This window comes from Proteiniphilum sp. UBA1028 (assembly GCF_002316955.1).
Classification (GTDB): domain Bacteria; phylum Bacteroidota; class Bacteroidia; order Bacteroidales; family Dysgonomonadaceae; genus Proteiniphilum.
This window is the reverse complement of record NZ_DCEN01000035.1, coordinates 41,122-98,792: the sequence shown is the minus strand read 5'-3', so window position 1 is coordinate 98,792 and position 57,671 is coordinate 41,122. Positions and strand designations below refer to the sequence as shown.

General features: G+C 46.7%; 37 protein-coding genes and 1 other RNA gene (1 of these 38 running past the window's edge). 26 read left to right on the top strand and 12 right to left on the bottom strand.

The features are described from left to right. Positions 1 to 636: the 5' portion of an MlaE family ABC transporter permease gene (locus B3Z75_RS05695; RefSeq protein WP_294068525.1), read on the bottom strand. Its footprint begins 114 nt before the window's first position; 636 of the gene's 750 nt are visible here — the first part of the coding sequence; it begins with the start codon at positions 634 to 636; the stop codon falls past the left edge of the window. Positions 637 to 736: 100 nt separating this feature from the next. Here B3Z75_RS05695 and B3Z75_RS05690 point away from each other — a divergent pair, with 100 nt between their 5' ends. Continuing rightward, positions 737 to 1,453: a M48 family metallopeptidase gene (locus B3Z75_RS05690; RefSeq protein ID WP_294068524.1), complete on the top strand. Its 717-nt coding sequence runs from the start codon at positions 737 to 739 to the stop codon at positions 1,451 to 1,453. Between the two features lie 14 nt (positions 1,454 to 1,467). Here the strand turns inward: B3Z75_RS05690 and B3Z75_RS05685 are convergent, their stop codons facing one another. From B3Z75_RS05685 to B3Z75_RS05675, 3 genes are all read right to left on the bottom strand, one after another. Beyond that, positions 1,468 to 3,018 carry a YihY/virulence factor BrkB family protein gene (locus B3Z75_RS05685; protein ID WP_294068523.1) on the bottom strand — a complete coding sequence of 517 codons (1,551 nt, stop codon included), beginning with the start codon at positions 3,016 to 3,018 and terminating at the stop codon, positions 1,468 to 1,470. A gap of 18 nt (positions 3,019 to 3,036) precedes the next feature. Continuing rightward, positions 3,037 to 3,390: RNase P RNA component class A (rnpB, locus tag B3Z75_RS05680), an RNA gene on the bottom strand. 94 nt (positions 3,391 to 3,484) lie between these two features. Then, on the bottom strand, positions 3,485 to 4,339 hold the full coding sequence (locus B3Z75_RS05675) for a LytR/AlgR family response regulator transcription factor (protein WP_294068522.1): 855 nt from the start codon (positions 4,337 to 4,339) through the stop codon (positions 3,485 to 3,487). Between the two features lie 213 nt (positions 4,340 to 4,552). On the opposite strand from B3Z75_RS05675, the gene B3Z75_RS05670 reads away from it, so the two are divergent. The 15 genes from B3Z75_RS05670 to B3Z75_RS05600 all read left to right on the top strand — a co-directional run bounded on the left by B3Z75_RS05670 (position 4,553) and on the right by B3Z75_RS05600 (position 29,476). After that, positions 4,553 to 5,671 carry a DUF6051 family protein gene (locus B3Z75_RS05670; RefSeq protein WP_294068521.1) on the top strand — a complete coding sequence of 373 codons (1,119 nt, stop codon included), beginning with the start codon at positions 4,553 to 4,555 and terminating at the stop codon, positions 5,669 to 5,671. 170 nt (positions 5,672 to 5,841) lie between these two features. Next, positions 5,842 to 6,405 (top strand): RNA polymerase sigma-70 factor, encoded by a 564-nt coding sequence (locus B3Z75_RS05665; protein WP_294068520.1) that lies wholly within the window; start codon positions 5,842 to 5,844, stop codon positions 6,403 to 6,405. A 237-nt stretch (positions 6,406 to 6,642) separates the two neighbouring features. After that, positions 6,643 to 7,611: a FecR family protein gene (locus tag B3Z75_RS05660; protein ID WP_294068519.1), complete on the top strand. Its 969-nt coding sequence runs from the start codon at positions 6,643 to 6,645 to the stop codon at positions 7,609 to 7,611. A gap of 148 nt (positions 7,612 to 7,759) precedes the next feature. Beyond that, positions 7,760 to 11,077 (top strand): SusC/RagA family TonB-linked outer membrane protein, encoded by a 3,318-nt coding sequence (locus B3Z75_RS05655; protein WP_294068518.1) that lies wholly within the window; start codon positions 7,760 to 7,762, stop codon positions 11,075 to 11,077. Positions 11,078 to 11,096: 19 nt separating this feature from the next. Continuing rightward, on the top strand, positions 11,097 to 12,743 hold the full coding sequence (locus tag B3Z75_RS05650; protein WP_294068517.1) for a RagB/SusD family nutrient uptake outer membrane protein: 1,647 nt from the start codon (positions 11,097 to 11,099) through the stop codon (positions 12,741 to 12,743). A gap of 161 nt (positions 12,744 to 12,904) precedes the next feature. Continuing rightward, positions 12,905 to 14,233: a glycoside hydrolase family 43 protein gene (locus B3Z75_RS05645; protein ID WP_294068564.1), complete on the top strand. Its 1,329-nt coding sequence runs from the start codon at positions 12,905 to 12,907 to the stop codon at positions 14,231 to 14,233. A gap of 19 nt (positions 14,234 to 14,252) precedes the next feature. Beyond that, on the top strand, positions 14,253 to 16,451 hold the full coding sequence (locus B3Z75_RS05640; RefSeq protein WP_294068516.1) for a glycoside hydrolase family 127 protein: 2,199 nt from the start codon (positions 14,253 to 14,255) through the stop codon (positions 16,449 to 16,451). Then, positions 16,405 to 17,913: a RagB/SusD family nutrient uptake outer membrane protein gene (locus tag B3Z75_RS05635; RefSeq protein ID WP_294068515.1), complete on the top strand. Its 1,509-nt coding sequence runs from the start codon at positions 16,405 to 16,407 to the stop codon at positions 17,911 to 17,913. The genes B3Z75_RS05640 and B3Z75_RS05635 overlap by 47 nt, the downstream gene beginning before the upstream one ends. Before the next feature lie 162 nt (positions 17,914 to 18,075). After that, positions 18,076 to 20,517: a glycoside hydrolase family 31 protein gene (locus B3Z75_RS05630; RefSeq protein ID WP_294068514.1), complete on the top strand. Its 2,442-nt coding sequence runs from the start codon at positions 18,076 to 18,078 to the stop codon at positions 20,515 to 20,517. Between the two features lie 127 nt (positions 20,518 to 20,644). Further along, the gene (locus B3Z75_RS05625; RefSeq protein ID WP_294068513.1) at positions 20,645 to 21,208 is read left to right on the top strand and encodes a hypothetical protein; all 564 of its coding nucleotides are present in this window, start codon (positions 20,645 to 20,647) and stop codon (positions 21,206 to 21,208) included. A gap of 62 nt (positions 21,209 to 21,270) precedes the next feature. Then, positions 21,271 to 22,749 (top strand): family 43 glycosylhydrolase, encoded by a 1,479-nt coding sequence (locus B3Z75_RS05620; protein ID WP_294068512.1) that lies wholly within the window; start codon positions 21,271 to 21,273, stop codon positions 22,747 to 22,749. 12 nt (positions 22,750 to 22,761) lie between these two features. After that, the gene (locus B3Z75_RS05615) at positions 22,762 to 24,351 is read left to right on the top strand and encodes a glycoside hydrolase 43 family protein (RefSeq protein ID WP_294068511.1); all 1,590 of its coding nucleotides are present in this window, start codon (positions 22,762 to 22,764) and stop codon (positions 24,349 to 24,351) included. Positions 24,352 to 24,389: 38 nt separating this feature from the next. Further along, the gene (locus B3Z75_RS05610; RefSeq protein ID WP_294068562.1) at positions 24,390 to 26,045 is read left to right on the top strand and encodes a glycoside hydrolase family protein; all 1,656 of its coding nucleotides are present in this window, start codon (positions 24,390 to 24,392) and stop codon (positions 26,043 to 26,045) included. Positions 26,046 to 26,419: 374 nt separating this feature from the next. Next, positions 26,420 to 27,820: an arylsulfatase gene (locus B3Z75_RS05605; protein WP_294068510.1), complete on the top strand. Its 1,401-nt coding sequence runs from the start codon at positions 26,420 to 26,422 to the stop codon at positions 27,818 to 27,820. 63 nt (positions 27,821 to 27,883) lie between these two features. Continuing rightward, on the top strand, positions 27,884 to 29,476 hold the full coding sequence (locus B3Z75_RS05600; protein WP_294068509.1) for a sulfatase family protein: 1,593 nt from the start codon (positions 27,884 to 27,886) through the stop codon (positions 29,474 to 29,476). A 5-nt stretch (positions 29,477 to 29,481) separates the two neighbouring features. Here B3Z75_RS05600 and B3Z75_RS05595 read toward each other — a convergent pair whose 3' ends face one another. Further along, positions 29,482 to 31,236: a DUF4091 domain-containing protein gene (locus tag B3Z75_RS05595; protein WP_294068508.1), complete on the bottom strand. Its 1,755-nt coding sequence runs from the start codon at positions 31,234 to 31,236 to the stop codon at positions 29,482 to 29,484. A gap of 362 nt (positions 31,237 to 31,598) precedes the next feature. Here B3Z75_RS05595 and thrA point away from each other — a divergent pair, with 362 nt between their 5' ends. From thrA to B3Z75_RS05575, 4 genes are all read left to right on the top strand, one after another. Further along, positions 31,599 to 34,043 carry a bifunctional aspartate kinase/homoserine dehydrogenase I gene (gene thrA, locus B3Z75_RS05590; RefSeq protein WP_294068507.1) on the top strand — a complete coding sequence of 815 codons (2,445 nt, stop codon included), beginning with the start codon at positions 31,599 to 31,601 and terminating at the stop codon, positions 34,041 to 34,043. 1 nt (position 34,044) lies between these two features. Next, a complete protein-coding gene (locus B3Z75_RS05585) occupies positions 34,045 to 35,259 on the top strand; it encodes a cofactor-independent phosphoglycerate mutase (RefSeq protein WP_294068506.1) in 1,215 nt (404 codons plus the stop codon). Between the two features lie 36 nt (positions 35,260 to 35,295). Then, positions 35,296 to 36,606: a threonine synthase gene (gene thrC / locus B3Z75_RS05580; protein ID WP_294068505.1), complete on the top strand. Its 1,311-nt coding sequence runs from the start codon at positions 35,296 to 35,298 to the stop codon at positions 36,604 to 36,606. Positions 36,607 to 36,832: 226 nt separating this feature from the next. Next, positions 36,833 to 39,751 carry a putative LPS assembly protein LptD gene (locus B3Z75_RS05575; RefSeq protein WP_294068504.1) on the top strand — a complete coding sequence of 973 codons (2,919 nt, stop codon included), beginning with the start codon at positions 36,833 to 36,835 and terminating at the stop codon, positions 39,749 to 39,751. Between the two features lie 10 nt (positions 39,752 to 39,761). Here B3Z75_RS05575 and B3Z75_RS05570 read toward each other — a convergent pair whose 3' ends face one another. Together B3Z75_RS05570 and B3Z75_RS05565 are read right to left on the bottom strand one after the other, a co-directional pair. Then, the gene (locus B3Z75_RS05570) at positions 39,762 to 41,030 is read right to left on the bottom strand and encodes a replication-associated recombination protein A (RefSeq protein WP_294068503.1); all 1,269 of its coding nucleotides are present in this window, start codon (positions 41,028 to 41,030) and stop codon (positions 39,762 to 39,764) included. After that, positions 40,987 to 42,435 (bottom strand): helix-turn-helix domain-containing protein, encoded by a 1,449-nt coding sequence (locus tag B3Z75_RS05565; RefSeq protein WP_294068502.1) that lies wholly within the window; start codon positions 42,433 to 42,435, stop codon positions 40,987 to 40,989. The genes B3Z75_RS05570 and B3Z75_RS05565 overlap by 44 nt, the downstream gene beginning before the upstream one ends. Positions 42,436 to 42,912: 477 nt before the next feature. Here B3Z75_RS05565 and B3Z75_RS05560 point away from each other — a divergent pair, with 477 nt between their 5' ends. From B3Z75_RS05560 to B3Z75_RS05550, 3 genes are all read left to right on the top strand, one after another. Continuing rightward, positions 42,913 to 43,491: a hypothetical protein gene (locus B3Z75_RS05560; protein WP_294068501.1), complete on the top strand. Its 579-nt coding sequence runs from the start codon at positions 42,913 to 42,915 to the stop codon at positions 43,489 to 43,491. 182 nt (positions 43,492 to 43,673) lie between these two features. Beyond that, positions 43,674 to 44,642, top strand: coding sequence for a bile acid:sodium symporter family protein (locus tag B3Z75_RS05555; RefSeq protein ID WP_294068500.1), 969 nt, complete (start codon positions 43,674 to 43,676; stop codon positions 44,640 to 44,642). Continuing rightward, the gene (locus tag B3Z75_RS05550) at positions 44,639 to 45,949 is read left to right on the top strand and encodes a 1-acyl-sn-glycerol-3-phosphate acyltransferase (RefSeq protein WP_294068498.1); all 1,311 of its coding nucleotides are present in this window, start codon (positions 44,639 to 44,641) and stop codon (positions 45,947 to 45,949) included. Before B3Z75_RS05555 ends, B3Z75_RS05550 begins: the two co-directional genes overlap by 4 nt. Before the next feature lie 68 nt (positions 45,950 to 46,017). On the opposite strand, the gene alaS is transcribed toward B3Z75_RS05550, so the two are convergent. Beyond that, positions 46,018 to 48,633: an alanine--tRNA ligase gene (gene alaS / locus B3Z75_RS05545; RefSeq protein ID WP_294068496.1), complete on the bottom strand. Its 2,616-nt coding sequence runs from the start codon at positions 48,631 to 48,633 to the stop codon at positions 46,018 to 46,020. Positions 48,634 to 48,935: 302 nt separating this feature from the next. On the opposite strand from alaS, the gene B3Z75_RS05540 reads away from it, so the two are divergent. The 3 genes from B3Z75_RS05540 (at position 48,936) to B3Z75_RS05530 (ending at position 51,579) form a co-directional block, all read left to right on the top strand. Continuing rightward, positions 48,936 to 49,847 (top strand): class I SAM-dependent methyltransferase, encoded by a 912-nt coding sequence (locus B3Z75_RS05540; protein ID WP_294068494.1) that lies wholly within the window; start codon positions 48,936 to 48,938, stop codon positions 49,845 to 49,847. Positions 49,848 to 50,009: 162 nt separating this feature from the next. Further along, positions 50,010 to 50,405: a MerR family transcriptional regulator gene (locus B3Z75_RS05535; RefSeq protein WP_294068492.1), complete on the top strand. Its 396-nt coding sequence runs from the start codon at positions 50,010 to 50,012 to the stop codon at positions 50,403 to 50,405. A gap of 7 nt (positions 50,406 to 50,412) precedes the next feature. Beyond that, complete coding sequence (locus tag B3Z75_RS05530) at positions 50,413 to 51,579, top strand: exo-beta-N-acetylmuramidase NamZ family protein (protein ID WP_294068489.1); 1,167 nt, start codon at positions 50,413 to 50,415, stop codon at positions 51,577 to 51,579. An 86-nt stretch (positions 51,580 to 51,665) separates the two neighbouring features. Here B3Z75_RS05530 and B3Z75_RS05525 read toward each other — a convergent pair whose 3' ends face one another. From B3Z75_RS05525 to B3Z75_RS05510, 4 genes are all read right to left on the bottom strand, one after another. Continuing rightward, complete coding sequence (locus B3Z75_RS05525) at positions 51,666 to 52,862, bottom strand: glycoside hydrolase family 88 protein (protein WP_294068560.1); 1,197 nt, start codon at positions 52,860 to 52,862, stop codon at positions 51,666 to 51,668. Positions 52,863 to 52,909: 47 nt separating this feature from the next. Next, the gene (locus B3Z75_RS05520; protein WP_294068487.1) at positions 52,910 to 54,571 is read right to left on the bottom strand and encodes a glycoside hydrolase 43 family protein; all 1,662 of its coding nucleotides are present in this window, start codon (positions 54,569 to 54,571) and stop codon (positions 52,910 to 52,912) included. Beyond that, positions 54,568 to 57,318: a hypothetical protein gene (locus tag B3Z75_RS05515; protein WP_294068485.1), complete on the bottom strand. Its 2,751-nt coding sequence runs from the start codon at positions 57,316 to 57,318 to the stop codon at positions 54,568 to 54,570. The genes B3Z75_RS05520 and B3Z75_RS05515 overlap by 4 nt, the downstream gene beginning before the upstream one ends. A gap of 6 nt (positions 57,319 to 57,324) precedes the next feature. After that, the coding region (locus B3Z75_RS05510; RefSeq protein WP_294068483.1) for a DUF4986 domain-containing protein at positions 57,325 to 57,671 on the bottom strand (347 nt) is incomplete at its 5' end.

Below are 57,671 nucleotides of genomic sequence, written 5' to 3'. Positions count from 1 at the left end.
ATAGCCGAAGTAAGCCGCTACCGATGCAATGATAAAACCGAATAACATCGATTTAAAGATGGAGTACCAGACAAATGACTCTCTGAAGAAAGCCTGAATACCGTAAATGTAGGTCTCTATTGAAGGGGTCCCCAACACCATGCAGATGATGTATCCGCCATAAAGCCCCATGAACATACTGAAAATCACCAATACCGGCATGAATGCTACAAAAGAGGCGATCTTGGGCAAGATAAGATAATTGGCAGAGTTTACACCCATGATGTCGAGCGCGTCGATCTGCTCGGTGATGCGCATAGTTCCTATTTCGGAAGCCACATTGGATCCTACTTTCCCGGAAAGGATAAGACACATGATGGTGGAGGAGAACTCCAGCAAAATGATTTCGCGCGACACCACCCCCACCGTAAACCGCGGCAGCATCGGCGAATCGATATTCAATGCTATCTGAAGTACAATTACAGCTCCGATAAAAAAAGAGATGATGATGACAATCCAGATTGAATTTACACCCAATGCATAAACCCCTTTCATGAATTCTTTCATAAACTCCCTCATTCTATCCGGGACCGAAAGCACTTTCTTCATCAGCAAAGCGTACTCACCTACACTTTCTAAAGAACGGATAAGATTCATGTGGTTTGCTCGTTCAAAAAAATTTATGCAAAGATAATTTTTTATTTCGATTCCGGCTAAAAACAACAAGGTTACTGTTTTAAAATTGTAATTTTGCCGCATGTTTGAATTCTTCGATAAGGAACTCGGCAAAATTCTCGTGACCCCTCATAAAAGGGCGAAACGAGTGATCGCAAGGCGAAAAAGCGACCATATTCAGTTGACTGTGCCCTACAGGTTTACCATGAGGCAAGTCAGTTCTCTGCTGCAGGAGATGAAGCCGCAGATATCAAGACTAAAACCGTTGTCCAGGCCGATCTTTGCCGAGGGGGATAAAATTTCTTCCTTCACATTCGACGCACAGATAGTCCGGACTGCATATGTAGAAAAGCCGGCACTATCGTTAAAGGAAAGGAATCTGCATATCTACATGCCGCAAAGGAGCGACCTGTCGCTGCCAGCTAATCAGCAGTTCATCAAAGAAGCAATCATTGGGGTTTTGCGGATTGAGGCCAAACGAATTTTGCCTGTAAAAGCGGACTCCTTTGCCCGGAAGCATGGTCTCAGCTACCACGACATAAAAATTAACAGTAGCAAAGGGCGCTGGGGAAGTTGTTCTGCGCAGAAAGATATCAACTTTTCACTCTTTCTGATGCTGTTGCCCGAGAAGCTGATCGATTACGTAGTATTACACGAACTTACTCACACGGTGGAGATGAATCACGGTGAAAGATTCTGGGTGCTGCTTGACCGGTTTTGTGACGGTCAGGCCCGTAAACTGAGCAGGAAAGTGAAAAAATTCAAACCGGACTGGTACGATTTCCTGGTACAGGATTAGGCTGCTGTGGGTGCTCAAAGATCCTTTAGAAGCAGATCGCTGTTATTCTCATACATGCACAGGCGGGTGTTGACCAGCACGTTCCAGTGTTCGTGAAACTCGCCCTCCATATCGATCATAAAATCCTCCGACCCCTTTTCGTCCAGCTTGGCCATCAGATAGTTCACGGAGATCAGGTTAATATCTACCGCCGGTTGAAAAGCCATAACCAGCTCATCTTCGGGAGAAGGGGTAGCAGAGATCACATTTATCTCCATCAATTCATCCAGGATGTCGTGTGTCAGCCGCGACGGCACCTTGCACTTTTCGGAGATCTGATCGGCAGTATAGGGAGGCAATTCTTCGGCAAAGCGGCGAATAATCACCGAAGCGATCATCAGCGTAAAAAAATCCCTGTACCTCCTGCTGATATTTCGCGTCTCTTTTTCAAATGAAAACTTACGCACATTCTGTGCGGCATAGGAGACCTCGGCACCAATAAGGGTAATAAACCAGGACAACTGTATCCACAAAAGCATCAGCGGAATGGCCGCAAAAGTACCGTAGATGGCATTGTAGCGTGTAATCCACAACTGTCCGCTCAGGTAAAGCATCTGAAAAAATTGAAAAGCTACCCCCGCAAGAATGCCTGCCAGCAGAGCATTCTGGAATTTCACTTTAACATTGGGTAGATACTTATATACGGCAGTAAATATCAGGATCATTACCACGAAAGGAATAATATTCAGAAGCCGGGGAATAAACGGATACAGAATATAGATTATTTTGAGTGTGTTATTTTGCGGGTAACTGATAATATTCAGCGCGTTGACGAGAATAAAAAACAGAGGAATGAAAAGCACCATAGCCGAATAATCCGTGACTTTCCGTCCGATACTCCTGCCTTTGCTTACCTGCCAGATCTTGTTCAGGTTGCTCTCGATATCATTAAAGAGAAGCAGGATGGTATAGAGAAACAGCAAGATACCCACACCCGCAAAAACACCCCCTCCTTTGGCTTCCTCCAGCGAATTTTTAATTAACTGAAACAACAAATTCAAAAACTCGCGCGTCCTTCCTTCCGCCGTAGCTTCCTCCTGAAACTGTATCCGATCAGCCCCAACATCAGAGGGGGCCACACGGCCGCTATTTATGGAGTTCAACGCCTCTATGCCAATGACTGCCGTATCGGGCAGCGTAACTGTTTGCGCAACAATCTCGATAGTGTCTGTTTTCTCACCAGTCATCAGGTTAAAGATGCTGCTCTCCATAATATTTTCAATCCCAAAACCACGAGCAATAGCGAAGATGACAGCCAGCAACGGAACAATGGAGAGAAGGGTGCGGTAGGTAAGCGAACGGGAACTGGCGGCAATATTCAGCTCCTGCACATTCCGCACAGTGAGCATGACAATCTTGATAGCGTTATAGAGGATATTCTTTTTGTTGGACAGCGTCTCCGGATTGGAACGCCAGATATCGTAAGATAAAAATCTGATTATCTCTTTCACTTTGATCCTCAGCCGATCGAGCCTGCCGGGTTCTTCCTCTTCATCGCGGTACCTGTTTTTACCGTTCTTCTCCATAACTATTCTGGTAATGAAAAAAGCAGCAGGCCTGTAAGCCGGGTTCTGTCTCCCGAACATTTCGGGACGTTTGTCATTTATCTGCGGAGAGATGTCACCATCCACCTTTAGCGGCCTACCCCCCGGCATCGGGCGAGCAACCCTACCTATCCGGTATACATGGCCTTGCAACCCATAATGCGTACGGCACACCGTGTTGCCACGGCACCCGGTGGGCTCTTACCCCGCCTTTTCACCCTTACCCCTTGCGGGGCGGTTGTTTTCTGTTACGCTCATCTGCCCTCACGAACAGCTTCCCGTTAGGAAGTATGGTGCCCTATGTTGCCCGGACTTTCCTCCCCCCCTTCGGAGAGCGACAAACCGGCCTGCTGCAGCTACAAAATTAATACTAAATTAGCGAATTCACTCATTTCTTGCGTTTTTTTACATTCCCGGCAGCCGTGAGAATGTATTCTTCGCGATCCTACTATATGCTATATTGTGAAAATTTGTGCATAAAGGATTCGTAGTATGTCTTTGACACCGGAATGTCGGGAGTGTTGTCTACATCAAGCTCCAGCACGATGCCGCTTTTCTCCTTCTTCAGTATCTTCACCTTGTCAATATTTACGATGTAAGAGCGATGACAGCGGATCAGCGGGGTATCTTTTGCAAGGTTTTCTTCCATCCACTTGAGCGAATTTCGTATCAGGTAATGCGACATGTTTGATTTGTTCAGGTAGTATATGGTTGCATAGTTGTCTGCGGACTCTATATAGAGTAGATTGTCCAGCATAATCGAGATCTTCAGGTCGCCCTTCTCATCGGGAAAAGCCACCAACGACCTGGAGTGGATATCGGTCGACTTTCCCTGTTCAATGCTCTCCAGCAGTGCGCTCTTCTCCTTCCACGAAAAATAGAGCCAGGTGATGGAATAGGGTAAGAGAAGTACCAAAGCCGTATTGATAAGGCTTTGACGGAATATCTCCGAAATGTCTCTCACAATCCCGTCTTTGGGAAAGAATTTTGCGAAGAGGGTGTAAAAGACAGCCATTGCTACTATTTCGCATACAATCCATGTCCCATACTGCCAATATAAAACGTCTCTTTTTTTTGAAAAGACCGTAAGGATAATTCGACTGATTACGACCACCAGCATGCCCGTAAGAATAATCAGGCTGGAAAATGCGAAATACCGGATATCCGAAATGCCGGGGTACCAGTTACGGGAACCGAACGGTTGAAAAAGGTTGATGAATAACAAAGCAAAAAAAGCGGTAAAGAGGATCGTCTTTATGCTGTTTTTCTTTTCAATCAAATATGCAGGAATCTTTCCGTCCATCGTAGAATGAATTTATTGCCCACTCACCACAAAAGTAAATTTTAATTGATGACTTACCAAAAAAATCAAAAAACAACCCACAATTTTCGTCCCTGAATAACAGATTTCACCCCACATAGAATATTCTGCCCCATTTTCACGACAACTTTCCCTTTGATTTGTAAAGAAAGGAAAAAGCCTGTTTTTTTGCCACAAACAAGATTTTTTAATTGAATGGCGACGACAAATTACACAGAGCGGCACATTGTGCTGAACAACAGCTTCAGTCAAAATGCGGATTGTCACCTGGAAGACAGTGCGATCAACATCCGTTACTTCCATTTCAACAGTCTCGCCTGCACCAGAGACCAGGAGAGCTTACAAGGAGACAACCGCATCACCGAGAACCTCTCTTTTGCATATCCTGTGTTTTCGCCTGCTGGAAAACAAAAGCACGATCATGCTATTCTGCTTCTTCATGGTTTAAACGAAAGAAACTGGAATAAATACCTTACCTGGGCTGAGTATTTATGCCTAAACACCAGCAGGCCGGTCATTCTTTTCCCTATTGCCTTTCATATAAACCGATCTCCTGTATCCTGGTCAACCCCCCGGAGTCTGGTAAATCTGTTAAATTTCAGAAGAAATAGATACGTCGGTGATCGATCAATCAGCTTTGCCAATGTGGCACTCAGCGAACGAATCAGCCAGAGCCCGGAACGTTTTTACCTGTCCGGGAGACAAACCTGGGCAGATCTCACAACGCTGTTTCAAGAAATCAGAAGCGGTCGGCATCCGCTCTTCAGAGAGGGATGCCGGATCGATATCTTCGCCTACTCCATCGGGGCGTTCCTTTCGCAAGTGGCGCTGATGGCAAATGAGAAGAATCTCTTTTCCGACTCCCGTCTCTTTATGTTCTGTGGGGGCAGCATCTTCCGTTCCATGTGCGGCATATCCCGTAGCATCATGGACAGGGCTGCTTTCGACCGGTTACAGGATTACTATGTAAATTACTTTGGAAGCGAGTCGGAGAACCGTTGGCGTCGCGACAGCGCCTTCGATGCTTTTTATCGGATGATCGTTCCGGAAAGGCTGCAGGGCGAGCGCGAAGCCTTCTTTGCCTCACTGGGAAAAAGGATAAAAGGAATTGCCCTTGCAAAGGACACGGTAATCCCCTATCATGGCGTGCAGGAAGCGCTGGGAAAGGAAAATACAGATTCAAGCATCCAGCTGCTGGACTTTCCCTTTCCTTACACCCACGAAAATCCGTTTCCCTCTAATATCGCCGACATAACAGCTGTGAACGCAGCCTTTCTCCGTGTCTTCTCCCATGCTGCGAATTTTTTGCAGTAAAATGCTACTTCTTCCTTAATAATTGGTCATCAACAAAAGTATTTCCCTTTTCAATTTTGACAATAATAAGGTTGCAACCGTTTTATGATAGTATTTAAGATTTGTCCTGATTATAATATTTTTATATCTTTGGGATTCAACATCTGAAAAAAACTAAAAATAAATACCAGGTGCAAACATTAACGGGATATAAGGCTCAATTTGAAGAAGTGTATGTCTCTCATTATGCACGAATGAAACGATTTGCACAGCAATATTTAATCCGGGAGGAGGATGCTGAGAATATCGTACAGGATATTTTTTCCGACCTTTGGGAGAAAAAAATGGAATTCTCTTCATGCATAAACCTTCACGGATACTTGTTTATGATCTTGAAAAACAGATGTATCGACTTTCTCCGGCATAAAACCCTTGAACAACATACTTTCGAAGAGATACAGAATGAATATACCCGTAGCCTGAAACTGAAACTCGCCTCTTTGGAAGAGTTGGACAACAGCCTTCTCTCTGATAATAATATCGATGCCGTCATCCAAAAGACAATAGATACACTACCGGAAAAATGCCGGGAAATTTTTGTGATGAATAAAATCGAAGGGAAAAAACAAAGAAAGATCGCAGAAGAACTCAACCTCTCAATTCATACAGTAGAAAGCCAAATGGCTATCGCCTATAAAAAACTAAAAGAGGCATTAAAAGATTATATACCACTCTTCCTCTTCTTTTTCATTTGATTTATTATCAATAAATTTGGTCCTATTAAATTTTATGTTACTATTCCTATTTAACCACTTCCCGACAAGACACAGCTGCTGGAAACTTCTCCTTTACCCGATAGGTTTAATGAAAAAAGTTTTCGCAAAGGAGTAAAACAAGCAGTGCAAGCTTCTGTACTTACTTAACGAAAATACGACTCATTTTCGTTAGCGGTTTTTCACTTCTCATTCGTTTTATTAATAACAAGCATCAAAATGGACGAACAACTCTTGCGTTATTTTTCGGGACAATTAACGGTTAGCGAACGACTTGAATTAATCCTCCGTATTGAAAACGATGAACGGCTAAAGGCCGAGTTCATTCGTTTACAAAATCTGAGTGCGGTTTCACAACTCTCACCTCATCCCACAGACCAAAGTGAAGGGAACACACATTTTAAAACATTTATCTCTCAAGTAAAACAGAAGTCCCAAAGAAAACTCTTTGTCAATATTGGAAAATATGCAGCAATAGCGCTTATACTTGTCGCTTCAACCATCTGGGCTACACTTCGGCTCGCGGACAATGCTGCACCTACCATGAATACGTTATTCGTACCTGCGGGACAACGGGCACAAATCACACTACAAGACGGCACACAGGTTTGGTTGAACGCACAATCGACACTGACATACCCGTCTCATTTTTCCAGGAAAAACCGCGAAGTAAAGATAACCGGAGAAGCTTTTTTCGACGTGGCAAAAGATAGAAAAAAGCCATTTATCGTTTCCACGCAAAACGTTCATGTGAAGGTGCTGGGGACGCAATTCAACGTGTATAGTTATCCCGGTGCAGGATATATTCAAACAGATCTGGTAGAAGGCTCTGTGAAGGTTTATCAAACGGACAATGAGAATAACAGCACCGTTCTAAAACCAAATGAACAAGTGGTGGTCAGAGGAAGCAGCATGATTGTCAGCAACATTAACAACCCCGAGCATTTACTCTGGAAGAATGGAATTTACTCTTTTAACAACGAACGGCTAATCGATATCATTACCAAGCTGGAACTCTATTACGATATCACGATAGAGGTCAAAGACCCGGAAACATTTAACGTGCGTTATACCGGAAAATTCCGGCAACGCGACGGTATTGATGAGATTTTGCATATTTTGCAAAAAATCCAACCCTTCAAGATCCTGAAAGACAGAGAAAAAAATATAATTATTCTATCAACTTAAATTTATCCACCTTTAAAGCTGAATGCCTATGTAACACCCCCTAAAGAAAGACAATGAAAAAGCGACAGGTGCGCCAACACCTGCCGCCGGATTAAGCAAACACAGTAGTAACTTATCTAAGTATTCACTTAAAAACACATGCAAATATATGAAAATAAACACTTCACCCCATCACTCAGAGATAAAAAAGAGTGATCTAAAAGATTTGTTAAAAATCATGAAAATCAGCCTGCTATTACTTTTTGTCTTTGTTCTTCAACTGTCGGCAGTGAACTCCCACGCACAGGATGCCATCATCAAGTTGAGATCGAACCGCATCACGATGGGTGAGCTCATCCGGGAAATTGAACGTCAGACCGAGTATCTCGTGGTATACAGCAACCGGGAGGTGGACACGCGTAAGGAAGTGAACCTCCGGGCAAAAAGCAACAAGGTGTCGGAATTGCTCAAGGAAGCACTGGCAAATACCGCCATCGGTCATGACTTTGAGAACAACTACATCGTGCTGTCAGCCAAGATCAACCGCAATGCCTCTGCAATTGCACAAATGATCCAATCAGCACAGCAGGATGGGAAAACAGTTACGGGAACGGTAAGAGATGAGAATGGAGAACCGATTATCGGGGCAACCATTGTGCTCAAGGGAACAGATATTGGGGTTGTTAGCGACACCAATGGTCGATACTCGATTAACGTTCTTAACAGGGATGCTGTTTTAGTGTTTTCTTACATTGGTTTTCTTACAAAAGAGATTCCCGTTGGGGATCAGCGAGAAATCAACGTTACTTTTTCTGAAGATCTCATTGGTCTTGAAGAGGTTGTTGTAATTGGCTATGGCAGCATAAGAACAGCAGATGTAACCAGTGCAGTTGTCTCGGTCAAACCCGATAATTTCACGCAGGGTAGTGTGAGAGATATTGGTCAATTGATTCAAGGGAAAGTGGCCGGACTAATCATCAATACGACAAGTGGAGACCCATCGGGTAATTCATCTATCCGACTGAGAGGGAATACCACCCTGAATGGAACCAGTACCAATCCATTAATTTTGATCGATGGTATACCTGGCGATTTTAATACGGTTTCACCGGAAGATATCGAATCGGTGGATGTATTGAAAGATGGATCGGCAGCAGCTATCTATGGTACACGCGGAACCAATGGGGTAATTATTATTACAACCAAAAGAGCCAATACTGACATACGAGGTCGTGTGGATTATTCGGGATATCTCAGTACCCAAGCGATCCGAAAGAAAACAGAGATGCTTGATGCGGACGATTATCACCGTCTTATCTCAGAAGGAGTTATTGGAACATCACACGATTTCGGCGGAAACACCAATTGGTTTGAGGAAGTAACAAGAACACCGCTAATTCAGAATCATGATTTAAGTATCAGAGGCGGAAACCAGAAAACGAATTATTTAGCCTCCATTAATTATAATAACTCGGAAGGTATTTTCCAGGAATCGTTTCGTGAAAGATTTAGCGTTCGTAGTGATATGAATCACACTATGTTCGATGGAAAGTTGTTGTTAAATCTTGGTATTGTGTCGCGTAATGACAATTCCAGTTCTTTCAGTAACGATATATTCAAGCATATAAATCATTCCCATCCGACCGTGCCGGTTAAAGATGCTGATGGGGAGTGGTACGAAGTAACAATACAAGGAGTTGAGAATCCTGTTTCCCGGATAAAGGAACAAGATAATGAAAGTCATTCTCAATTCACGCGCATCAATGGTAGCGTTACACTAAAACCGATGGAAGGATTGAATCTGCAAGCACATGTTTCTTATTCTAAATACAATGCGCAAGGTGGATCTTATGAAACCAGTAAACATATGTCAACTATTCGGGACGGTCGTAATGGTGTGGCACACCTTAATGCCAACCAAAGTATTGATAGATTGGTGAATTTAACGGCTGAATACAAGAAAAGTATAAAAGATCATATCTTCACTCTATTGGCAGGGTATAGTTATGAGGATACTGATTCGAGAAATCAATCCATGAATAATTCCGATTTCGCTACAGATATTTTTGGTCAGTTTAATATTGGCCTGGGTGAAGCAGGGAAAAAAGGGACTACCTTCTGGGGGATGAGCAGCGGCAGAAGCCAAACGAACCTGATTGGTCTTTTTGGTCGTTTGAATTACAATTACAAGAATCGTTACCTGTTGATGGCCAGTGTACGGCGTGAAGGCGCCAGTCAACTGTATGGTGCAAAAAATCCCTGGGGAACATTCCCGGCTGTTTCTGTTGGTTGGCGTTTGAAGGAAGAATCATTCCTGAAAGATGTTTCTTTTATCAATGATTTGAAGCTGCGTGCAGGTTATGGTGTGACCGGAACCCAGCCCAACAGCTCGTTCCTGGGAGTGTCGACGCTTCAATACAGTGGTGCCGTTTTCACCAACGGACAGTGGATACAAACACTTGTTCCGGGACGTAATCCCAACCCCCACTTGAGGTGGGAAGAGAAACACGAAACGAATGTCGGTCTTGATTTTGCCTTCCTGAGAGGTCGCTTGTCGGGAAGTGTTGACTATTATGTTCGTGTGATTGATGGACTCTTGTACGATTATACCGTGCCTGTGCCACCGAACTTGGTGAATACCACCCGTGCCAATGTGGGTGAAATGAAAAATGAAGGTGTTGAGGTATTACTGAGAGCAATTCCTGTTAGAACAAAAGATTTTGAATGGAATACCGATATGAATTTCTCTACGAATAAGAATGAATTGGTTACACTTTCCAACGATTTGTATGAACCTCAAAACTCTTATATTACGTCTGGTGATGCACAGATCCCTATCTATGGTCCTACCCATCGGTTGGATATAGGAGGCGCGATCGGTAACTTCTGGGGCTACAAAGTAATCGATGTTGATAATGATGGTAAATGGATTTATGAAAACCCAGAAACAGGAGAAGCTGTTGCTTATGATGATTTTGCCAAAGTGGATGAGAACAAGATGATTATCGGTAACGGACTTCCCAAGTATTATTTAAGTTGGAACAACTCCATTCGCTATAAGAATTTTGATTTTGCAGTAAACATGCGTGGCGCTTTCGGATACGAGATCTTGAACTTCGAACGGATGTATTACGAAAACACCAAAACACATCAGTTGTATAACCGATTGAAAACAGCTTATGAACCAATATTTGGCAAAGCGGTGTTGAACAATGAGTTGGATCTTGAGTATAACTCCTATTACATAGAGAAGGGCGACCACTGGAAAATCGACAACATTACGTTGGGGTACACTTTCAATACCAAGAATTGGAAATACATCGACCGACTCAGAATTTATGCTTCATCGTTGAATACTTTTGTGTTTACCAATTACAAAGGAACCGACCCCGAAGTAAGTGCAAGCGGCCTCGCTCCCGGTAATGACCTTCCGAATAAATATCCGACGGTAAGAACGTTTACGTTTGGTCTTAATGTTAGTTTTTAAATTTTAATACGAAAAGATTATGAAATTATATAAATCTAAAAATTGGCTGATAATCTTGTTGATCGCTGTGTTAAGTGGCGGATGTACAGAATTGTATAATACAAGTTATAGTGAAATCATTGCGGATCAGTTTGAACCGACCGAAAAAGATATTCCTGCTCTTATCGGTTCCGCTTATACACAATTGCGTGCTTCGATGCTCGATTTTGATGGTATTTGGCGCTATCAGGAGATTACTGCTGATCAGATTGTTCTACCTGCTCGGCCCAATGGATGGGTGGATGGTGGGCTCTATCGTCGTGCACACGAACACTCCTGGACTGCCACCGAAAATTGGATTCGTGGCCTTTGGACCCGCTTCTATCAGGGAATTACCAATTGTAACCGCTTGATTTTTCAACTGGAATCCGGATTTTTACCTGTAAAGGATCAGGATCTGTACGAATCGATGATTGCAGAATTACGTGTAACGCGTGCTTGTTATTATTATTTTTTGTGTGATCATTTTGGTGCTGTTCCTATTTCTACCAAGTTTGATGTGCCGGATGGATTCCTACCAGAACAATCAACCCGACAACAGGTCTACGATTTTATTTTGACTGAAATAACCGAATCTCTTCCTTTATTGTCTGAAGAACGGAATCAAAGTACCTATGCACGCTTTAATGTATGGGCAGCCCGTACCCTAATGGCGAAAATGTATCTGAACGCGGAAGTCTACACAGGCGTTGCGGAATGGGAAAAATGTATTCAACAATGTGATTTAATTATCAACTCAGGTGCTGGCTATCAACTGGAAGTGAATCAGAAAAATGTATTTGTGACCGAAAACGAAAACTCGGCCGAGATCATTCTTGGGTTGGCTGTAGACCCCAAATACACCACATCGTGGAACGCGTTCGATCATCATATGCAAACATTACCAGCAGGGTTGCAATACAAATACAAATTGTCCATGGAACCTTGGGGTGGTATTTGTGCTATTCCACAGTTTATCGATACATTCGATCCGGACGATAGCCGATACACTGACAACTTTATCTATGGTCCACAATATACAAGTGATGGAGAGCCTATATTAATCGCAATTGGAAGTGCGGAATATGTTGGCAAACCGATGGATTTTGTGAATGAGGTGAATAGTATTGCCCACTCGGAACAACACCAAGGTATTCGGTTTGAAAAGTATGAAATCGGAATTGGTTCGTCCAATTGTTTGGAAAATGACTTTGTTCTTTTCCGCTATGCCGATGTTTTGATGATGAAAGCCGAATGTCTGCTGCGTACAGGCAAAGCTGATGAAGCGGCCACGATTGTAACCGAAGTACGTCAAAGAGCTTTCAAATCGGCTCCAGAGAAGGCCGTCGTAACAGGTGCTGACCTATTGAAAGGTAGTGTGTATGATTATGGTGTCAGAGACAACCGGGAAACCCCTGCAAATACGTATGAGGGTGGTGCCGATATCATGTACGGTCGCTTTCTGGATGAATTGGGTTGGGAGTTTAACCAAGAGGGGCGTCGCCGGCAGGATATGATTCGTTTTGGTGTTTATACCCAAAAATCTTGGTTCTCACATACACCAAATGGCGATTATCGTGTATTATTCCCTATCCCGCAGAGGGAAATGGATGCGAATGCCAATTTGAAACAGAATCCGGGTTATTAAAACAAACACACACAGATGTCTGTTGTTAGGCATCTGTGTGTGTGTTTAATAATCATGAAGTGGTGAATTATAGCCAAAAGAAGGTAGAAGTACAATTTAAATAGATAAGAATAATGTATAAGATCAAATGTTGCAGACCTGTTTGGGGTCTCTTGTTGCTTATGGCGGTGCTCCCATTTATGAAAGGGATGTCTCAGAATCGACCGGTAGTGCAAACCAAGTTTACGGCAGACCCGGCTCCCATGGTTCATGACGGGACGGTATATCTGTATACCAGCCACGATGAAGATGACGCTCCGGAGGGGATGGGGCGCTTTTTGATGAAGGAGTGGTTATTGTATACGAGTACCGATATGGTCAATTGGACTGATCATGGTGCGGTAGCCTCCTTGAAGGATTTCAAATGGCTAAACAAAGAGAATGGGGCTTGGGCACCTCATTGTGTTGAACGCAACGGGAAGTTCTACCTTTATTGCCCACTACATGGCAATGGGATTGGTGTATTAGTAGCCGACTCTCCTTTCGGGCCTTTTATCGATCCGATCGGCAAACCCTTGGTGTGGCAAAAAGAGCATTGGTATGATATCGACCCGAATATATGGATTGATGATGATGGACAGGCATATCTGTATTGGGGAAATCCCACCCTATACTATGTAAAGCTCAACGAAGATATGATCTCTACCTCGGGGGAGATTGTAGAAGACAAAACATTCCCCAAACGAGAAGATCGTGAATCGCCTTACCATTATCAGGAGGGTCCTTGGGTGTTCAAACGTAACGACTATTATTACATCACCTATGCCAGCACTTGTTGCCCCGAAGGGATAGGCTATGCTATGGGTAAAACACCGGTTGGTCCCTGGGAATTCAAAGGATATATTATGAAACCCGACCGTAGATCATCGGGCAATCATCCCGGCGTAATTCAGTATAAAGATAAATGGTATGTGTTCGGTTTCAATTTCCTGTTGAACTTTCGGCAGACCGATAAACATCACGAACGACGCTCTGTCTGTGTGGCTGAAATCACCTTTAACCCCGACGGTACTATCCAAGAACTGCCTTGGTGGGAAGAGGGAACACCCGTCAATCCGGTAGGAACACTAAATCCATACAAACGCACCGAGGCGGAAACTATTGCTTGGTGCGAAGGGCTGAAAACCAAATCGAACGCTTCGGGTGGAATCTATGTTACCGCAGTTCATATCAACGACTATATCCGGGTGCGGGAGGTCGATTTCAAAAAAGGAGCGAAAAGCTTCGAAGTGAGTGCTGCTTCTGTTTCAGGTGGGAAAATCGAAATAAGGTTGGGTAATGTCGACGGCCAATTGTTGGGTGTTTGCGATATCCATTCTACCGGTGGCGCCGAGACCTGGAAAACCTTTACTACAAATGTAAAAAAGGTGAAAGGCGTACACGATCTTTATTTTGTATTCAAAGGCGGCGAAGGTGAATTATTCAACCTGGATTACTGGAAGTTTAACTAATAATTATATCAGTAATTAAATGAAGATAAAAATTTCCTCTTTCGTGATTTCCCTATTTCTGCTTGTTTCTTGTGAAACAGGGAAAGAAATAGAGAGAAAACCCGAATCGTTTCCTTTAAGTAACGTCCATTTATTAGATGGCCCATTTAAACACGCTTGCGATTTGAACGTCGAAGTGTTGTTGCAATACGACGTTGACCGCTTGCTTGCTCCATTTTTCAAAGAAGCAGGATTAAAACCGAAAGCTGAAAGTTTTCCTAACTGGATCGATCTTGATGGGCACGTTGGCGGACACTATCTAAGTGCGATGGCTATCCATTATGCCGCCACCGGAGACAAGGAATGTAAGGAGCGTATGGAATATATGCTTGCCGAACTTAAGCAATGCCAAGATGCACATGGCAACGGTTATCTCGGAGGACAACCCGGCGCATTGGAAAAGATTTATAACCGGATAAAAGCAGGTAATGGCAAAGCGGCGGCCGACGCATGGGCGCCTTGGTACAATCTGCATAAAATGTATGCCGGATTGCGCGATGCCTGGATATACGGAGAGAACAAGCAAGCTCGAGACATGTTTCTTGACTTATGCGATTGGGGGCTTACCATCATATCTCCTTTGGACGACGAACAGATGGAACTGATGCTCGATTCCGAATTTGGTGGCATGAACGAAGTCTATGCGGATGCGTATAAAATAAGTGGTCATGAGAAATATCTTGAAGCGGCTAAACGTTTCTCGCATCGGGTATTGCTCAACAGTATGGCAAAAGGAATTGATAATTTGGATAATAAACACGCCAACACACAAGTGCCGAAAGCAGTTGGGTATCAACGTGTCGCTGAATTATCGGGTGATTCGACTTTTACAAAAGCAGCTACTTTCTTTTGGGAAACGGTAGTGAATAACCGCTCCTTAGCTTTTGGAGGTAACAGTCGCCGCGAGCATTTTCCTACAACCGACGCCTGTCGCGAATATACCGAAGAGCGTCAGGGGCCGGAATCGTGCAACACCTATAATATGTTACGATTGACCGATGGTTTGTTCCGCATGGATCCGCAGGCGAAATATGCCGACTATTATGAACGAGCCATGTACAATCATATTCTTTCCACCCAACACCCTGAGCATGGTGGTTATGTCTATTTCACTTCCGCACGTCCACGTCATTACCGGGTGTATTCCGCTCCTAACCAGGCCATGTGGTGCTGTGTAGGAACCGGGATGGAAAACCATGGCAAATACGGAGAGTTTATCTATAGTCATGCGGGGGAGGATTTATTCGTAAACCTCTTTGTCGCATCCGAACTGGATTGGAAAGAAAAAGGTCTGAAGCTTAAACAAGAAACGGCTTTTCCTTATGAGGAAAAGTCCTTGTTGACATTTACGCTTGATCAGCCGAAGGAATTTGCACTATTGATTCGTTACCCTGTTTGGGCAACCGATTTGAGTGTGAAAATCAACGGTTCTCTCCATCGTGTGAAAGCTACCCCCTCTTCTTATGTTGAAATAAATCGTAAGTGGAAAGACGGAGATGTGATAGAACTGTCGTTCCCTATGAAGACAACAGTAGAAGAAATGCCTAATGTGTCCGATTATCTGGCTATTTTCAGAGGTCCTATCTTATTAGGAGCGAAAGCAGGAGATCATGATCTACACGGTTTGATTTGCGACGACGGTCGTTGGGCACATATTGCCTCCGGTTCGTTGTTGCCTATTACGCAAGCTCCGCATATTGTAGGCGAGCGTAACGAAATTATCGAAAAGCTTGAAAACATGCAGACCATCGATGGAAAACCGCTTCATTTTACTTGTCCCGGTTTGTTCCAATTTGCTGAGGAAGAGATTGTTTTGGAACCCTTTTATGGCATTCACGACAATCGATATATCATCTACTGGCCCTCTATGACACAAGAAAGATATTCGGCTGTAAAAGAGGAACGCGAACTGGCGGAAAAAGAACGAATGAGACTTGACCTGCGAACCGTAGATCAGGTAAAACCGGGAGAGCAACAGCCTGAAACGGATCATTTAATGCAAGCTGAAAGATCGAGAACCAATTATTTTCGGGATGAAAGTTTTCGGGATGCTGTTGATAGTGGTTACTTTAGTTACGATTTATTAACCGGTGGAGAAACCAATTTGTTGCTCCGTGTACGTTACTGGGGCAATGAAGAAGGAAAACGTGCCTGTGATATTTTCATTATCGATGCTTGATTTTGACGGTATATGGCGTTATCAGGAGATTACCGCCGATCAAGTAGTAATCCCCGCCCGACCCAATGGATGGGTAGACGGTGGTTTGTACAGACGTGCACACGAGCACACCTGGACCGAAACAGAGACGTGGAATCGGGGTTTGTGGACGCGTATTTTTCAAGGAGTAACGAATTGTAATCGATTGATATATCAAATCGAATCGGGTTTTTTACCCATCAGCGATCAGGTTGTTTATGACGGTATCATCGCTGAATTACGGGCAACGCGTGCCTGTTATTATTACTTTTTGATCGACCTTTGGGGAAATGTCCCGATCGAAACAAAATTCGATCTCCCTGAGGGTTACTTACCTGAACAATCCACCAGAAAAGAGGTATTTGACTTCATTGTAAAAGAACTAACTGAGAGCATGCCCCTTTTATCAAAAGAACGCGGCCAGAGTACTTATGCGCGTTTCAACGAATGGGCGGCACGAACGTTATTGGCAAAAATGTATTTGAATGCCGAAGTTTATACAGGCACGCCCGAATGGGAAAAATGCATTCAGCAATGTGATTTGATTATGAACTCGAATGTTGGATACGGCTTAGAGTCCAGGCAAAAAAATGTGTTTGTGACTGAAAACCAGAACTCCATTGAGATAATTCTGGGATTAGCCATTGACGCAAATTATACTACCAGCTGGAACGCATTCGATCACCACATGCAAACTTTGCCGGCAGGGTTACAGTACAAATACAATATCACGCAGGAGCCCTGGGGAGGTATGTGTGCTATTCCGCAATTCATCGACTCGTTTGATCCGGACGATAGCCGGTATCACGACAACTTTATCAAAGGGCCGCAATATACCATCGGGGGTGAACCGATCTATATTACCATTGGTAGTGCAGAGTATATTGGCAAACAGATGGATTTTGTGAACGAAATAAATAGTATCGCGCAGTCTGAACAACATCAGGGTGTCCGTTTTGAAAAATATGAGATTGGCCTTGGCTCATCCAATATTTTGGATAACGATTTTGTTTTATTCCGCTATGCTGATGTGTTGATGATGAAAGCAGAATGTCTCCTGCGGACAGGCAAAGCGGATGACGCAGCCGCGCTCGTGACACAAGTTCGCTCCAGGGCATTCACCGGGGCACCTGCGAAAGCAACCGTTACAGGAGCTGAACTCCTTGCCGGCAGTGTTTATGACTATGGTATAAGAGACAACAGGGAAACCCCTGCAAATACGTATGAGGGTGGTGCCGATATCATGTACGGTCGCTTTCTGGATGAATTGGGTTGGGAGTTTAACCAAGAGGGGCGTCGCCGGCAGGATATGATTCGTTTTGGTGCTTATACCACAAAATCATGGTTCTCTCACCCGGCGAGCGAAGCATATAGAACGCTTTTCCCGATACCCAAAAGAGAACTTGAAGCCAATGGTAATCTAAATCAAAACCCAGGTTATTGAGATGCGAGGGAAAGCTGGGTTGAATAATCTTTTTTAAAAGTGTATATTTGCTGTCCGGATACATGATGATTCAAACAAACATTGGTTTGCCAATTGATCCAAATGTAATCCGGACAGTATTATCTTAATTCATGATTTAGCCTAAACAATAAAATAAACAACATGAAGATGAAATTTCTAAATCTTAAAACAAACCTCCTGCTTGCATTTGTCTTACCTTCACTTTTCCTGGTTGGGAATACAAATGAGGCAGTGCAATCATCAACTACTGCAGTAGCAAAAACCCCAGATGGAATCAAAACAACCATCAATTCTACAATCATATCCGTCTCTTTCTACAATCCCTCAACAGCCAGGATTGTTAAATATCCGGAAGGGACAAGTCCGGTAAAAGAGAGCCTCTCCGTAATTGCAGAGCCTGAAAAAGTTGCGCTTAAAACTTCAGACAAAGGCGAATACTTTAATATTCGCAGCAGCGAGCTGGAAGTGAAGATCAATAAAAAGAACGGCGTTGTCGCATTTTACTCATCCAACGGGAAGTTGCTGATGAGCGAGAAAGGAGCTCCCCGCTTTAACATCTTTGACGATGCAGGTGTGAAAACATTTGATGTAGCCCAATCATTTCAGCTTGAGGAGAATGAGGCTATTTATGGACTCGGACAACTGCAGAACGGTAAGATGTCGCAGCGTGGCACCAGAAAAAAACTGATTCAAGGAAATACTGAAGATGTCATTACCTTTTTCCAGTCGGTGAAAGGTTACGGTTTATTCTGGGACAACTATTCTCCAACACTTTTTAGTGACAACCAGGAAGGGACATTGTTCCATTCAGAGGTTGGGGATTGTGTGGATTATTATCTGATGTACGGTAAAAATGCAGATGGCGTTGTTGCACAAATGCGCCATCTGACTGGCGATGTGCCTCTCTTCCCACTGTGGACTTACGGTTACTTTCAAAGCAAGGAGCGATACAAGTCTCAGGATGAGACTGCTGGAATTGTAAGGAGATACAGGCAATCAGGTGTCCCGATTGATGGTATTATTCAGGACTGGCAATACTGGGGCAGCAACTATTTGTGGAACGCAATGGAGTTTCTCAACGAGAACTTCCCCGATCCTAAAAGAATGATTCGTGAAGTACATGACATGAATGCCAAGATGGTCATTTCAATCTGGTCCTCGTTTGGACCGATGACAAAACAATACCGCATCATGGAACCTCAAGGGATGCTCCTGGATATGGGTACCTGGCCACAATCGGGATCCTCGCTCTGGCCCCCCAATAGGGACTATCCCTCAGGTGTAAAACCATATGACCCCTATAACCCAAAGGCCAGGCAGATATATTGGGAGCATCTTAACAATGGCCTGTTCTCTCTTGGCATTGATGGCTGGTGGATGGATTCAACCGAACCGGATCATCTGGATGCAAAAGAGGAAGATATGAATTTGCAGACCTACCTGGGTTCCCTCAGAAAAGTACGAAATGCCTATCCACTCATGACCGTGGGTGGTGTATATGACAACCAGCGGGCAACGACTTCCGATAAAAGGGTCTTTATCCTGACCCGATCCGCATTTGCCGGTCAACAACGATATGGTGCCAATACCTGGACAGGTGATGTACAGGCAACCTGGGGCGATCTGGCCCGGCAAATACCTGCCGGATTGAACTTCTCCCTCTGCGGCATTCCTCACTGGAACAGCGATATAGGTGGCTTTTTCCTCAGTAATTATCCCAGAAAGCTGGAAGACCCCGATTACAGAGAACTTTATACTCGCTGGCTGCAATTCGGAACATTCTCCCCCATGATGCGTTCCCACGGAGCGGATGCTCCTCGTGAGATCTGGCAATTCGGAAATAAAGGAGAGCCCTATTATGATGCCATTGAGAAGTTCATCCATCTGCGCTACACACTCTTACCCTATATCTATTCAGTATCATGGGATGTTACCGCCAACCGTTCCAGTATGATCAGATCACTGGTGATGGATTTTCAGGATGATGTTAACTGTTGGGATGTTTCCGACCAGTTTATGTTTGGTAAATCCCTGCTTGTTTGTCCGGTTACAGAGCCGATGTACACCCGGGTTGTTTCGGGTGAAGGAAGGAATGTGATCCGGGAAGCAGATTTCACTTCTGTCGAATCGCGCACGCTTTATCTTCCAAACGGTGTTGACTGGTATGATTTCTGGAGCGATGAACGGATGACAGGTGGGAAAACGGTCAACCGCAGTGCTCCCATTGATCTTATACCGGTCTATGTCAAAGCAGGATCCATCCTTCCGCTGGGACCAAAGGTTCAATATGCAGAGGAGAAGAGATGGGATGATCTCGAAATTCGCATATATAAAGGAGCTAATGGAACATTTGTCTTATACGAGGATGAGTTCGACAATTACAACTATGAACAAGGAGCTTATTCGGAAATTTCATTTCACTGGAACGATGCATCCCGAAAACTTACAATTGGAAAACGGATAGGTAATTATCCGGGAATGATGGGTCAAAGGCGTTTCAGAGTTAAGCTGATAGAACCGGACAACATCAATGATGTTCGCTCGGTAGAATATTCAGGGGAGAAAATTATTATGCATTGGTAACTTAATTTGCGATGTGTTGCAGCTGTAACTATCCAATAGAGATATGAAGTTCCAACACATCGCAAATAATTGATGCTCTATACAGTTATATCAATATCCGACGTTTATCATTCTCAATTAAAATAATATGGAAAGCATCAGCAGAAAAAAATTCATTAAAAAAGTCTGTTATGCCGGTACCTGTCTTTGTGGTTTTAACGCTGCTGGATTGGCCAATAATGAAAACCAAACAGAAACAGACAACCCAATAAATGACAATAAAAATAATCTCCAGCGGGAGTGGCTTTCGGTATTACTGAACAACATGAATGACACTATTGAAGCAAATGAGAAGAGAAAGATTTTGAAAAGCTGCGCTTCTGTACATTATTTCAATTTGGGTATGGATGAAATACTTGCTCCATACAAACATGACCTGGACAAATTCATCTCTTTTCTGGAAAGCGAATGGGGTTGGATAATTGAATACAACAGAAAGGAAAATATCATCATTGCAGATGAAGATAAACAGCTTTGCGTTTGTCCCATCATAAACGGCCATAACAATACTGATTTATCTTCATTGTGTTACTGTTCAGAAGGTTTTGCTGAGCTCATGTTCTCCTTCATCACTGGTAGACCGGTCTCTGCAACTGTTGCTTCATCTATTCACAGAGGGAACAAAAGTTGTATATACAGGATCGTACTATAAAGGCCCTCATGCATGAAGCTACCATCGGTTATGGGCATGAATATTTGTTATTTAAAATAATTATGAAAACAAAATTTTTAATCCTTATTCCTTTTTTGTTCTATTCCTTTACAATTCATCCACAAAATTTCAATCCTATCATCCCCGATAACATCGCAGACCCATCCATCTCCAAGTTCGGCGACACCTACTACCTCTACGGTACAACCGATATCGATAGAGGTCTCGATGAAATGGGCCCACCTGTTGTTTGGAAATCGAAAGATTTTGTAAACTGGAGCTTTGAAGGAACCATACTCAACGAAGTCAATTGGAACAAACCCTATATGTACACCAATCCGGAAGGGAGGAAAAAATACGGCTACTACCGCTACTGGGCACCCGGAAGAGCCATTCGGCAAGGGAACCTGTATTATCTGTTCCCAACCATTGTCTCCCCCGATGGAAACGGGCCCGTATACACCTTGGTATCGGAATCACCCGACGGACCTTTTCGTTTTCAGAACGGTGACGGCCTTTTCTGGGGAAATGTGCCCGAAGGAAAACAACAAACTCAACCCTTTATACCTGATATCGACGTTGAACCATTTATCGATGATAACGGGAAAAATTATGTGTACTGGCGGCATCGCAAAGCAGCGCAGGTAAATAACGACTTCTCCGGAGTGGAGGGCGACATCATCACCATGTCAACCAAAAGAACCCAATACTCCGAAGGCCCCACACTGTTCAAAAGGGAAGGTATCTATTATTACATTTATACGCAGGGAGGCGACCAGAACTACCGCAATGCTTATATGATGAGTAGCGAAGGCCCACTATCGGGATTCAAGGCTCCCAAAGGCAATGATGTGTTTATCTCTTCCTCTCTGGAAAACGGAGTCTGGGGACCGGGGCACGGAAATGTATTTTATGATGCCGATTCCAATTCTTACATCTTTGCATATCTGGAGTTCGGGGAAGGAAGTACCACCCGTCAGGTGTTTGCCGACAGAATGGAGTTCAACCCTGATGGAACCATTCAAACAATCATTCCAAGTTTCAAAGGGGTGGGATACCTCAACAATACGCCCGACACTCGCATCAACTGGGCGCTTAAAGCCAAAGTAACCGCTTCAAGTCAAAAGAAAGAAAAAATGATCACCGAAAAAATAGAAACAAACCAGCACAATCCCAGACCTGACGGAGGGTCTGAAGTTCTTGCCTCGCGCACCTTTACCTACGGACCATATAATGCCGTGGACGGTTCGAACGGAACCCGCTGGGTGGCCTGCGGAGAAGATAAAACCCCATATCTTACCCTCGATCTCGGAAAAATATTGAATATCAAACAATGTGAGATGGCATTCACACATCCCGCCTTAGGACATGCATGGATACTCGAAAAATCTCTTGACGAAAACAACTGGCAGGTCTGCGGCATGCAGGTTGAACAGGTAGCACGTTCACCCCACATAGCAACTGAAATCGGAGAGGCAAGATTCCTGAGAATAAAAATTCTAAAGGGAAACCCCGGATTATGGGAATTTAAAGTATATTAGCACATTCAAATTATGCACAAACTCATATTACTAACCCATCTGCTGGTGGTTGTAAATATCGGCGGGTTCGCACAAAACCCGCAATCGTGGGGAAACTGGCGTTGCTGGGGCGGACAACCTGGAGGAACATACCGGAATCCCATCATACCTGCCGATTACAGTGACATTGACTGTATCCGGGTAGGAGATGACTACTATGCCATATCATCCACCTTCCAGTTTTCGCCGGGAATGATCATACTCCACTCCAAAGACCTGGTTAACTGGAGGATATGCGGACATGCCATTGCGGATATCACACAAATATCGCCCGAGCTGAACTGGGACAAAATGAACCGGTACGCCCGCGGCGTATGGGCCGGAAGTATCAGATACCATAACAAAAGATTTTATCTTTACTTCGGCACCCCCGATGAAGGCTATTTCATGACCTCCTCCTCCCGTCCCGAAGGCCCTTGGGAACCGCTCACCCCTCTGTTGCAAGAAGCCGGGTGGGATGATTGCTCCGCCTTGTGGGACGAGAAAGGAAACGGTTACTTTGTAGGAACCCATTTTGCCGACAACTACAAAACCTATCTATTCAAACTATCGGACGATGGCAAGAAAATTGACCGGAGATCCGCGGTACTCGTTAACTCCGGATCGGGCAGGGAAGCTAACAAACTCATAAAGGTGAACGACTGGTATTACATTATTTTCAGCGAACACAAGCCAGACAAGGGACGGTATGTAATGGCCAAACGTTCGAGAAATCCGATGGGCCCGTATAAAGAGGAAAAACAACTGGCACTGCCCGGCAGGGAAGCCATGGAGCCCAATCAGGGAGGTATGATAGAGGGGAGAGACGGCAAATGGTACTTCTTAACCCATCATGGAACAGGCGACTGGTCGGGAAGAATTGTCAGCCTGCTCCCTGTGACGTGGGTGGATAACTGGCCTATAATCGGCAACGTTATGCCCGGTAACATCGGTTCAATGAAATGGAGTGGCGAGATGCCCCTCCGGAGCAGCACTGAATTTCATCTCCGCCGAAGCGACGACTTTGATGACAACTCCCTGTCTCCTCAATGGGAATGGAATTATCAACCTCGCCAGGAGATGTTTTCATTGACCGAAAGAAAAGGCTGGTTACGGATGAAGGCATATCGACCGTTGAGAGCAAATGACCTGATGCTTTCCGGCAACACACTGACACAAAGAACATTCCGGTCATTCCACAACGAAGTGATCATCAAAATGGATGTCTCAGGCATAGTGGATGGACAAAAGTGCGGCTTATGTCATTTCTCGAAACCGTACTCATTTCTGGGTGTCAAACAAGAAGCCGGCTTGAAATGGATTGAATACAGCCACAACGGGGAAACCCTCGAAAACAGCATTCCTGACACACCGCATATTTGGCTAAAGTCCGAATGGGGATTGGATGGAAAGTCGCTTTACGCCTACAGCTGGGACGGAGAAAACTATATCTCTTTTGGCAACCCCTACCAACTTTCTTGGGGAAATTACCGGGGAGACAGAATAGGGATTTTCTGCTTCAACAACGAGGAGGAAAAGGGATACGTGGATATAGATTACTTTCATTACAGAATTGAAAAATAGTTGATAAAAAAAATGACCTTATTATGAATACGAATCGAATGCCTTTGATTACTCTCCTGCTGATGAGCCTGACATTCACCTCAAACAGCCTTTCTGCCCAGGTTATCGAAAGAACTCTTCCGAAAGAATGGAATAGTCTGGCTAAAGGCGCGCGGTTCAAGGACCGGTTTCTCCTCATGAAAGGATCCAACCTCTCATCCGACACATGGGGAACCGCATCCGTAAAACCCCGCTTTACCGATAATGGCATTGAAGATCGTATATGGTCATACTGGGGTGGAAATATTGTGAAGGCTGATGATGGCCTTTATCATCTGATGGTTTGCGGTTGGCTGGAATCATCACCAAAAGGACACATGGAATGGCCCAACTCCTATGTATTCAACACAGTCAGCGATAACCCCACCGGACCTTTCAAGCTGCGCAATATGATTGGAAAAGGACACAATCCGGAGGTATACCGGCTCAAAGACAACCGCTATGTACTGTATGTCATCGGAGGCCGTTATGTCTCCGATAACTTGTCGGGAAATTGGGAGTACGGGGAGTTCAACTTCGATGCCCGTGACCGCCGGATCATAGAAGGACTGTCCAACCTCTCATTTGCCCGGCGCGAAGACGGTTCCTTTGTGATGGTTTGCCGGGGTGGCGGCATATGGATCAGCCGCGACGGACTCTCCACCTATCGCCAGATCACCGACCGGCGCGTATACCCCGATGTGGACGGACGATTCGAGGATCCCGTAATCTGGAGGGACCACATCCAGTATCACATGATTGTAAACGACTGGCTGGGGCGTATCGCCTGGTATCTCCGCTCCAAAGACGGGATCAGCTGGGTGGTTGATCCGGGTGAGGCCTATACACCGGGAATAGCCGTACATGAGGATGGGCAGATGGAGGACTGGTTCAAATTTGAGCGCATCAAGATATTGCAGGATCGGTACGGCCGGGCAATTCAGGCTAATTTTGCCGTCATCGACACCCTGAAGCAGGAGGACAAACCACACGACAATCACAGCTCCAAAAACATCGGCATTCCTCTCAACCCGGGGCTGCTGTTGACGATCTCCGATAAGGGACCCATCACGGACAAGACCAAACAGATCCGCCTCAGAATACACGCGGAGGAGGGGTTCAACCCGCAAAACGACATAGAGATTTTCTCACTGCGTTTTGGGGCATCGTCGGAGGTCAACTTTGGCAGGGGATGTACTGTCCTGAGAACTGAGAATGAAGGAGATGACCTGATCGTAACTTTCATCGGCAAAGGCAATGGCATTACTCCGGATGAGTTTGCCCCCAAGTTGATCGGTAAATACAAAAACGGAAATATGTTGTACGGATATGCCCGCCTGCCCTATGTGGACTACATCGAACCGATCCTCTCGGCGCGCGCCCCGGTCTTCAGTGAGACTGACAAAGAAATAAGTTGCACGATTGAAGTGGAGAATTTCGGCCAGGTGACATCCAAGGAGGCTTATTTAAAGATTGAAAGCCTTGACAAAAGCGGGAAAAAGCGGCTGATTGCTTCAGGGAAAGTTCAGGCGTTACAGCCTTATGAAAAAACAAAATTAAGTTTATCCACTGAAATAAAACCGGGACCGGGTGCCATTGAAGGGGAAGAAATCATAATTACCATATTGGACGGTAAAAAACAACTTTCAACTTTTCACCCCCTCACTCAGGCATGACTCCATTCGTATCAAAAAAAAACGTTTTTCATATCTATTACTAACTCCTGTCGATTAATAGTCGCCCTGCGATAAAAACACATTCGCAGCATCGATATCCTTGCAGCGAGTATTACTGACAGAAGCATCCCGGTGTGCTCATCCAATCTGCACGACAACAAATAGGATTGAATATCATCATCGGCATTTTTTTTATCGTTACCTTTGCTAAAATCACAAAATGATTGCTACAGTTGCCGGTAGAAGTTTTCAACCGGGAGATGGAGCGAAAAGCAATCGGTACTCATTGTGAAGCACGTCGGGTATTCCCGAACAACGATGAGTGGATGACCATTCAGGAAATATTCAACGTTTAGTAAAGGGACAAGACTAGAATGAAGCTGATTATCTTTGCTGCTGGATTAACCCTTGCAGCACACAGTGCGCTCAACGCACAACAAAAGCCCAACGTGGTATTTATTGTGGCAGATGACTTGGGATATGGAGACCTCAGTTGTTATGGCCAGGAGAAATTCCAGACACCCAATATCGACCGGCTGGCTCTGAACGGAACCCGGTTTACCCGATCCTACTCGGGCACAACCGTGAGTGCTCCCTCGCGCGCCAGCCTGATGACCGGATTGCATACCGGGCACACACCCATACGCGGAAATAAGGAGATAGAGCCGGAAGGCCAGTTTCCACTTCCGGCGACGACCTTCACTCTGTTCCGCTTGTTTAAAAATGCGGGTTATACCACTGCCGCATTTGGCAAATGGGGATTGGGCTTTCCGGGCTCTTCCGGTGATCCGGTAAATCAGGGAATCGACCAGTTCTTTGGCTATAACTGCCAGCGATTGGCACACAACTACTACCCGGACCACCTGTGGGACAACAGCACAAAAGTGAAACTGCCGGAAAATGAACGGGGGCGCTTCGGTACCTACTCGCAAGACCTGATTCAGGAAAAAACGCTGGATTTTATTGATAACCACAACAAAAAACCGTTCTTCCTCTTCGTTCCCGTGGTTCTTCCACACGCCGAGCTGGTGGTGCCCGAAGACTCCATCATTCAGCAACTCAGAGGAAAGTTCGATGAAAAGCCATATAAGGGCGTCGATTCCGGTTCCGATTTCAGAAAAGGAGGCTATATGTCGCAGGAACACCCGCGGGCTACCCATGCCGCCATGGTAAAGCGCATCGACCTGTACGTGGGGCAGATCATAGAGAAACTCAAAGAAAATGGCGTATACGAGAATACGCTTATCATCTTCACCAGCGACAATGGGCCGCATCGTGAAGGGGGCGGAGACCCTGATTTCTTCAACAGCAATGGTATCTACCGCGGATACAAACGGGACCTGTATGAAGGGGGCATCCGGGTACCGACCATAATTTCCTGGCCAGGAAAAGTAGCTGCAGGCAAGGAGAGCGATTTTGCTTTTGCATTCTGGGATTACATGCCCACGTTTGCGGAACTGTTGGGAAAAAAAATACCCACACACTCCGACGGGATCAGTATCATGCCGATACTATCAGGCAGGGGGGGACAGCAGGAACGTGACTTTTTCTATTTCGAATTTCAGGAAATGGGCGGCAGACAGGCTGTCATAAAAGGCGACTGGAAATTGCTCCATCTTGATATCCGGAAAGGAGGAAAATACGAACTCTACAACCTTGCTTCCGATCCTTCGGAAAATCACAACCAGATCAACCTTTTTCCGCAAAAAGCGACAGAGTTGAAAAAAATAATGAAATCAGCCAGGATCGACGATCCCGCCTGGCCCCTATTTTAAATATCCGGTAGAACTAAAAAAATAACAGGATGCAAACAAGCATCTATCTAAATATATTACTTTATGAATTATAATTTCCTCACTGCTGCTACATTGCTTGGGGTAAGTTCCACAGCTCTGCTGGGATCTTGCCAGAACCCGGAAAAAAAAGAACAACGCCCCAACATCATCTATATCATGAGCGACGATCACGCCTACCAGGCAATCAGTGCTTACGGACATGGATTGAATGAGACGCCAAACATCGACCGGCTGGCCGAAGAAGGGGCTATGTTTACACGTTCAACGGTCACAAACTCAATCAGTGCACCCAGTAGGGCGGTGCTGCTCACCGGCAAGCACAGTTTTGTTAACGGGAAAGTAGATAACCTGCAACCGTTCAACTGGGATCAGCCCAATTTCCCGAAACTGATGCAGGCAAACGGATACCAAACGGCAATGATTGGAAAAATTCACCTTGACGGCATCCCGCAGGGGTTCGATTATTCCATGGTCCTGCCGGGACAGGGCGAGTACTACAATCCCGACTTTCTGATTGACGGAAAAAAAGTAAGAAAAGAAGGCTATTGCACCGAAATAATCACGGAGGAGACGCTCGATTGGTTGAAAAACAAACGTGACCCGAAGAAACCGTTCTGTCTGCTTTATCACCAGAAAGCACCCCACCGCAACTGGGAGCCGGCACCCAAATACCTGACACTGTACGACGACGTGACCTTTGATCCGCCCGCAACCTTCTTCGACAATTACGAGGGCCGGGGTAGCGCCGCCAAAGAACAGGAGATGCAGATTCACGGGCATGCACGATGGGGACATGACTTTAAGATGATTGTCGACCCCAATGGCGACAGTACCGGATTCTACAACCAATTGGAACGGTTTACGCCCCAACAGCGTGCGGACTGGCTGGCTGCATACACTCCCAAAAACGAGAAATTTAAAGCCAACTATGCCAACATGACGGACAAAGAGATCGCTCTGTGGAAATACAACCGGTATATCAAAGATTATCTGCGAACCATCAAATCGGTGGACGACGGCGTGGGCGAACTGCTTGACTATCTTGAAGAATCGGGACTGGCAGAAAACACCATCGTTGTCTACACCTCCGATCAGGGCTTCTATTTAGGTGAACATGGCTGGTTCGACAAGCGGTTCATGTACGAGGAGTCCTTCAGAACACCTCTGCTGATCCGCTATCCCAAAGAAATAAAGGCGGGCACCGTGATCGATAAGCTGGTGCAAAATCTCGACTTCGCTCCTACCCTCCTCGATTATGCGGGCATCAAAGCGCCGAAAGAGATGCAGGGCGAGTCATTTCGCAAACTGGTGGCGGGAAAAACCGATAAATGGCGCGATGTGGTCTATTACACCTACTACGAATATCCGGCTGAACATATGGTGAAGAGGCATTACGGCATCACGACCGACCGGTATAAGCTGATTCACTTTTACTATGACGTGGACGAGTGGGAGATGTACGACCTGCAGACCGATCCGCAGGAATTGAAAAATATCCACGACGATCCGGAATATTCCGAGATACGGAAAATGATGCATGCAAAGCTCGAGGAGACCCGAAAGCATTATGGTGATAGCGATGAGCTGAATGAACGGTATCTGAAAGAGTTTCTCGATCACCAGGCCGGTAAATAAATGAGCTAATTCAGTAATCTTTTGGCCACATTGAGCCTTTCTGGCCAGTCGGCAGAAGGTGTCAGCGTATCAAAAAGGGCAATTGCCTCTTCCAGCTCCTGTAGTTTTTCCAATGATTCAGGACTGTCCAGATCCGTGTATTGTTTACGCAATACACGGATTTTTTCTGCATCCTGAATCCCTTCAACCAGTCGCTCGAAACGGATAGAACTCCGTGCACCGGGATAGACCATATAGGTGTCACCGGCCGGCCACGTCCTGAAACGAGAGTCGGTCAGCGGATTTTCAACCCACGAATTGTAGGCCCAGCGCAAAAGTCCATCGAAATCATTGGCAACCGCATACCATGCAGCGTAGACAGATTCTGCCGGAGCAGAGAAGGTAAACATGTTGGGGAACGAATCAGCACAACATACGTAATAGGTGGTGACCAACCCTTTTGATCTTCGGACAGCGATATCTTCCTTATCCACCTTGCTGGCAGCTCCCACGCTGACATCCTTGATCCAGGGATACTCTTTATAGCTCTTGTGATTGTCTGCCAAAGAGACCCCCAGTTCGGGAGCAGCCTCTGCCAATACCTTCAGGGCGGCTTGCATGTCTGCCGGAGCACGCTCATCCATGGCAATATTCGTTTTCTCCAGCCACCCCTTGCTGCGAAGATGCCGGGCGAAATCCTTCAGGAAGGTACTCCACAATTCAGCGTATTCCTTCGACTGGGCCTTTAACTCAATGGTAACCAGCTCGCCTTTTACCACATCTCGATAATGCAATTGATTATTCCAGGTAAGCAGGGAGTAACAGTTGATCATTTTGCCGATACCCAGATCCATCATGAACTGTACCCACTTATCGAATATGGTATAGTCGTACGACCAGCTTCCATCCTCATTCTTTGTCCAGACAATCATGTCGGCGTATGCATCAAAGCTCTGATTGTTCCACGGGTCCTTGTTCAGGGTGGCGGTAATTACTTTCTGTCCCGCATCGGCCAGCATTTTCATTAACGGCTTCATTTTCTCGAAATGAGCGTCGCTCCATACCTCCAAATTATGCACCCGGGCCACTGCCGAAGGGTGCTGCCACAGATCGAGGTGATAGAGCCACTCCGATGGCTCGGGTAGCACACGGTCTACCACCGTCAGCTCAATCCCGAACTCCTCAACGGGACGGCCTCCGGCATGCAGGGTCAACGTCCCCTTGTAATTTCCGGCAACAGCAGCGGAAGGAATGCTGAAAGTAAGCCAGACCGGCCTCACTGTCTTTGCTTCCATATGGAAACAGGGCAGGTTGTCCAGCATATCGGCCGAGAGGGATGCCGGAAAATCTTCCGGTTTGCGGTGTCCGCATCCGGGACCGAATTCATCGGTCATCACGTAGCGAACAAATCTTGCTTGCGCAACAGATGCCGGTAGTGTATGATCAACAGACTCAAAATCGGCAAATTCAAGCTCTACCGGGTCTACCTCTTCAGCCGACCACAAAAGCAGCTGAGCAGATATTTTTTCTCCCCTCCAGCCGGTAAGCGCTACGCTCTTGTTAACAGACACCCCGGGTGCCACAGACTTCGGCATCCTGTCGTCTGTGGAAATAAATGAGGCATGTAACCCTTTAGAGACATGAGACCAGTCGGATAACGTATCACTTGTCGGATCTTTCATTTCCTCAAAGGTGAGACACTCTTTGCCGGGATGTCTGCTACCGCAGGAAATGAAATGGAACGCGAGAAAGAAAATAAGAAAAGGGATGGTTGATTTCATAAAAACGTTTAATTTTTGCCGGATTAATTGAGATGGGGGAGCCACCGGGCCGGCGAATGAAGATAAGAAAGGCAAAAATAAGAATTATTTTTATCTGATTAAAACATTTTTTAGGCTTGCCCGTTTCGTTTTATCAATTATTCCTTTATCTTTGCAACAAATTCAAATGTTCGCAATGCAGAGCTTGTATTCAACATACTTCCACACCACTACTATGACCATGACCCCCTGGGGGGTTATGTAAATTTTCACATCCGTACGGCAACACTGCTTGCCATTTGCAAACCAACCGGTTTGCGATTTACAATTCACATTTTTTATTCAACACCGTTTCTAAAACGGTTAAAAATTATTCACACACGATGAAAGTGATGAAATTCGGAGGAACCTCCGTAGGAAATCCCGATAGCCTGCAACTGGTGAAGGAGATTGTTGAAAAGGAAACGGAACCCGTGATTGTGGTTGTGTCGGCATTGAACAGTGTGACAGACCGACTGCTACTGGCTGCCGACTTTGCACTGAACAACAATTCGGGTTATAAGCCGCTATTGGACGAAATCATCGCCCGCCACGACGAGATCATTGAAAAGATGGTCACTTCACCCGCCGACAAACAGGAGGTGGTGCAGAAAACACAACAGCTATACGACGATCTGCGCAATATTCTTCGAGGCGTATTTCTGATTGGCGATCTCTCCCAAAAGACATCCGATAAGATTGTGAGCTACGGCGAACGCCTCTCCTCACTAATCATCAGCAAGGTTATAGAGGGCGCTCAATTGTACGACGCCACAGAGTTTATCAAGACAAACAGGCAATTCAGCAGCCACATACCCGATCTGGCACAATCCAATAAGCTGGTCAGGAAAACCTTTTCCGAAATGCCGCCACCTCACGTAGCCATTGTACCGGGATTTATCTCTTCGAGTTGTGGGGATAACGACATCACAAACCTGGGGCGCGGAGGGTCGGACTATACGGCAGCCATCATCGCTGCGGCACTCGATGCCACCGTACTGGAAATATGGACGGATGTGGACGGATTTATGACGGCGGACCCCAAAATCATCAATTCAGCCTATGTCATCGATGAGCTGTCGTTCACCGAAGCGATAGAACTGTCCAATTTCGGGGCAAAAGTGATCTACCCGCCTACCATCTTTCCGGTCTTTCATAAAAATATTCCCATTTATGTGAAGAACACCTTTCACCCGGAGGCAAAAGGCACCCTGATAAGAGATATCAAACCCACACGCAACGGAAAAATCATCAAAGGAATCTCCTCCATCAACGACACAGCCCTGATCACCATCCAGGGACTGGGCATGGTGGGTGTCATCGGAGTGAACAAACGAATTTTCTCGACTTTGGCCGACAACGGCATCAGCGTATTTATTGTCTCCCAGGCATCTTCCGAAAACAGCACCTCTATTGGCGTACGCTCGCAGGATGCACCTCTGTCGCAGAAAGTCCTAAGCCACGAGTTTGCTCACGAGATCGCCATGGGAAGTATCAACGAGATCATGGTCGAATATGACCTGGCCACCATCGCAATTGTGGGACAAAACATGAAACATGTGCCGGGCATTGCAGGAAAGTTTTTTGGCGCTCTGGGAAGAAATGGGATCAGCGTGATCGCCCTGGCACAGGGGGCCGGCGAAACCAATATTTCCTGTGTGATTGCCAGGTCCGACCTGAAGAAAGCGCTCAACGTAATCCACGACTCTTTCTTCCTGTCGCCCTACCAGGAACTGAACCTGTTTGTCATCGGCACCGGCACGGTGGGTGGAAAACTACTGGAGCAAATACGGGAGCAGCAAGCTACACTCAAGGAACACAATAAACTCAGAATCAACATCGTGGGAATTGCCAACGGACGCAAAGCACTCTTCACCCGCGAGGGCATACCGCTTGAAGGATACTTCGAAAATCTGATGAAAAACGGCGTGAAGAGTTCGCCCGAACGGATAAGGGACGAGATACTGAAAATGAACATTTTCAACTCGGTAGTGGTCGATTGTACTGCAAGCCCCCACATTGCTGCGCTCTATGGCGAACTGATGGCACGCAACATCTCGGTGGTCACGGCCAACAAGATTGCAGCCTCATCCGACTACGACAGTTATCGCATGCTGAAGGAGACTGCCCGGAAAAGCGGTGTGAAGTTTCTTTTCGAAACCAATGTAGGCGCCGGATTGCCCATCATCAACACCATGAATTCGTTGATCAACTCGGGAGACAGGATCGTCAAACTCGAAGCTGTACTCTCGGGAACACTGAATTTTATTTTCAATACGCTGAGCGAAGAGATTCCCTTCAGCCAGGCAGTCAGGATGGCGGTAGATGCTCAGTTTGCCGAACCCGATCCGCGCATCGACCTGAGCGGCCTCGACGTGACAAGGAAGCTGGTAATCCTTTCCCGGGAAGCCGGTGCCCGTGTAAACCAGTCGGATGTACACAAAAATCTTTTCGTGCCTCCAAAATATTTTGAAGGAACACTCGATGAGTTTTGGCAGACCATTTCCGAGCTTGATGCTTCGTTTGAAGAACGTAGGAAAGAACTGGCAAAAGATGGCAAGAAACTGCGTTTTGTGGCTTCCTACGACAATGGGGCATGCGAAGTAGGGCTCCGGGAAGTAGAACAGGGACATCCTTTCTACGACCTGGAAGGAAGCAACAACATCATCATGATTACCACCGAGCGCTACAACGAGTATCCGATGGTCATCAAGGGCTACGGTGCCGGCGCAACCGTTACCGCGGCAGGGGTGTTCTCAGACATCATTTCCATCGCTAATATCCGATAAAATGACTCCAAAAAACATCATCATACTGGGAGACGGCATGGCAGACGAACCCATCGCCTCACTGGGAAACAAAACACCCTTACAGGCAGCAAACACTCCCTATATGGATATGCTTGCCCGAAAAGGAAGAAACGGCCTTTTGAACACGGTTCCCGACGGTTTTGCTCCGGGTAGCGAGATTGCCAACCTGTCGGTGTTGGGCTACGATGTTCCATCGGTGTACGAAGGGCGCGGTGTACTGGAAGCAGCCAGCATGGGCGTGGAAATCCTGCCAGGGGAGATGGCCATGCGCTGTAACCTGGTGTGCATAGAAGGCGACCGCATTAAAAATCATTCGGCAGGACACATCTCTACTGCCGAAGCGGCAGAATTGATCCGGTTTCTTCAAAACGAACGGGGGAACGATATCTTCGGCTTTTACCCGGGTGTCTCTTACCGGCACCTGCTGAAGATGCGGGGAGGCGACAAGCGGATACATTGCACACCACCCCACGACATACCCGAAAAGCCTTTCCGCCCGCACCTTATTCAACCGGAAAGTGAAGAGGGAAGGCCGACCGCAAAAGCATTGAACGAGCTGATTCTCGCATCGCAGGAACTGCTGCGCAATCACCCTGTCAACAAAAAGAGGATAGCAGCAGGAAAGGATCCGGCGAACAGCATCTGGCCCTGGTCACCGGGCTATCGCCCTCAAATGAAACCCCTTGCGGAGCTCTACCCGATACACAACGGCGCCGTCATTTCAGCAGTCGACCTGATTCGGGGCATCGGTGTGTATGCCGGACTGGAGGTGATCCTGGTGGAGGGCGCTACCGGCCTGCACGACACCAATTACGAGGGAAAGGCGCGTGCCGCACTCGAGGCGCTCAGAGAGAAGGACTTTGTCTACCTGCATATCGAGGCCAGCGATGAAGCCGGGCACGAAGGGGATGTACCGCTGAAGGTGAAAACGATTGAGTATCTGGATGAACGCATTGTAAAAACAATTTACGAAGAGACACTCAGCTGGGAGGAACCGGTCACCATTACCATCCTGCCCGATCACCCCACACCTTGTGCCATTCGCACACACACCCGGGATCCCATCCCTTTCCTGATTTGGCACAGAGGGATAGAACCCGACAGCGTACAACGGTACGATGAGGTTGCTGCCCGCGAAGGTTCCCTGGGAACTCTCAAGGGCGATGCCCTGATGAAAACAATCTTCTCTGTGTAATTCAATCTTTTCTATTGCTGACAACAAAACAAAAACATGCACTACTACAGCACAAATAAAAAAGCACCTTCCTCCTCGCTACAGGAAGCCGTGGTAAAGGGACTTGCTCCCGACAAGGGACTTTATATGCCCGAAACAATAGAGAAACTCTCTTCCGGCTTTTACGCGAAGATTGCAGATTCCGGCTTGCAGGATATCGCCAAAATAGTGGCAGGAGCCTTCTTTGGAAAAGACATTCCCAAAGAGCAACTGGATGCCATCGTCACCGACACGTTGAGCTTCGATATTCCCCTGAAGAAGGTTGAAGAGGGAATCTATGTTCTGGAATTGTTTCACGGGCCCACCTTCGCCTTCAAAGATGTGGGCGCCCGGTTTATGGCACGCATGCTGTCCTACTTTGTGAAAGAACAGGGACAGGACAACGTGAAGGTGTTGGTGGCTACCTCGGGCGACACAGGAAGCGCCGTGGCCAACGGTTTCCTGGGGGTGGAAGGCATACAGGTGTTTGTGCTTTATCCGGCCGGAAAGGTGAGCGATATTCAGGAAGCACAGTTTACCACATTGGGACAAAACATTGTGGCGCTGGAGATAGACGGTACGTTTGATGATTGCCAGGCTTTGGTGAAATCGGCATTCATGGACAAGGAACTAAACGCCCGACTGAACCTCACCTCCGCGAACTCCATTAACGTAGCACGGTTCCTGCCTCAGTCGTTTTATTACTTCCATGCATATGCACAACTGGCAAAACAAGCAGTCTCCGGGGATGTAGTCTTTTCCGTGCCAAGCGGCAATCTGGGCAACCTCACTGCCGGCCTTTTTGCCAAACAAATGGGATTGCCAGTAAAACGGTTTATCGCGGCCAACAACCGGAACGATGTATTCAGGGAGTATCTTCTTTCGGGTGATTACCGTCCCCGTGCTTCGGTACAGACCGTGGCGAATGCCATGGACGTGGGGGCACCCAGTAACTTCGACCGTATCCTCGATCTGTACTCCCATTCCCACACATCAATTACAAAGGATATCGCGGCCTTCCGCTATACCGACGAAGAAATAAAGCAGGCCATCCGGGAAGTACATCAAAAAAACAATTACCTGCTCGACCCGCATGGCGCCTGCGGCTACCTTGCGCTCAAAGAGGGCCTGGAACCGGGAGAAACGGGTATCTTCCTGGCTACCGCCCATCCGGCAAAATTCAAAGAGACGGTGGAAGCATGCATCGGTGAGCAAATCAATATTCCCGAAAGATTAAAAGCTTTCATGAACAAGGCACGGCAAAGCTATCCACTTTCAAATGATTACAAAAGCTTAAGCGAATTGATCCGGATGTTGTCGGGCCATTAACCATTAACCAATGAGTTGATAAAAAAGAGCTATATAAGTTCTGGACCAGCGAAAGACTTGAGAAGGTGACCGTGAAATATCTCTAAACCTAATTTTTAGAGGGCTCAATCTCCTTAAAAAAGCCTTAATCAATCTGTCTTAAGTTTCTTTTTATTATTTTTGCGGGGTAATCATTCATTTTGCGTAGTTTTGTGTGTGAAAACCATACGCAGGCTGCATTTACCGCATGAGGCAACTTTACAGTATCATATTTCTGTTTTTCGTCCTGACAATCTCATTTCAATGCTCTTCCGCCCGAAAGGCTACTGAAGCGACGAATCAGATAAGTCAAAGTTCCGCATCGGCTGCTCTTCCTTCCGACACGGAAAGAAAGGAGATTGCCCCACCCGATACGGCCACTGCCTCACCGTCTACACCCTCTTTGGCTGTTGCTCAACCCTCCGATTCGACTGTCCTGCCCACGAAGGCCGATTCGCTGAACACTGCGATTGCTACTTCCGATTCGCTTTCCATCACTGCACCGGACTCTTTGTCCGTCGACACACAGGATAGCCTATCCATGGAAGACCAAACACTGAAAGCAGCCGTTTTCTATACTGCGCAAGACTCCATGGTGTTCACCAGCGACAACATGGGATACCTCTACGGAGATGCCGACATCAAATATGGCGAAATGGGCATCAAGGGGGAATACATTACCGTGGACATGGACAGCAGCATCATCTCCTCCACTTTCGGAGTCGATTCGTTGGGCAAAGAGTTCGGCCTTCCTCTGTTTTCGGAAGGTGGCACGGAATACGAGATGAAAAAGGTACGCTACAACTTCGAAACAAGGAAAGCATTTATCAACAACGTGGTCACACAGCAGGGAGAAGGCAACATTGTGGCCAATGAGGCGAAGATGAATGCCGATAACTCGTTCTACATGCGGAATGCAAAATATACCACCTGCGACAAGCACGATCATCCTCATTTTTACCTGAATCTGTCGAAGGCCAAGGTGCGCCCCGAAAAAGATGTGGTGACCGGCCCTGCCTGGCTGGTGGTGGCCGACGTGCCCCTCTTCCCCGTCGTGTTGCCTTTTGCCTTTTTTCCTTTCACGAAATCATATTCTTCGGGAATCATTATGCCCAGCTATGGCGATGAGATGACACGGGGTTTTTACTTGCAAAATGGGGGTTATTACTTCGCATTGAGTGATTACATAGACCTGTCCCTGACGGGCGAGATCTACACAAAAGGATCGTGGGGTGCCGGAGCACGCTCCAACTACCGCAAACGGTATAAATATTCGGGAAACTTCAATGTCTACTATTTAAGCACGGTGACAGGAGAGAAAGAGTTGAAGGAGGTGGCGCCGGAAGCGTATTCCGTAGCAAAAGATTTGCGCATCAACTGGACCCACTCGCAGGACCCGAAAGCCAACATGTACCGCACCCTCTCTGCCAGCGTCAACTTCTCCACCAGCAGAAACAACCACAGGGACCTCAGCCGGCTCTATTCAAGGGAGGCATCCAACAACACAAAAAGCTCGAGCGTGAACCTCACACAACGTTTTCCGGACTCACCCTGGAGCATGTCGGCCACCATGAATATCAACCAGGTGTCGCGCGATTCAACCATTGCCGCCACGTTGCCCAACATCTCGCTCACCATGAACCGCATTTATCCGCTAAAAAGAAAAAATGCGGTCGGTGAAGAGCGATGGTATGAAAAAATATCGATGAGTTACTCCGGAGAGTTCCGTAACTCAATCACTACGAAGGAATATAAATTTCTGAAATCGAACCTTGTCCGCGACTGGACCAACGGTATGCGCCACAGTATCCCGGTAAGCGCCACCTTTACCCTTTTCGACTATATACAGATATCTCCCTCGTTCAATTATACCGAACGGTGGTATACCGGCGCCTATATGCAAGCCTGGGACTCCACCGCCAGAAGGCATGTCCCCATGGACACCGTTTACGGTTTTAAACGTGTCTATGACTACAGCACGTCGCTCAGTGCACAGACAAAATTATACGGCATGTACACCCCCTGGAAAATATTCGGAGATAAAGTCCAGGCCATACGTCACGTCTTCTCCCCAAGTATCAGCCTGAATTTCCGGCCCGACTTCGGCGACCCCAAATACAACTTCTACGAAACCTACTCATACAAGAATGAATATGGCGAAGATGTGGAATATACCTATTCACCCTACGCCTCCATGATGTTCGGGACGGCTCCCAGAGGACAAAGCGGAAGCATTGGCTTTGACTTCAAGAACAACCTTGAGATGAAGATACGTACCGACAAGGACTCCACCGGCGTGAGGAAGATAAGCCTGATCGATGATCTGGGCATCAGCTTCAACTACAACATGATGGCCGACTCCATGAAATGGAGCATGATCAACTCAAACATCCGCCTGAAGCTCTCCAAATCATACACATTAAGTCTGAATGCCACCTGGGATCCCTATCTTTACCAACTGGATAAAAACGGAAACCCACGACAGGTGGATAAACTCAGAATCCTCAACGGAAAAGGATTCGGAAAGCTGATGAATACGGGTACCTCCTTCTCCTATTCGTTAAATCAGGATACCTTCAAAAAATTATTTGCCCGCGGTGAAAAGGAGGGAGACGAAGGGGATGATAAACGCAATCTGGAGAACCAGCTGCCCGACGATGGCACGATGGGGGAAAACCCATATGAGTCGGCACAAAGGAAGGGCTCATCTCAGGGCACTGACGACTCAACGGGAGAATTCGACAGCGACGGATATCTGAAAAATGCAGTGAACTGGAATCTATCTTTCAATTACTCTTTGCGATACGGATATGGCGAGTTCGATAAGAAACGCCTGGAGTACAAAGGGAAACTGACCCATAATTTCGGGTTGAGCGGCTCCATACAACCGACCAAAAACTGGAACTTCACCTTCAATACCGATTATAATTTCGAGCTGAACAAGTTTACGAATATCAACTGCTCGCTTACCCGTAACCTGCACTGCTGGAGCATGTCGGCCAGCTTCATCCCCATAGGCCCCTACAAATCCTATAACTTCACCATCCGTGCCAACTCTTCGTTGTTGCAGGACCTGAAATACGAGCAACGCAATTCACCGTACGACCGCGGCATGAACTGGTATTAGTGAGAAGGCCTTACTTCTTATCGCCCCAGAGCTTCTTCATTAGCTCATGCATCTTCGCTTCGGCAGGATTGCGCTGAGGATCCCAAAATCTGCTGTTTTTTAATTCTTTGGGTAGATACTCCTGATTCACAAAGTTGTTCTCATAGTCGTGCGCATACTTGTACTCCTTCCCGTAATCGAGCTCCTTCATCAATGCGGTCGGAGCATTGCGCAGATGCAACGGTACGGGCAGATTACCGGTCTGCTCCGCCTTCGCGATGGCCGCGTCGATGGCAAGATAGGCTGAATTGCTTTTGGGGGATGCTGCCAGGTAGATGGTGGTTTCCGCCAGGACAATGCGTCCCTCCGGCCACCCGATCTTCTGCAATGTATCGAAACAGGCATTGGCCAGCAGCAGCGCATTGGGATTGGCCAGGCCAATATCTTCCGCGGCGGAGATGACCAGCCTGCGGGCAATGAATTTAGGATCTTCTCCTCCGGCCACCATCCTTGCCAGCCAGTAGATCGCTGCATCGGGATCGCTGCCACGGATCGATTTGATAAAGGCCGAGATGATGTCATAATGCATCTCTCCCCCTTTGTCATATGCTGCCGGATTCTCCTGAAGCCGCTCGGTAACCATCTTGTCGGTAATCACAACCTTATCGTCGCCACTGGCTTGTATGGCCAGCTCCAGAATGTTCAACAGCTTGCGGGCATCTCCCCCGGAGAAACGGAATAAAGCATCGGTTTCCTGCACATCAATCTCTCTCTCTTTCAGGATCAGGTCCTCCATAAGGGCACGATGCAGCAGCACTTCCAGATCCTTCTTCTCGAGCGACTTGAGCACATAAACCTGACAACGCGAAAGCAGCGGCCGAATTACCTCGAAGGAAGGATTTTCGGTGGTTGCTCCTATGAGCGTCACCGTTCCGGTCTCCACTGCATGCAGCAGCGAGTCCTGCTGCGATTTGCTGAAGCGGTGTATTTCATCAATAAAGAGAATGGGGGCAGCGTTGTTAAAAAAACGATTGCTCTTTGCTTTTTCAATCACCTCCCGCACATCCTTCACCCCCGAGTTGATGGCACTCAGCTTATAAAACGGTGCGTTCACCGTATTGGCGATGATATGGGCAAGGGTTGTCTTCCCTACACCCGGAGGGCCCCAGAAGATGATGGAGGGGATTCTTCCCGAATCAATCATCCTGCGCAATACAGCCCCCTTGCCGACCAGATGTTTCTGGCCGATAAACTCATCAAGACTCTGGGGCCGAAGCCGTTCGGCAAGTGGTGCGCTCATTTTGCTGCCCGTTTTTTTGAACCGGGTAAACAAAGATATCTATTTTTTCGTGAGTATTTATTTTTCGCGCCATCTCTTTTTCACGCCATTGCGTGGGACTACAACTCATTTCTTGTGTAAATGCCCTGCCAAAGACTGATGGGGAACTGAATCCGGATAGATCGGCAATGCATGTGATATTCAGATCGGAGCGTGACAACAGCAGATGTTTGCTTTCCGCAATACGGTAGCGCATTACAAATTGGTAAAAACTCTCTCCATAGCCTTCGTTAAACAGGCGCGAGAGGTAACTGCGGTTCAGCGGCAGGATTTCCATGGTATCCGTCAGTTTAAAGTCTTTGCGAAGATGCGGCTTCTCAGACAGCATCCATTGTTCCAGTTTTTCTCTGTATTCGGGTAGCTTATCGGCAAACAAACAATTTGTACCCGATCCTTTTTCCGGCATCAAAACCATATTCCCCTCACCCACCCTGCTCTGGCATCTTTTGCCAATTCCCATAACCTCTCTGATTTCGGCTTTCGTTTCGTCCAGTCCCACCTTGAAATAACCTTCGGGATAGGGATTTTTCTGAAATAAAACACGATAGAAACCATACAGGAAAAAGAGCAAAAAAATGATGTTATGCATCAGGACGCTGCGGATATTGTCACTCAAAACCACAATCTCGCAGGAAAGTGTAATCACCAGATTACCGAAAATATAATCGCCCAGCCATTTTATATCAATGTTTTCCATCGAAGCATAGTTGTTCTCGCACCATTCCTCATAATTGCTCCGGTAACGAAGCATTATCAAAAGTCCGAAAACAGGATAGACAAGCATGAACAACCGGAGCCACACATGAAAATTCCAGAATTCACCAAGCAAAGTTGCCCAGCTATCCACGGCAGGCAGAGACCCATGCTGCATTTTTGTGGCAAGCATAAATATCCCCGGGATAACAGCGGCAGGTAAAAACAGGAATGTGGCCCGCCTCAGTGTAAGCCACCCGGGGCGTAGCGCTTCAAGAGGATAGAGGAGAAATATATACGCATACACACTGCCATAAATAAGCATGGGAAGAGACAAGAATTTATACTCTACCACACCGGCATAACCGGTAGTCAACCCTTTGATGAGTGATAATAAATTGGTCAGTCCCACCATGCACATCACAAATGCGAACAGTGTGCGCGCACGCCCTCCGTTTTTTCGCATCATCAGCATGATCGATCCGCCGAGACAAAGAAAGCTCAACATCGAGATGATCGACCAACGAATGTATCTGAATGATTCAATGGGCATTTGCATCAACAAATGATGACCTACGGCAACAAGAATTAAAATAGCTGTATAAATAATTGTCCGTTTGTACTTAAGAAACAGTGTGAGTCGGTTGTTTGCGGGAAAGAGTTTTTGGGGCATAGCATTATTTTAAGAACATGCAAAGATAACATTCCGGCGGAATGAATGTCTGCCCCAACGCAAGAAAATAAGGAAAAAAGGGGGTTATTTTACGCAAAGCAAAGGGTTCTTTACGCAGAGCAAACAAGTAGATTCATCTTTTGCAGGGCGTAAGGTTGCACAGGCATTCGGGAAAAGATTTCTTTCGGCCGGGCTTGACTGAACGTAAATTGACCGGAAGCAAAATAACGACAAATGGAGGAATTCATTTTTTTACCGGGAGCAAGGTTTTTTTTACCCGGGGCAAATGGCACATTCTTGAGCGACCCGGGATTTATCTACTTTTGTCTCCCGCTTGGATTGATATGGATTATTCAAAAAAAGAGAGTTCGCCGCAAAACTGAATTCCTTATCAAGACATGATCTTATGCAATCAATAATTAATAACAGCGATAGCCGAAAAGCTTTACGAGTAGGCAATAATAAATTACAATTTTCATGATGACTAAAAAAACAATTATGACGCTTGTCATTGTCTTTGCAAGCGGAGCGTTGATGAGCATGCAAGCACAGAATCTGTTCTCCAAAGGAGAAAAAATTGCGAATCTAGGTATCGGCGTAGGGAGTTACTACGGAGGCGACGGATACTCAAGCAGTATTCCTCCTCTTTCGGCATCTTACGAGCAATGTATTCTCGACGGGCTCCTGGACGGCAAAGCTTCCATCGGCGTGGGAGGGTATATGGCATACACAGCCAATAAATGGGAAACGACGTATGCAAACTCCACGTACGGTTACAAGTACAGCTACGTTATCCTGGGTGCGCGCGGAGTTTTCCATTATCAGTTCATTGACAAGCTCGATACTTACACAGGGTTAATGCTGGGCTATAATGCCGTAAGCAGCAAGTATTTCGGCAGCTCCGGCAGTCACGCAACCGAAGCATCCACAGGAAGTGGCATTGGGTACTCCGCATTCGTGGGCGCACGATATCATTTCTCCGATAAATTCGGAGCTTTTGCCGAAATCGGGTATGGCATTTCTGCTCTCGAACTGGGTATTTCAATAAGGTTATAAGAAAGATCCGCCAAGAACCGGAAAGGCATTACAAGAAAAAAGGAACTGAATAACCCCCAAGATAAGATTTGAAGAAACCACAATTCAGTTCCTACAGGGTATCCAGACAGTGTTGGATACCCTTTCTTTGTTCGCAATATATATAAATTTTGTACCTTTGTGGCTTACAATCAAACAGTCCAATGCAGCTTACCCCGCTTCTATCCCTCTTCGGGAACTTAGAACAGTTAGACACCGTAAGGTTGAACTTCAATCAGGAAAGCATCAACCTGATGAATATCGCCATTGCTTTCATCATGTTCGGCGTAGCGCTCAGTATCCGTCCACAACATTTCAAAACACTGGCTTCACGCCCTAAACCGGTATGGATGGGTGTAATCTCACAATACCTGCTCCTGCCTGCTCTCACCTATTTGCTGGTACTGGTTATCCAACCCAGTACCGCGGTAGCAATGGGGATGATTTTGGTGTCTGCCTGTCCCGGTGGAAACGTCTCAAACCTCATCTCGGCCATCTCAAAATCAAATGTGACGTTATCGGTAAGCCTCACAGCCATTACAACTGTCATGAGCCTGTTTATGACTCCGTTTAATTTCGCCTTCTGGGGAGGGCTCTATGCCAGACACTCTCCCCTGCTGGTACCGATATCCATTGACCCGCTGGAGATGTTTCGCACCGTCTTCCTGATCCTGGGCATCCCGGTAATACTGGGTATGTTCGTGGGCATGAAATTCCCGAAGCTTGTGCGAAAAGTAGACAAAACCGTACAGGCTGCTTCGGTCATTTTCTTCGTAGGTTTTATCGTCGCTGCCCTGGCGGGTAATTTCAGCATCTTTCTCAAATACATTCATCTGATCTTTTTCATTGTATTGCTGCATAACGGACTGGCATTTATAGCAGGTTATTTTGTGCCAAAAGCAATGAGGGTATCCGAGATCAATTGCCGGTCCATCTCGATAGAAACAGGTATTCAGAACTCAGGGCTCGGACTTGCGCTGATATTCAACCCCCGGATTTTTCCTCCCGAGCTTAACCTGGGTGGTATGGCCTTCATTGCAGCATGGTGGGGCGTGTGGCATATTGTGGCCGGGCTCCTGCTGGCTTTTTACTGGAGAAGACGTCCCATTGCATTCCAAACGAACACGTTATGATTTATCGATACGACTTCCGGTATGCGCTGGCCAAGTTGCCCGTCAACACGGCCCTAAGGTTGAATTTCAGAAAGATGGTATTCACAGGAAGAAAAGAAAATGTATCGCGTGAGAAGCCGGTCATTTTTGCCCCCAATCACCGCAACGCACTGATCGACGCATTGCTGCTCGTTTATTCCTCGTACCATCTCAAACAGATTGTCTTCCTGGCTCGTGCCGATATCTTTAAACAAAAATTTGTCGCATGGATGCTCCGGGGAATGCGCATCATGCCTGTTTTCAGGATGCGGGACGGGATAGATAACCTGAACAAAAACAACGAGATTTTTCGAAATGCTGCGCGGATCCTGAAAAAGAACAATCCGTTGGCACTCTTTCCGGAGGCAAGGCATAACCCGAAACAGTCACTGCTGCCCATTCAAAAAGCCGTTCCACGCATTGTACTGCCCACCGAGGCATCTCTTGGCTTTCAGCTGCACAGCCAGATTGTTCCCGTATCTATTTACTATCGCGATATCTTTGGCTTTCTGTCGGACGTATATGTCACCTTCGGCACGCCCATCGAGGTATCGGAGTACAAGGAGCTGTACGAAGAAAACCCGAGCCTTGCAATTAATCAGCTGCGGCAGGATATGGAAAAGGGACTTCAGTCGATGGTAGTCAATATACAAAACGATGCATTTTATGACGAGTATCTCCATGCCATTGACTGGAACGCCGATAAAATTGCACGGGAGAAATATGCAGAGCGAAAAGAGGGTTACCTGCAGGCATCACTGCATATTGTAAGGGCCCTTGATGATCTTTGCGAAAAGAACCCTGCCGCATTTGACACAAAGATTGCCGGTTTTCGTGAGGCACTCCATATTCTCAAACGCCATGCTCTCACTCCCAAGGACCGTTTGTGGGAGCCCTGCTCCGCGACAAGTCTGGTTGCCCGCCTCTCGGCTCTTATCCTGACTGCCCCGGTGGCTCTGTTCGGATTTCTGAATGGTCTCTTCCCGATACTTCTCAATAAAAAGCTACAGGGCTTTTTCAAGGATAAACAGTTTATTCCGTCGGTAAGGTATGCGGCGGGACTGTTTTTTGTGCCGATATTCGACCTCATCCAGTCATTATCCGTGGGATTCATCAGCCACAACTGGCTCCTAGCCTTTCTCTATTCGCTGGTGATGCCGGCCACTTTCTATTTCGCCCTTTACTGGCGGAAATGGCGGAAAGCGGCACTGAGAGACCGAAAAGTGCAGCAGTTCGTGAGACAGCAGCCCGAAACATGGAAGCAAGTGCTGAAACTCATTCAGTTATGACCCGAAGCGAATACCGCACAAAGTGGAAACACTACGGCCACAACCCGTGAATCGGGTGCACAGCTCCATCAATCTCTCAACTTCCTGACAATTACCTCCACGGCGGCATTCAGCCCGTCGGCATTCTTACCTCCGGCGGTGGCAAAATGAGGCTGCCCTCCGCCGCCGCCCTGAATGAACTTGGCCGCTTCGCGCACCATATTGCCGGCATGAAATCCCGCGGCAACCAGGTCGTCGCTCAGCATGACCGTGAGGCTGGGCTTCCCGCTTGAGGCTGTACCGGCAACAAAGAACATCTTTTCCGGGAACTCCCCTTTCAGTTGAAAAGCAATGTCTTTCACCACGTCGGGAGCACCTATCGGCAGTATCACCCGGAAGAGATGTACGCCATTGACCACCTCTTTCCGCTCGATAATCCGCTGCTTCAGCTGCACGGTCTTCTCTTTCACATAGCCTTGAAGTTCCTTTTTCATCTCTTCGTTGTCGGCAATCAACCGATGCACTCCCTGCATAATGTCGGGTACATTGTTAAGCAGATTCTTGACCTCCACCAGCGCATCTTCTTTCGCATAAAGGTAATCCTCACACACCTTGGCCGTAACTGCCTCAATGCGTCTTACACCGGCAGAGATGGCGCTTTCGCTCACAATGCGGAACGTACCGATGCGTCCGGTGGAGGAGATGTGGGTGCCACCGCAAAGCTCAATAGACGTCCCAAATCGGACGGTGCGCACATCGTCGCCATATTTCTCCCCGAAAAGTGCCATTGCCCCCTGGGCTTTGGCCTCCTCAACGGGTACGTGCCGATGTTCTTCTATCGGGAAATTGTTCCTTATTTTAGCGGTCACCTGTCTCTCCACTGCGCGAATCTCTTCGGGCGTCATCTTCTGAAAATGGGAGAAGTCGAACCGCAACACCTCGGGCGAAACATACGAACCCTTTTGTTCCACATGCTTGCCCAGCACCTCACGCAATGCTTCGTGCATCAGGTGGGTGGCAGAGTGGTTGCATTCTGTGGCTGTTCTTTTTTCTGTATCAATACGAGCAGTGAAGGTGGCCTCTAACTTTTCCGGCAGTGTATGGGTAAGATGTACGGCCAGGTTGTTCTCCCGTTTTGTATCGAACACGTCTATTTTCTCTCCCCCTTCTGAGATCAGCCAGCCCGAATCGCCTACCTGCCCACCCATCTCCGCGTAAAAAGGGGATCTGGAAAGCACAATCTGGTAAAACAACTTGTTTTTCTGCTTTACGGCACGATACCGAAGAACCTGTGCAGTACTTTCTGTTTCATCATAGCCCACAAACTCCGGCTCGCCGTCGTGCACCTTTGTCCAGTCGCCCGTCTCCACAGCAGCTGCATTGCGGGCACGTTGTTTCTGTTGCTGCATTTCGGCATTGAAGCCTTCCACGTCGACCGTCATCCCATGCTCGCGCAGGATCAACTCGGTCAGGTCGAGAGGAAACCCAAAGGTGTCGTAAAGCTGAAAAGCCACTTCGCCACTCAGCACGCCCCCCTTTTCCTCGGGCATATTTTTTTCCAGCAGCCTGATACCGGTCTCCAGGGTACGCAGGAAAGATTCTTCCTCCTCTTTCATCACTTTCCCAATAAGTCCCTGCTGGGCAACCAGCTCCGGGTATGCCTCTCCCATCACGTCGATCAATGTGGGAATAAGCCGGTGCATGAACGGTTCGTGCATATTCAGGAAGGTATATCCGTAGCGAACGGCGCGACGCAGGATACGACGAATCACATATCCCGCTTTGGCGTTCGAAGGCAGCTGACCGTCGGTAATGGAAAAAGCGATTGTGCGCAGATGGTCCGCAATGACCCGCATGGCGATGTCTTTTTTATCGTCCTCACCATAGGTGGCGTTGCTAATCTCTCCGATTGTGCGGATGATGGGTTGAAACAGGTCGGTGTCGTAGTTCGACAACTTCCCCTGCACTGCCATGCAGAGACGCTCAAAGCCCATGCCGGTATCAATTACTTTTGCCGGTAGCGGCTCCAGTGAGCCGTCGGCCTTCCGGTTGTATTGCATAAAGACCAGGTTCCATATTTCGATAACCTGCGGGTGACTCTGGTTCACCAGCGTGAGTCCGTCTACTTCGGCCCGCTCGCTTTCGGGGCGCAGGTCGATGTGGATCTCCGAGCAGGGGCCACAGGGACCGGTATCGCCCATCTCCCAGAAATTATCCTTTTTATTTCCATTGATGATCCGCCCTTTGGGAAGGTATGCCTCCCAATAGGCGGCAGCCTCGTCGTCCCGCTCCAGTTGCTCCTCTGCAGCACCCTCGAAGACGGTGACATACAAACGGTTCTTATCGAGCTTAAGCACTTCCGTCAGATACTCCCATGCCCAGGCGATCGCTTCTTTCTTGAAATAATCTCCGAACGACCAGTTACCCAGCATCTCGAACATGGTGTGGTGGTAGGTATCGTGTCCCACCTCCTCCAGGTCGTTGTGCTTGCCGCTCACTCGAAGGCACTTCTGTGAATCGGCTACCCGCGGATATTTCACCGGGGCATTCCCCAGGATGATATCTTTGAACTGGTTCATGCCGGCATTGGTAAACATCAGCGTGGGGTCATCCTTGATCACCATCGGCGCCGAAGGCACAATGTGGTGTTCTTTCGACTGAAAAAAGTCTTTATACGACTGGCGAATCTCTTTGGAAGTCATCATACAAATTTATGTTACACGTAAAATAGTGTGGGGTAAGCGGAAGAGGGTTCAAAACGACCGCATCCGGCGTAATCTTTTCGCCTCATATCTTCCCACGACCTTTTACTCTCTATTTTTATTCGAAACAAAGTGCAAAAATACAGGAAAAACTTCGTATCCCCAAGTGTATGAATAAAAACCACGACAGTTCTGCTTTGTGTATCCAAACGAAACTCTCCGGATCGGCTGAGCATGATAATAAGAAGAAAAAAGTTTGTCTTTCCCCCGAATAGTCGTACTTTTGGAACGTTTAATCAGATTATATGTCGGCGATAAATATTGAAAAGTGTCCCCTTTGCGGCAGCCCGGATTTAAAAAAAGTTTTTGACGTTGTGGATCACTTCTCAAGCGGTGAATCTTTTCCGGTCTGTGATTGCAGAAGCTGCGGATTTCGCTTCACCAATAATTTTCCTTCGGAGGATCTTATCGGTAAATATTATGACTCACCGGACTACATCTCTCATTCGGATAGCGACAAAGGAATAGCCAATAAGCTTTATCACCTCACAAGAAGATATATGCTGGCCGAGAAGGCCAAGCTGGTTTCTTGCTACGCAGGGGGTGAACCCGGCAGGTTGCTGGATGTAGGATGCGGAACCGGATACTTCCTGCAGACTGCCAAGGAAAAAGGTTTTACCGTTACCGGCATCGAGAAAAATGAGCGGGCCAGAATGCATGCTATCACCCGTTTCGGATTGGATGTCAAAGACGACAAAAGTTTTTTTGATATTGCAGACGGATCATTCAATGTGGTCACACTCTGGCATGTGCTTGAACATCTGGAACACCTGAATGAGAGCATAAAAAAGGTTCGTGACATTCTCACTCCCGATGGCATCGCCGTGATGGCACTGCCGAACCATCAGGGTTACGACGCACGGTTTTATCAGACTTCCTGGGCTGCCTACGATGTACCGCGGCATCTCTGGCATTTCTCCGCCAACGCCATTGAAAAAATGCTCAATAAGCATCGTCTGAAAATCATGGATATACGGCCCATGCCTCTGGATGCCTTCTACATATCCCTGTTGAGTGAAAAGTACAGGGAGAGCAACACGCTAGTACGATATGGAAGAGCATTTATGGTGGGAATTGCCGGTTATCTCTGTTCTTTGCGCAACGTGGAACAGTCGAGCTCACTGATTTATATCGTTAAAAAAAAATTGATGTTGTAGGTGCGGCGAAGGACAAAAATATTTGTCGATTCTTTTGAAAAAAAGTATTTTTGAATGTTCACCCAACACTGAAAACAGAACTCCATACCTCTACAGGTGTAACGATTGTTCCGAAGGAACGGGAAACTGATTGCTGACTACTGAAAACTGACAACGAAAATTATGGGCAAACGAAAAAAACCAATCCAATTTGAAGAGAAGCGACTCTTCTACTCCATCCAGGAAGTAGCCGCCCATTTCGCGGTAAATGTCTCCCTGTTACGTTTCTGGGAAAAAGAGTTCGAGAATATCCGTCCACGTAAAACAGCCGGCGGCACCCGCCAGTATACGCGGGAGGATGTTCGGGAAATAGAGATTGTATATCATCTCGTAAAAGAGAAGGGGATGACCCTGGAGGGTGCACGACAGACTTTGAAATCAAAAAAGGATGAGGAGATAAAACGTGCTGAGGCAGTAGCGAGGCTTACAGAAATAAAAAAAGAACTGCTCCTGCTCGAAGAGGAGTTCGATCAACTACACGCACATCAGAAATACACAAAAAAAACCACGGAAGAATAAAAACGTAATGAAAAAAATTCTAGTCTTGCCTTTCATCTTCTTGGCAGCTTTTGTCTTTGCAGAAAATTGTGTACCGGTAAAGACGGGAGCAGAGCTTACCGATATTTATTTCCCCCTGCTGAAAGGAAAACGGGTGGCGGTGATGACCAACCAGACCGGCATGTCAGGCGATGTGCATTTGGTGGATATGCTGATTGGGAATGACATTAATTTAGTGGGAATTTTCTCTCCCGAACATGGGTTCCGCGGCACCGCCGACGCAGGTGAGCATGTATCCAGCTCGGTGGATGAGAAGACCGGCATCCCCATCTGGTCGCTCTACGGCAGCGGTAGCGGAAAACCTGCAGCCGACAAAATGAACGCGTTCGACATCCTGCTCTTCGATCTGCAGGATGTGGGACTCCGTTTCTATACCTACTACGCCAGCATGGCACGGCTAATGGATGCCTGTGCGGAGCACGGCAAAAAAATGATCGTGCTCGACCGCCCCAACCCCAACGGCATGTATGTGGATGGACCTATCCTCGACATGAAGCATAAGTCGGGTGTGGGTTGGCTGCCCATCCCCGTGGTGCACGGCATGACACTGGGCGAGCTGGCGTTGATGATCAACGGCGAAGGATGGCTGCCGGGGGGCAAGGTGTGCGATGTAACGGTCATACCCTGCAGAAATTACACCCACCAGACGCGCTACAAACTGCCCATCGCTCCATCGCCCAACCTGCCCAATACCCACGCCATCTACCTTTACCCCTCTACCTGCCTCTTTGAGGGGACAGTGATGAGCCTGGGCAGAGGCACCTCCTACCCCTTCGAGGTATATGGACACCCCGGCTACCGCGGGTCGGACTTCTCCTTTACCCCACGGAGTGTGCCGGGAGCGAAAAACCCACCACTACTCAACCAAAAATGCTACGGCGTTGATCTGCGAGCTATGCCCGACGAACAGATTGTTCAAAACGGCTTCGACCTTTCCTATGTGATCGATGCATACCATAACCTGAACATGGGCGACAAATTTTTCACCTCGTTTTTTGAGAAGCTGGTCGGTGTGGATTACATTCGTAAAGAGATCATCGCCGGGAAAACGGCAGAGGAGATCAAAGCAAAATGGTTTTGCGACGTGGTAAAGTTCAAGCAGCAACGCAAACCCTACCTGCTGTATCAGGAATAATTCATCATCCTGCTACTTCATTTCCTCTGACTCCTCCTATTTTAATTTTACGTTGTGAGTGTGAACCTATTTCAGGACGAGACAGGTCAATCTTTCATCCATTTCTTCAATCGGGTCAGTGCTTCAATATAATAATAATCGGCATAATTGATCGATGCGTTTACTTCCGAACCATTGGGTTTATGGCCCACGGAACGAAGTAGAAAGGCCGAGTTTGTTTCTCCGCTTCGATACTCAGGCGACGAAAGGGACATCAGCATTTTTAGCGCTGCATCCCGATATTCTTTTGCTTTTGCGGGTGTATCTTCCAATTGCGCCAGTTCGATGAGTGCAGATGCCGTAATGGCTGCTGCTGATGCATCTTTGGGTTCGTCGGGTATGTTGGGAGCATCGAAATCCCAGTAAGGAACATAATCTTCGGGTAACCGTTTAAGATAAACATCCGTTACTTTTTCAGCAAATCGAAGGAATTTTTTGTCCCTGGTCTCCCGATATACCATCGTATAACCATAAATCGCCCAAGCCTGGCCACGTGCCCACATTGTTTCATCGGCATAACCCTGATGCGTGATCCCTTTGATGAAATGCCCGTCGATGGTATCGTAGACCACAACATGGTAATTGCTGCCATCCTCCCTGAACTGGTATTTCATGGTTGTTTCGGCATGCTTTGTGGCAATATCATAAAGTTCTTTGTTCCCACCGTTTGCAGCAGCCCAATATAACATTTCAAGGTTTAACATATTATCCATGATGGTGTTGTGCGGCCAGTTATTCGGCTCCACTTCACGGGGCCACGAAAGGATCGTACCTGCTCTGGGATTGAATAATGTAGCCAATGTGTCGGCAGCGTTCAGGATAATCTGCTTGTATTTTTCGTCTCCCGTCAGCCGGTATCCATTTCCATAGCTGCAAAACAATTGAAAGCCCAGATCGTGGTCGTACGCGGGAAGGGTGGTCAATGGTTCCAATATATCGGTGTAATGCCTGGCCGCGTCCAGCACTTCTTCACTTTTCGTATTTTCGTAGTCGTACCACAATATACCGGGCCAGAAGCCGGCTGTCCACTCTTCTATCCTGACGGGAACAAGATTCCAGTCGGATTGTCCGGACAGGATGTTCCGTGGCATCATGGTGCTGTCGCCAATTCGACTTAATGATTTGTTAATTTGCCTTTTACAGTAATTCAATTCGCTATCCACATCGAAAGTATGATTGGCTACTTTCGGTGTACACGCACAAAAGGAAATGGCCATCACCAATCCCGACATCACATTCTTGATTTTCATTCTTGTCGCTAAAAAAATTATTATCTATTTATTTTCATTCTCTATTTTTCTACGTTGAACCAGTCTGCGTCAACCCAGGAACGACTTGTTCCCCGCTCCTTATTCAGGATGAACAAACCGGTTTTTGCACCGATCCATTTACCCTGACGTGCTTTGAATGTTTCGGGAAACGATTGGAAACTCTTTCCATCAACACTATAGGCAAATGTGCAGATACCTCCATCGGCAACTTGTATCCGTAGCCAGATTTCCACACTGGGTATAAGAGTCTTATAATTGTATATCTCGTTGACTTTTATCTTTTTCAGGTCGTTTGTCGAAACTGTTTTTTCGGATGTACCCTGCTCTGCTTCTTTACAGATAGTATAGGCCACGGCGTAGCTTTCTTTTGTTTTTACCAGAGCAATGTGTGCATAATCCCATCCCATCATGATCAATCCTGCCTTATCACCTTCGTTCAACAGTACGGCCGACAGTTTCGTGGTAGCTGTAAACACGGGAGCGGGAAGTTTTTGAAGCAACAGATTGGGAATATCCCAAAAATTGACAAAATTCTCGGGATAGTATTGTCCATACATACGCAAATAGCCATTTGATGAGGGAAATGCCCAGGCTTGTTGCGGATTGGCATGCCAGGTCCATTGCAAACCTAGCTTGGGCGAGTTGAATTCATCACTCTCTACAGGTGTTTCCACCGGATAAGCAGATCCCACGTCCGGTTTTTTGTATGTCCGTACCGGTTCTCCGACATGATTTTCATCATTGATTCCCATTACAGGCCAACCCTCTTTCCACGTAACCGGCTGCAAATGAGCAACACGTCCGTAAGCACCCTGATCCTGAAAATGCAGAAACCACCATTCGCCAGTCTGCGTTTCTACCAGTCCTCCCTGATGAGGGCCGTTAATAATGGTTCTTCCTTGTGCCAGTACGGTTTTTACTTCATAGGGTCCATAAATGTTTTTTGACCGTAAGGCCAGTTGCCATCCCATCTCCACCCCGCCAGCAGGTGCAAGCAGGTAATAATAGCCATCTTTCTTGTAGAATTTTCCTCCTTCTACGGTATGGTTTATACCGTCGTTACCATCGAAGAGCAATGTCTCTTCACCGATTACCTTTGTACCGTCGGCATTCATTTCACAAACAGTTATGATGCTGTTCAAACCCGCACGGCTTCCCGCCCAGGCATGTGCCAGATACACTTTCCCGTCGTCGTCAAAAAGCGGGCTCGGGTCGATACGTCCTTTGCCCGGAAGGAGAAGGATCGGCTTATCCCAGGTACCGAGTATATCTTTTGTCTTTACCACATAGATACCGAAATCGGGATCGCCCCAATAAATCATGTATTCTCCTTCGTGATACCGGATACAAGGAGCCCAAACGCCCCTACCGTGTTGCGGTTTGTTGAAAAAACCTTCGGGAACACCATCCAGCTTCAGATCCTTTAATGCGTAATTGACAATCTGCCAGTTGATCAGATCCCTGGAATGCAATATCGGCAGACCGGGCACACAATTGAAACTCGATGCGGTCATAAAAAAATCATCGCCCATACGGATCACATCCGGATCGGAGTAATCGGCATAAAGGACCGGATTCTGGTAAGTCCCGTCGCCCTGATCAGATATCCATACTTTCGACTGGTACTGTGCATTTGCCTGCATACCAACCAACAGGCATATCATGATAATACCATTTCTCATAGCTTTATCTTCTGATAAGTAGTTACATTCATTTTCCTTTTTGTTCCGTTTGCCCGTATAATTGAGACAGGTTTATCGCAGGTAAAATAGTACTCTCCGTTTTTATATTCCAACACCGCATTCGTTTTCTCTGCCGAAGTGATGCAAAATCCTTTTCCCTCAACAGAGACTCCGTTACCCATGAAGAGGGTGAAATCACTCCCTTTCTCACTGACCACTGCATAGGTTGCATTTGCCGACAAGCCGTTATAGGATACTTTTTCCTCTTTTACCGATGAGAAAATATAATCGGTGCGTCCAGATTTACTTTTTACTGCCAGACCGACAAAATCGGGCGAGATGCTTTGCTTATTGTCAGGGTCAAATGAGGTAATTACATCAATTGAAGCTCCCTCGTTTTCCGTCGTGGGTTCGAATATGGAAACAAAGGGATGATCCCATGCTTCGCCATGCTGGCGGGCCGCAATGGTGAGGTACGGTTCCTTATCAACCTCATACGGAAATCCATGATTGCCACGAAATGCCTTACAGGGCGGCGCCTTGATGGAGAATACCTCACGCCCCTCATATCCTTTCATCCACAGGTTCATATATACATTATTCCCATCCGGAAAACTCATTTTCCATATCGCCCGATAATCATCGGCTGTTCTTGCCGACTGCTTATCCCACATATAATCCAGTGCAAACAGATGCCCTCCGGCAAAACCCATCTCATTGCTCGGCTGCAGGTCCAATGCATTTCCTTTTATATCACGGATAAAAAGTTCCTGACCGAGATTATGATAAAAGTAATCGTGAAATTTATCGTCGCCCCGTTGTTTTTTTGAACGAAATATGTCTACATAATATCCGGTATTATCGCCGGTGCTGACAATACTCAGGAGCCGATTCTGATCGCTGCGGCTTTCGGGTTCAATAAAATAAACCTCCGAGTAGGTTAGTTCAGGATAATAGCCTTCTTTTCGACCGGATTGAGGATAACTGGCAAGGAGGTCGAACGGATGATTACTCAGCATCTCCGGATATTTTGATATGCCGTCCACCATCACCGTGTTGTGCGCGGGAAATTGCGAGTAATACTCCAGATAGGGCTTTTCAAAGTAGGATGAACCGATGCCCGATTCAGCTCCCAACACGTATCCTTTGCCATACAGCTCCATGGCAATGCCATTTGAATGCGCATGGTTGCCGTAGGAGGCATATTGCGAAATCATCAACCCCTTCTGTTTGTCATCGTATTTATTACGTTGCACGAACCAGCTCACGTTGGGCGCATAAAATGTTGGCGTGATATAATCGGTCAGTATGCCCTTTGCAATGTTCTTGTCGGGTGAAACCGGTTTTGCCGTAAAGAAAGAAGCGACTTGTGCCGGGAGGTTTTGTGATTGTCCGCCTAGTTGTTCCACATGCTGATCAAATAGTCGCCACATCTTCGTAAAAAGTATCTCATCCTCCCGGTTGCCATATTTCCGGGCCAAATTGATCAACCCTGCAAAAGCTTCCGTATTGATCCCTCCGTAGTAGGTATCACCGAACGCTGATATCATGTTGTTCGGGAACAGATATTGTGGCAATACTTCTACTGCCTTTTTCATGACAGGCGTATAAGTCAACAGGTTCTGGTTGAAGGTATTGTCATAATCTCGTATAAAATTCACCAGATCGCGTGTCACACCCTGTGCATAGCCGGGGCATTCGTTCCAGATTCCGGTATTGTCATCATATCCGTATTTCAGGAAATCGGAAAGAGACCAGTGGCGGGCAGATGTACGGTTCAGAATATAATCGATGTAATATTCACGCCCTTTACCGTCGGCATAATGGTGATTGTCTTCAAGCACCATGCCCACATTCAATATGAATTTGGACTTGTGCAGGTTCCAGTTATTGTGTGGCACTCCATTCTGAATGGAAATATCGATCCATTTCTTGAAGGTAACGGCATAATGCTGGATGAGATCCGGATGATTCTTTTCAATATACGCATAGAGAAAATCGTAGGTATACGCCAGCTCGTTGAGGATACGCTCCTGAATGACTTCGAAAGTGGACAAGCCGACAAGCGTTTGGGCATGACCGTTACCCAAATCAACGGGTTCGTTCCGATAATACATACCCATCATGTAGGTGTTGAATATATCGAACGCAAAACGGGCATATTTCTCCTCTCCGTTGATCCAATAAACAAAGGATGCATCTTTTGCCAGGCGCATGATCTCTTCATTCACACTTTCGATGGAACTGCCCGACACATTCGATTGCTCCGACCATTCCAGAGGGTTGCCTTCTTTTGCCGTATTATGGAAATAGACACCTTTGGTATCATCCATATAAGGAACAATATCCTCTAATTTAGGCCGCTTAATAGGTGAACTCACGCCACGTGTACTACCGAAACGGACGGTAGGCACGGGCGCCTCCCCGTCGGCATGGGAATAAACACCCCCATTGATATATACCTGGGTAGCTTTGCTCTTCCAGTACATCATCAGTCGGGAATACATCCAGTCGGGTTGCTGTTCTGTTTTTTCCACATATGGGTCGATACGTTTCAGAATTCCCGCCATCACGTTTTCCGCCCACTCTTCGTTTTTCATCAGTTGCTTAACCGTTTCTCTCTGCCCGTTGGTCGTCATCAGTCGTGGATGACCCTGCGGAAGATTTTCGGGCAACGGGATTGTACTCTGTGTTGTGACAGAAGTACAACACAAGATGGCAATTATGATTGTCCCTATCGTTTTCATGCTGCTCTATTTTAATAAGTTCCAATATACGACGTACCGCTGGTGATGTATCTTATAAAGCGGTTCGAGACGAATATTTTCATTCAATACATGAAACACTAATTTGTCATTGTCCGAAGGCTTGATATACCGGTTCAAGTCCTTCTTGTCGAGCTTCAATACCGTCGTCAGATTGGCAGGAACATGGTAATCATAGGTATAGTAATCGTTATGCCGATGCGGGTCGGAAAATGGTGCTGGAGCATGCATGCCCTCGGTACCCATCGCACCAGCCAATACAATCGGACCGTACTTCACTGCAAAGACATCGGGATTGTCATTGGCTTCGGCAACCTGCAATGACATCGGATAAT

Bases quoted from the DNA above. Each gene is read 5' to 3' on its own strand.
- B3Z75_RS05640 (WP_294068516.1), top strand. From the start codon at position 14,253: ATGAAGATAAAAATTTCCTCTTTCGTGATTTCCCTATTTCTGCTTGTT.
- B3Z75_RS05610 (WP_294068562.1), top strand. From the start codon at position 24,390: ATGCCTTTGATTACTCTCCTGCTGATGAGCCTGACATTCACCTCAAAC.
- B3Z75_RS05605 (WP_294068510.1), top strand. From the start codon at position 26,420: ATGAAGCTGATTATCTTTGCTGCTGGATTAACCCTTGCAGCACACAGT.
- B3Z75_RS05690 (WP_294068524.1), top strand. From the start codon at position 737: ATGTTTGAATTCTTCGATAAGGAACTCGGCAAAATTCTCGTGACCCCT.
- B3Z75_RS05595 (WP_294068508.1), bottom strand. From the start codon at position 31,236: ATGAAATCAACCATCCCTTTTCTTATTTTCTTTCTCGCGTTCCATTTC.
- B3Z75_RS05540 (WP_294068494.1), top strand. From the start codon at position 48,936: ATGTCGGCGATAAATATTGAAAAGTGTCCCCTTTGCGGCAGCCCGGAT.
- B3Z75_RS05650 (WP_294068517.1), top strand. From the start codon at position 11,097: ATGAAATTATATAAATCTAAAAATTGGCTGATAATCTTGTTGATCGCT.
- B3Z75_RS05515 (WP_294068485.1), bottom strand. From the start codon at position 57,318: ATGAAAACGATAGGGACAATCATAATTGCCATCTTGTGTTGTACTTCT.
- B3Z75_RS05585 (WP_294068506.1), top strand. From the start codon at position 34,045: ATGACTCCAAAAAACATCATCATACTGGGAGACGGCATGGCAGACGAA.
- B3Z75_RS05550 (WP_294068498.1), top strand. From the start codon at position 44,639: ATGATTTATCGATACGACTTCCGGTATGCGCTGGCCAAGTTGCCCGTC.
- B3Z75_RS05685 (WP_294068523.1), bottom strand. From the start codon at position 3,018: ATGGAGAAGAACGGTAAAAACAGGTACCGCGATGAAGAGGAAGAACCC.
- B3Z75_RS05615 (WP_294068511.1), top strand. From the start codon at position 22,762: ATGCACAAACTCATATTACTAACCCATCTGCTGGTGGTTGTAAATATC.
- B3Z75_RS05620 (WP_294068512.1), top strand. From the start codon at position 21,271: ATGAAAACAAAATTTTTAATCCTTATTCCTTTTTTGTTCTATTCCTTT.
- B3Z75_RS05535 (WP_294068492.1), top strand. From the start codon at position 50,010: ATGGGCAAACGAAAAAAACCAATCCAATTTGAAGAGAAGCGACTCTTC.
- B3Z75_RS05575 (WP_294068504.1), top strand. From the start codon at position 36,833: ATGAGGCAACTTTACAGTATCATATTTCTGTTTTTCGTCCTGACAATC.
- B3Z75_RS05560 (WP_294068501.1), top strand. From the start codon at position 42,913: ATGATGACTAAAAAAACAATTATGACGCTTGTCATTGTCTTTGCAAGC.
- B3Z75_RS05645 (WP_294068564.1), top strand. From the start codon at position 12,905: ATGGCGGTGCTCCCATTTATGAAAGGGATGTCTCAGAATCGACCGGTA.
- thrC (WP_294068505.1), top strand. From the start codon at position 35,296: ATGCACTACTACAGCACAAATAAAAAAGCACCTTCCTCCTCGCTACAG.
- alaS (WP_294068496.1), bottom strand. From the start codon at position 48,633: ATGATGACTTCCAAAGAGATTCGCCAGTCGTATAAAGACTTTTTTCAG.
- B3Z75_RS05655 (WP_294068518.1), top strand. From the start codon at position 7,760: ATGAAAATAAACACTTCACCCCATCACTCAGAGATAAAAAAGAGTGAT.
- B3Z75_RS05625 (WP_294068513.1), top strand. From the start codon at position 20,645: ATGGAAAGCATCAGCAGAAAAAAATTCATTAAAAAAGTCTGTTATGCC.
- B3Z75_RS05660 (WP_294068519.1), top strand. From the start codon at position 6,643: ATGGACGAACAACTCTTGCGTTATTTTTCGGGACAATTAACGGTTAGC.
- B3Z75_RS05600 (WP_294068509.1), top strand. From the start codon at position 27,884: ATGAATTATAATTTCCTCACTGCTGCTACATTGCTTGGGGTAAGTTCC.
- B3Z75_RS05670 (WP_294068521.1), top strand. From the start codon at position 4,553: ATGGCGACGACAAATTACACAGAGCGGCACATTGTGCTGAACAACAGC.
- B3Z75_RS05675 (WP_294068522.1), bottom strand. From the start codon at position 4,339: ATGGACGGAAAGATTCCTGCATATTTGATTGAAAAGAAAAACAGCATA.
- B3Z75_RS05530 (WP_294068489.1), top strand. From the start codon at position 50,413: ATGAAAAAAATTCTAGTCTTGCCTTTCATCTTCTTGGCAGCTTTTGTC.
- B3Z75_RS05635 (WP_294068515.1), top strand. From the start codon at position 16,405: ATGAAGAAGGAAAACGTGCCTGTGATATTTTCATTATCGATGCTTGAT.
- B3Z75_RS05555 (WP_294068500.1), top strand. From the start codon at position 43,674: ATGCAGCTTACCCCGCTTCTATCCCTCTTCGGGAACTTAGAACAGTTA.
- B3Z75_RS05630 (WP_294068514.1), top strand. From the start codon at position 18,076: ATGAAGATGAAATTTCTAAATCTTAAAACAAACCTCCTGCTTGCATTT.
- B3Z75_RS05570 (WP_294068503.1), bottom strand. From the start codon at position 41,030: ATGAGCGCACCACTTGCCGAACGGCTTCGGCCCCAGAGTCTTGATGAG.
- B3Z75_RS05565 (WP_294068502.1), bottom strand. From the start codon at position 42,435: ATGCCCCAAAAACTCTTTCCCGCAAACAACCGACTCACACTGTTTCTT.
- B3Z75_RS05520 (WP_294068487.1), bottom strand. From the start codon at position 54,571: ATGAGAAATGGTATTATCATGATATGCCTGTTGGTTGGTATGCAGGCA.
- thrA (WP_294068507.1), top strand. From the start codon at position 31,599: ATGAAAGTGATGAAATTCGGAGGAACCTCCGTAGGAAATCCCGATAGC.